Source organism: Iodobacter violaceini (genome assembly GCF_011601265.1).
GTDB lineage: Bacteria > Pseudomonadota > Gammaproteobacteria > Burkholderiales > Chitinibacteraceae > Iodobacter > Iodobacter violaceini.
The window spans coordinates 57,672-111,915 of record NZ_JAAOLX010000013.1; the positions used below are offsets into that span (position 1 = coordinate 57,672).

Genomic DNA, 54,244 nt, shown 5'->3' on the forward strand with positions numbered 1-54,244 from the left:
CTCAAGGTATCGAGCCAGGTCTGCCAATCCCTGTAGTTATTACTGCTTTTGCAGACAAATCATTCACCTTCGTGATGAAGAGCCCGCCAGCAACGATCTTGCTGAAAAAGGCTGCTGGTATCACTAAGGGTAGCGCTAAGCCACATACTGACAAAGTTGGTGTTGTGACTCGTGCTCAGCTTGAAGAAATCGTTAAGACCAAGAATGCTGACTTAACTGGCTCTGATATCGACGCAGCAGTGCGTACTATCGCTGGTTCAGCTCGTTCGATGGGTCTGACCGTGGAGGGTGTGTAAATGGCTAAGCTATCTAAACGCCTGAAGGCTCTGAACGCAACTGTTGACTCTAACAAGCTGTACGCTGTTGATGAAGCCATTGCGCTTGTTAAGGCCGCTGCAACTGCTAAATTCAACGAATCGATCGATGTGTCTGTAAATTTAGGTATTGACGCACGTAAGTCGGACCAAGTGGTTCGCGGCGCTGTTGTATTACCTAAAGGTACTGGTAAGTCAGTTCGCGTAGCTGTATTTGCACAAGGTGCAAATGCTGAAGCTGCTCGTGCTGCTGGTGCAGAAATCGTTGGTTTTGATGATTTAGCTGAATCGATCAAGGCCGGTAATATGGACTTCGACGTTGTTATTGCTTCTCCGGATGCGATGCGCGTTGTTGGTCAGTTAGGTCAGATTCTGGGCCCGCGCGGCCTGATGCCTAACCCGAAAGTCGGTACTGTGACTCCTAACGTTGCTGAAGCAGTTAAAAATGCTAAAGCCGGTCAGGTTCAATACCGTACTGATAAAGGTGGTATCGTTCACGCTACAGTAGGTCGCGCAACTTTTGAAGCTGCTGATCTGAAAGAAAACTTGTTAGCGCTGGTTGATGCGCTGCAAAAAGCTAAACCAGCTTCTTCAAAAGGTGTATACCTTAAGAAGATCGCTGTATCGAGCACAATGGGTGTCGGCGTTCGCGTTGAAACCGCTTCGGTAGTAGCTTAAGTATTTAATGGAGTCAGCCTTTGTGCTGACTCAGTCGACTTTGGGCTTGGCGGAATATTGCCAAGGTTGTCAAAGACCGTAGGTGCCATAAGATTTCTTGTGGCTTAATCCGGCTCCCAAAAGCCAGCCTACGCAGACGGTGCGCCCGAATCTATAGGCTCTAGTGGCATCACCTTTAAGGTGGTGTTGTTTTAAGTCTCCTGAAGCAAAGGTCGCCGTTTGATTGGGTGGTGTGATTTATTCGCACTGAACTACTAACCAATGGAGGTAGACCTTGAGTCTCAATCTTGAAGACAAAAAGGCGGTAGTCGCTGAGATTACAGCAGAAGTTGCTAAAGCTCAGACGGTTATTATCGCTGAATACCGAGGTATCGGCGTTGCAAGCATGACTACACTGCGCAAACAAGCGCGTGAGTCAGGTGTGTACCTGCGTGTTCTGAAGAACACACTGGCACGCCGTGCGGTTGCAGGAACTCCGTTCGCTGAGCTGGCTGACCAAATGGTTGGCCCGCTGGTGTACGGTATTTCTGAAGACCCGGTTGCTGCGGCAAAAGTCCTGAACACATTCTCAAAGAAAGACGAGAAAATCGTGATCAAGGCTGGTTCTTATGATGGTAAGGTAATGAATGCAGCAGAAGTAGCAGTGCTTGCATCTATTCCAGGTCGTGAAGAACTGTTGTCCAAGCTGCTGTACGTTATGCAAGCACCGATGGCTGGTTTCGCACGTGGCCTTGCCGCGCTGGCAGAGAAGAAGTCCGAAGGCGTTGCCGCACCGGTGGAGGCTGCAGAAGCCCCAGCCGAAGAAGCAACCGCATAAACGATTACTTAAACACGATTGTTGTATTAAAACAGACAAGATTTTCAGGAGTATTAATAAATGGCTCTGACTAAAGACGATATCCTCGAAGCAGTATCTGCTTTAACCGTAATGGAATTGAATGAGCTGGTTAAGGCATTCGAAGAAAAGTTTGGCGTTTCTGCTGCTGCTGTTGCAGTTGCAGGCCCAGCTGCTGCTGGTGCTGCTGTTGAAGAAAAAACAGAATTCGACGTAATTCTGACTGGCGCTGGCGCTAACAAAGTGGGCACGATCAAGATCGTTCGCGAACTGACAGGTCTTGGCCTGAAAGAAGCGAAGGACCTGGTTGACGGCGCTCCTAAGTCTCTGAAAGAAGGCATTTCTAAGGCTGATGCAGAAGCTATGGTTAAGAAACTCGTTGAAGCTGGTGCAACAGCTGAGATGAAGTAAGCATCCTTTAGGATGTAGTGAAGGCAGGCGGAGGAATCCGCCTGCCCTTTTGCGTTTGTGTCTATTGCTTAGCTTACAGCTGATCCCGATATTTGTCGGTTAGCGGAATCCAGCTTGTGTTCTTTGCAAGCAGTTGTCAAACCGGAAACCGCTCACAAACACGTTGGCGGGCGTTTGCGGTTTGTCCTTTGCGCCCCACTCCATGGAGAGTTTATGAGTATGAAATACTCGTTCACTGAGAAAAAACGCATTCGTAAAAGTTTTGCGAAACGGAAGAGCGTCCTTGAGGTGCCGTTCCTGCTCGCAACACAGATCGATTCTTATAGCGAATACCTGCAACTAGGGGTTCCGGCCGATTCGCGCCGGATGATCGGTTTACAGGCAGCGTTTAATTCGATTTTCCCTATCGTCTCTCATAACGAAAACGCTCGATTGGAGTTTGTGCATTACTCCCTCGGCGATCCTGCTTTTGATGTGCTTGAGTGCCAGCAGCGAGGAATTACCTTCGCTGCCCCACTGCGCGCACGCGTACGTCTCGTGATCATGGATCGCGAAGCGTCTAAACCAACGATCAAAGAAGTAAAAGAACAAGACGTGTACTTTGGCGAAGTGCCATTGATGACACGTACCGGTTCTTTTGTGATCAACGGTACAGAGCGGGTTATTGTTAGCCAGTTACACCGCTCTCCTGGCGTGTTCTTTGAGCACGACAAGGGTAAGACTCACTCTTCAGGCAAGCTCTTGTTCTCGGCACGGATTATTCCGTACCGCGGCTCCTGGCTGGATTTTGAGTTTGATCCAAAAGATCTGTTGTTCTTCCGTATCGACCGTCGTCGCAAGATGCCGGTAACTACCCTGCTGAAAGCTCTGGGTTACAACCCGGAACAAATCCTGGCTGGTTTCTTCGATACCGATACTTTCCTGATGGACGAAGATGGCCTGTGCTTAGAGCTGGTGTCAGAACGCCTGAAAGGTGAAGTTGCGAAGTTCGATATCGTTGCTGATGACGGCAAAGTACTCGTTCAAAAAGATAAGCGTATTACAGCTAAAACTATTCGCGATATTAACGCGTCTGGTTTGCAAAAGATTCCAGTGCCACTGGACTTCTTCTATGGCCGTATTCTGGCGCACAACGTTGTTGACCCTATTACCGGCGAAGTGCTGGCTAAGGCCAATGAAGAAGTGACCGAAGATCTGGCTGTTAAGCTGGATATGGCAGATGTGAAGTCTGTGAAAGTGCTGTACGTGAATGATCTGGATCAGGGCGCGTTCCTGTCGCAGACACTGCGTTCAGACGATGTGGCTGATCAGTATGGTGCCCGTGTTGCAATCTATCGCATGATGCGCCCTGGTGAGCCGCCAACCGAAGATTCAGTTGAAGCGCTGTTCAAGGGCCTGTTCTTCGCCCCAGAGCGTTACGATTTGTCTGCTGTTGGCCGCATGAAGTTTAACCGCCGTGCTTATCCGGATCGCTTAGAAGAAAAAGCACCGGGCTGGCAGCGTCGTTTCTACGAAGAAGCGGGTCCGCGTGGTGTTGAAGGCGCAGGTATTCTGTGCACAGAAGACATCATTGCCGTGATCGGTATTCTCTTAGAATTGCGTAACGGCCGTGGCGATATCGATGATATCGATCACTTGGGTAATCGTCGTGTGCGCTCGGTGGGTGAGTTGGCTGAAAACCAATTCCGCGCTGGCTTGGTTCGTGTAGAACGCGCTGTTAAAGAGCGTTTGTCACAAGCTGAATCAGACAACCTGATGCCGCATGACCTGATTAATGCCAAGCCTGTTTCGGCTGCAATCAAAGAGTTCTTTGGTTCATCCCAGTTGTCGCAGTTTATGGATCAGACCAACCCATTGTCAGAAATCACGCACAAGCGTCGTGTTTCTGCTCTGGGACCAGGCGGTTTGACTCGTGAGCGCGCTGGCTTTGAAGTTCGTGACGTGCATCCGACGCATTACGGTCGTGTTTGCCCGATCGAAACACCGGAAGGTCCAAACATTGGTCTGATCAACTCGCTCTCTTGCTATGCGCGTACCAACAGCTACGGCTTCCTGGAAACGCCTTACCGCAAAGTGATCGATTGTAAGGTTACTGATGAAATTGAATACTTGTCTGCGATTGAAGAGGGCAAGTACGTTGTAGCTCAGGCGAATGCCGAGTTCGACGAAGAAGGCCGTTTGACCGACGAGTTAGTGACTTGCCGTTCTAATGGCGACACGATCGTGGCTACGCCAGATCGCGTGCAGTACATGGATGTGGCGCCTAGCCAGATCGTATCGGTTGCTGCTTCCCTGATTCCGTTCCTGGAACACGATGACGCCAACCGTGCGCTGATGGGTGCCAACATGCAGCGTCAGGCTGTTCCTTGCTTACGTGCACAAGCACCGTATGTAGGTACAGGTATTGAACGCACATGTGCAACTGACTCGGGTACTGCAGTGACTGCATTACGCGGCGGTGTGGTTGATTATGTTGATGCAGCGCGTGTTGTTATTCGTGTAAACGATGACGAAGCGATTGCGGGTGAAACAGGTGTCGATATTTACAACCTGATTAAATTTACCCGTTCTAACCAGAACACCAACACTAATCAGAAACCAGTTGTTGTTCGTGGCAGCATTATTGCCAAGGGCGATGTGATTGCGGATGGTGCGTCAACTGACTTGGGCGAAATGGCTCTGGGTCAGAACATGACCATCGCGTTTATGCCATGGAACGGCTTCAACTTCGAAGATTCGATTCTGATCTCTGAAGATGTGGTTGCCAACGATCGCTACACTTCGATTCACATCGAAGAGCTGAACGTGATGGCGCGTGACACCAAGCTGGGCGCTGAAGAAATTACCCGTGATATTTCCAATCTGTCCGAGCGCATGCTGGGCCGTCTGGATGAATCCGGCGTGGTTTACATCGGTGCTGAAGTAGAAGCCGGCGATGTATTGTGCGGTAAGGTGACACCTAAGGGTGAAACCCAGCTGACTCCTGAAGAAAAGCTCTTGCGGGCGATTTTCGGTGAAAAAGCATCCGACGTTAAAGATACTTCGCTGCGCGTGCCGTCAGGCATGGTGGGTACCGTTATCGACGTGCAAGTGTTCACTCGTGAAGGCGTGGAGCGCGATCGTCGTGCCCAGTCCATTATTGATGATCAACTGCGTCGTTATCGCCAGGATCTGAACGATCAGTTGCGTATTGTACAAAGCGATTTGTTTGAACGTATTGAACGTATGATCGTGGGTAAAGTAGCCAACGGCGGCCCGATGCGTCTGGCTAAGGGCGTTGAAATCACCAAAGAATATTTGCTTGGTTTACCAGCAAAAATTGATTGGTTTGATATCCGCCTGGCAGACGAAGAATCTGCCCGCCAGCTGGAAGCCATGAAAGACCTGATTGGCCAGATGCGTACTGAGTTTGACCTGCGTTTCGAAGATAAAAAACGCAAGCTGACTCAAGGTGACGAATTGCCACCTGGCGTGATCAAAATGGTTAAGGTATATGTGGCCGTTAAACGCCGCCTGCAGCCTGGCGATAAGATGGCCGGCCGTCACGGTAACAAGGGTGTGGTTTCCAAGATTCTGCCGATTGAAGATCTGCCATACATGGCAGATGGTAAAACGGTAGATATCGTTCTGAACCCATTGGGCGTACCTTCGCGTATGAACATTGGTCAGATTCTGGAAATGCACTTGGGTTGGGCAGCTAAGGGTATTGGTCAGCGCATTGATGCGATGCTCCGTGAGCAACGTAACGGCATGCTGGTTGATATGCGTGCTTACTTGAACAAGATCTATAACACCAGTGGTAAGACCGAAGATATCGACGGTCTCTCTGATGAAGAGCTGATCGAGTTGGCTAATGGTCTGCGCAACGGTATGACTTTTGCAAGCCCGGTATTTGACGGCGCGAAAGAGTCTGAAATCTATCAGATGCTGGACTTGGCTTACCCAAGCGAAGATCCGCATACCCAGTTACTGGACTTCAACAGCAGCAAGACACAAATGCAGCTGTTTGATGGCCGTAACGGTGAGCCATTTGAGCGCAAGGTAACGGTTGGTGTAATGCACTACCTGAAGCTGCATCACCTGGTTGACGATAAGATGCATGCTCGTTCCACCGGTCCTTACTCACTTGTTACGCAACAACCACTGGGCGGTAAAGCTCAGTTTGGTGGTCAGCGCTTCGGGGAGATGGAGGTTTGGGCGTTGGAAGCATACGGTGCAGCTTACACCTTGCAAGAAATGCTGACTGTGAAGTCGGATGATGTAAATGGTCGTACTAAGGTGTATGAAAACATCGTGAAGGGCGATCACCGGATTGATGCGGGCATGCCGGAATCCTTCAATGTGCTTGTGAAGGAAATCCGCTCACTCGGTATCGATATCGATCTGGAAACGTATTGATTCGTGGGGTAGCAGATGGCGGGCACAGTGCCCGCCATACCCCGAACGCCTCACTGGAGTCAAAGAATGAAAGGCTTACTCGAACTCTTCAAGCAAGTAGCTGCAAATGAAGAATTTGATGCGATTAAGATCGGTCTGGCATCGCCGGAAAAAATCCGCTCTTGGTCGTTCGGCGAAGTAAAAAAGCCGGAAACCATTAACTACCGTACATTTAAGCCAGAACGTGATGGCTTATTTTGCGCGCGTATTTTTGGCCCAATCAAAGATTACGAATGCCTGTGCGGTAAGTACAAACGCCTGAAGCACCGTGGTGTGATCTGTGAGAAGTGCGGTGTGGAAGTGACCCTGTCCAAGGTTCGTCGCGACCGCATGGGGCACATCGAGCTGGCCAGCCCGGTTGCACACATCTGGTTCCTGAAATCCCTGCCATCGCGTCTGGGTATGGTGCTTGATATTCCATTGCGTGATATCGAACGCGTACTTTACTTCGAAGGTTTTGTGGTGATCGAGCCAGGCATGACGCCGCTGACCCGTGGCCAGTTGCTGACTGAAGAAGATTACTTCAACAAAGTTGAAGAGTACGGTGACGAATTCGTAGCCCTGATGGGTGCGGAAGCGGTGCGTGAACTCCTGAAGAGCATGGATGTAGAAGACCAAATCACCACCTTGCGTGCTGAATTGTCCTCCACCGGCTCTGAAACCAAAATCAAGAAGATTTCCAAGCGCCTGAAAGTGCTGGAAGCCTTCCAGCGTTCCGGCATCAAGCCAGAATGGATGGTTCTGGAAGTTCTGCCTGTATTGCCGCCAGAATTACGTCCTTTAGTACCATTGGATGGTGGTCGTTTCGCGACTTCAGATCTGAATGATCTGTATCGTCGCGTGATTAACCGTAATAACCGTCTGAAACGTCTTTTAGAATTGCGCGCGCCTGAAATTATCGTGCGTAATGAAAAGCGTATGTTGCAGGAAGCGGTTGATTCCTTGCTCGATAACGGTCGTCGCGGCAAAGCGATGACTGGTGCGAACAAGCGTCCTCTGAAATCCCTGGCCGATATGATCAAGGGTAAGGGCGGTCGTTTCCGTCAGAACTTGTTGGGTAAGCGCGTAGATTATTCTGGTCGTTCGGTTATTACCGTTGGCCCGACACTGCGTCTGCATCAGTGCGGCTTGCCAAAACTGATGGGTCTGGAGCTGTTTAAGCCATTTATTTTCCATAAGCTTGAAGTGCTTGGTCTTGCGACCACCATTAAAGCGGCTAAGAAAATGGTTGAAGCTCAGGATCCGGTAGTTTGGGACATCCTGGAAGACGTGATTCGCGAACATCCGATTCTTCTGAACCGTGCGCCAACGCTTCACCGCTTGGGTATTCAAGCGTTTGAGCCTGTGTTGATCGAAGGTAAGGCGATTCAACTGCACCCACTCGTCTGCGCGGCATTCAATGCCGACTTCGACGGTGACCAGATGGCTGTTCACGTTCCGCTGAGCCTTGAGGCACAGATGGAAGCACGCACGCTGATGCTGGCTTCTAACAACGTATTGTCGCCAGCTAATGGCGAGCCAATTATCGTTCCTTCGCAGGATATCGTGCTGGGTCTGTACTACATGACTCGTGAACGTATCAATGCCAAGGGCGAGGGCATGAACCTGATCGACGTAAGCGAAGCAATGCGCGCTTATGCGAGCAAGGAAGTGACCCTGCAAACACGCGTTGATATCCGCTTGAAAGAATGGGTAAAAGACGAAGACGGCGAATGGCAAGCTCAGATGGTGCGCCGCAGCACTACAGTAGGCCGTGCGATCCTGTCTGAAATCCTGCCTAAGGGCCTCGATTTCAGCCATATCGACAAAGCGCTGAAAAAGAAAGAAATTGGTAAGCTGATTAACGCCTCATTCCGCCGCTGCGGTTTGAAAGATACTGTTATTTTTGCTGACCAGCTGATGTACACCGGTTTTGCCTATTCGACACGCGGCGGTATCTCGATTTGCGTTGACGATATGGTTGTGCCGGATAAAAAGGTTCAGCTGCTGGCTGAATCCTACGCTGAAGTACGCGAGATCGAGCATCAGTACAGCTCCGGTCTGGTGACTCAGGGTGAGCGTTATAACAAGGTTGTGGATATCTGGGGCCGTGCCGGTGATCAGATTGCCAAGGCGATGATGGATCAGCTCGGTAAAGAGAAGGTCATTAACCGCGAAGGCAAAGAAGTTGATCAGGACTCGTTCAACTCAGTGTTTATGATGGCCGATTCCGGTGCCCGCGGTTCTGCAGCGCAGATTCGCCAGCTGGCCGGTATGCGGGGTTTGATGGCTAAACCGGACGGTTCGATTATTGAAACGCCGATTACCACTAACTTCCGTGAAGGTCTGACCGTTCTTCAGTACTTTATCTCGACTCACGGTGCACGTAAGGGTCTGGCAGATACGGCGCTGAAAACAGCGAACTCCGGTTACCTGACTCGTCGTCTGGTTGACGTTACACAAGACTTGGTTGTAATCGAAGACGATTGCGGCACCAAGAACGGTGTGGTCATGAAGGCGGTTGTACAGGGTGGTGATGTGATTGAAGCCCTGCGTGACCGTATTCTGGGTCGCGTTGTTGTGCTTGATGTGATCGATCCTGTTACGCATGAAACAGTGTTCCCGGTGGGTACATTGCTTGGTGAAGACGAAGTAGACGAAATCGAACACCTTGGTGTTGATGAAGTTAAAGTTCGCACACCACTTTCATGCGAAACACGCTACGGCCTGTGCGCTAAGTGTTATGGTCGTGACTTGGGTCGTGGTCACCTTGTAAATACAGGTGAAGCTGTTGGTGTTATTGCAGCTCAGTCGATTGGTGAGCCGGGTACCCAGCTGACCATGCGTACTTTCCACATCGGGGGTGCGGCTTCTCGTGCTGCGGCTGCAACGCAAGTTGAAGCTAAGTCCAGCGGTAATATCGCGTACAGCCCTAATATGCGCTACGTGACCAATGCCAAGGGCGATCCGGTTGTAATTGCGCGCTCTGCTGAAGTGATTGTTGTTGATGACAACGGTCGTGAACGTGAGCGTCACAAAGTACCGTACGGTGCAACGCTGACAGTCAAAGATGGCGACAGCATCAAAGCCGGTGGCGTACTGGGTACGTGGGATCCGCACACTCGTCCAATTATTTCTGAATACGCCGGTCAGGTGAAATTCGATAATGTGGAAGAGGGTATTACCGTAATGAAGCAGGTCGATGATGTGACCGGTCTTTCGACCCTGGTTGTTATCGATCCTAAGCGTAAAGGCGGTAAGGCAACTGGCGTACGTCCAATGGTTAAGCTGCTGAATGAGCGTGGTGGCGAAGTTAAAATGGCGGGTACTGATACCACCGTTATGATCGGTTTCCAAGTGGGTTGTATTATCACGGTGAAAGACGGTCAGGTTGTTGGTGTTGGTGATGTATTGGCACGTATTCCACAAGAATCTGCTAAAACCCGCGATATTACCGGGGGTCTGCCTCGCGTTGCTGAGTTGTTTGAAGCGCGTATTCCGAAAGATCCTGGTATGCTGGCTGAAATTACTGGTACAGTTTCCTTCGGTAAAGAAACTAAGGGTAAACAGCGTTTAGTCTTAACGGATCTGGAAGGTGCTCCGCACGAATATCTGATTCTGAAAGAAAAACATGTGCTGGTTCACGATGGTCAGGTTGTTAACCGTGGTGAAAGTATTGTTGACGGTGCGATTGATCCGCACGACATCTTGCGCCTGCAAGGTATCGAAGCGTTGTCACGTTACGTTGTGCAAGAAGTGCAGGAAGTTTACCGTCTGCAGGGTGTGAAGATTAACGATAAGCACATTGAAGTAATTCTTCGTCAAATGTTGCGTCGTGTTGTTATCACAGATTCTGCTGATTCTGCCTTCATCCAGGGCGAGCAAGTTGAGCGTGCTGAAGTACTTACAGTGAACGATAAGTTGATTGCAGAGGGTAAGTTACCTGCAAGCTACGATAATGTTCTGTTAGGTATTACTAAGGCATCTCTGTCGACAGATTCGTTTATTTCAGCGGCTTCCTTCCAGGAAACCACGCGGGTACTGACTGAAGCAGCCATCATGGGTAAAGTTGATGACTTGCGCGGTCTGAAAGAAAACGTCATCGTTGGTCGTCTGATTCCGGCAGGTACTGGTTTAGCTTACCATCGCAGCCGTAAGCGTCAGGCTCCGGTGAGTGATCAGTTGTCTGACATTTTTGCACCAGCTGCAGAGGCTGAAACCGCTGCAAGTGGTGAAGTTGGGGTCTGACGATCATCAGCTTGTCTTGACGACAAGCACTTGATTTCAATAGAATCCTGTACTTTTACACAACGCTCAGCTTAGCTGGGCGTTGTGTACTTCTTTTGTGCAGTCAGTATTTAAGTTTTTTTTCGCACTAAAAAAGAAGAAACAAGCCGGTGGTGGTCGGCAAAAGCCTGACTGATAATTGGCTTAATGCTTTGATTTTAATTGCGAAAATTTATTTTTTGCCGTTGCTTGAAAGAAGTGGTTGTGAGTAGTGCCGCAGTAAAACAAAGAAACAAACATGTGGTGGTCAGCGTAAGCAGGACTGATAATGTGTTTAATGCTTTGTATGAAATGATAAGACGCAAGTGCCCTAAAAGGGCTTTTTAACCTAAGGAAGTAATCAATGCCAACGATTAACCAGCTCGTCCGTAAAGGTCGTGTGCAGGAAAAAGCAAAGAGCAAGGTTCCAGCTCTTGAGTCTTGCCCGCAAAAACGTGGCGTATGCACTCGTGTATACACAACCACTCCTAAGAAGCCAAACTCCGCGCTTCGTAAAGTTTGTAAAGTTCGCTTAACTAATGGTTTCGAAGTTATTTCGTACATTGGTGGTGAAGGCCATAACCTGCAGGAACACAGCGTTGTGCTGATCCGCGGCGGTCGTGTTAAGGATTTGCCGGGTGTGCGTTACCACACAGTACGCGGCTCTCTGGATACCGCCGGCGTTAAAGATCGCAAACAATCGCGCTCCAAGTACGGTACTAAGCGTCCTAAGGCTTAACTGCCACTGGACGGTCGGCGAGACCCATTCGGGCCGTCGAGTAAGTGGTCGTCTTGATGGGCGGCCGAGGGGGAAACCCCGACTGAATGAAATATTAAGGATAGAGAATTATGCCTAGACGCAGAGAAGTACCGAAACGTGACGTTTTACCGGATCCAAAATTCGGTAGCCAAGAACTGACCAAGTTCATGAACGTTGTCATGATGGATGGCAAGAAAGCGGTTGCAGAGCGTATCGTTTACGGTGCACTTGTGCAGATCGAGAAAAAAACTGGCAAATCACCGCTGGAAGTATTCTCCGCTGCAATCGGTAACGCCAAGCCAATGGTTGAAGTTAAAAGCCGTCGTGTTGGTGGTGCAAACTATCAAGTACCAGTCGAAGTCCGTCCTAGCCGTCGTTTGGCATTGGCGATGCGTTGGGTTCGTGATGCGGCTCGTAAACGTGGTGAAAAATCGATGGATCTGCGTCTGGCAGGCGAACTCCTCGATGCGGCTGAAGGCCGTGGTGGCGCGATGAAGAAGCGCGACGAAGTACACCGTATGGCAGAAGCGAATAAAGCATTCGCTCACTACCGCTTCTAATCGCGTAACCCGGATAAGGAATCTCCCGTGGCACGTAAGACTTCTATTGAGCGCTACCGTAATATTGGTATTTCTGCTCACATCGACGCCGGTAAAACGACGACGACCGAACGCGTTCTGTTCTACACCGGTGTAAACCACAAGATCGGTGAAGTGCATGATGGCGCCGCAACAATGGACTGGATGGAGCAAGAGCAGGAGCGTGGTATTACCATTACTTCTGCTGCTACAACTACGTTCTGGAAAGGCATGGCGCAACAGTACCCGGAACACCGCATTAACATCATCGACACCCCAGGTCACGTTGACTTCACTATTGAAGTTGAGCGCTCTATGCGCGTTCTGGACGGTGCATGCATGGTTTATTGCGCTGTGGGTGGTGTTCAGCCTCAGTCTGAAACCGTATGGCGTCAAGCTAATAAATACAAAGTTCCACGTCTTGCTTTCGTAAACAAGATGGACCGTCAGGGTGCTAACTTCTTCCGCGTTGTAGAGCAGATGAAGATTCGCCTGAAAGCTAATCCAGTGCCAGTTGTAATTCCAGTTGGCGCTGAAGATGGCTTTACCGGCGTGGTTGATCTGATCAAGATGAAATCTATCTTGTGGGATGAAGCATCGCAAGGTATGAAGTTTGAGTATGGTGATATCCCTGCTGAATTAGCAGAGATCGCTCAAACTTGGCGTGAAAACATGGTTGAAGCCGCTGCTGAGTCATCTGAAGAGATGATGAACAAATACCTTGAAGAAGGTGATTTGAGCGAAGCTGAAATCATTGAAGGTTTGCGCATTCGTACTTTAGCGTGCGAAATTCAGCCTATGCTGTGTGGCAGTGCGTTCAAGAACAAGGGCGTACAACGTATGCTCGACGCTGTGATCGATTTCATGCCTTCACCGGTTGAAGTTGCTGCGATTACTGGCGTGGATGAAAAAGAACAACCGATTACTCGTGAAGCTTCAGATACGGCTCCGTTCTCGGCGCTGGCATTTAAGCTGATGAGCGATCCTTATGTTGGTCAGCTGACCTTCTTCCGTGTTTACTCTGGTGTTGTGAAGTCTGGCGATACCGTGCTGAACTCGGTTAAGGATAAGAAAGAGCGTATCGGCCGTATCGTGCAAATGCATGCAAACGATCGTCAGGAAATTGATGAAGTTTATGCTGGCGATATCGCTGCTGCGATTGGCTTGAAAGAAGTTACAACAGGTGAAACATTATGTGCACCAAGTGACTTCATTATCTTGGAACGCATGATATTCCCAGAGCCAGTAATTCACGTTGCTGTTGAGCCAAAAACAAAGCAAGACCAGGAAAAAATGGGTATTGCTCTGAATCGTCTTGCTAAGGAAGATCCGTCTTTCCGTGTGCGTACAGACGAAGAAACCGGCCAGACAATTATGTCTGGTATGGGTGAGCTGCACTTAGAAATTCTGGTTGACCGTATGCGCCGTGAGTTTGGTGTTGAGGCAAACGTGGGTGCTCCGCAAGTTGCATACCGCGAAACAATTACCCGTATCGCTACCGATATCGAAGGTAAGCATGCTAAACAGTCTGGCGGTAAAGGTCAGTACGGTCATTGCGTGATTACTGTTGAGCCTTCGGGTGAAGGTAATGGCTACGAGTTTATCGACGAAATCAAGGGTGGTACAATTCCTCGTGAATTTATCCCTTCGGTGGATAAAGGTATCCAGAACACATTGAAAGCTGGTGTGTTGGCAGGCTTCCCGGTTGTTGACGTTAAGGTTCGCCTGACGTTTGGTTCGTACCACGATGTTGACTCTTCACAAATTGCGTTTGAACTTGCGGGTTCGATTGCATTTAAGGAAGCGATGCGTCGTGCTGGTGCCGTTATTCTTGAGCCTATGATGGCCGTAGAAGTCGAAACACCAGAAGAGTACATGGGCGACATCATGGGCGATATCTCGTCCCGCCGTGGTATCTTGCAAGGTATGGATGATAATCCTGCCGGTGGCAAGATGGTTAAGGCAGAGTTGCCTCTTTCCGAGATGTTTGGTTACTCGACACGCTTGCGTTCTATGTCGCAAGGTCGTGCAACTTACTCTATGGAATTCAAGCACTACTCCGAAGCGCCGAAGCATGTGGCTGACGCGATTATTGCGAACAAAAAATAATCAAATAATTTAAAGGATCTATAGCAATGGCAAAAGAAAAATTTACGCGCACAAAGCCACACGTTAACGTTGGTACAATTGGTCACGTTGACCATGGTAAGACCACACTGACAGCGGCTATTTCGACAATCTTGTCGAAAAAATTCGGTGGTGAAGCGAAAGACTACTCACAAATCGACAGCGCACCTGAAGAAAAAGCACGCGGTATTACTATTAATACTTCACACGTTGAGTATGAGACAGAAACTCGTCACTACGCTCACGTTGACTGCCCGGGTCACGCGGATTACATCAAGAACATGATTACCGGTGCTGCGCAGATGGATGGCGCGATCCTGGTTTGTTCCGCTGCTGATGGTCCTATGCCACAAACTCGCGAGCACATCTTGCTGGCTCGTCAGGTTGGTGTTCCGTACATCGTTGTTTACCTGAACAAAGCTGACTTGGTTGATGATGCAGAGTTGCTTGAGCTGGTTGACATGGAAGTTCGTGAGCTGCTGAGCAAATATGATTTCCCAGGTGACGATACTCCTATCGTTGTGGGTTCTGCCCGTCTGGCGCTGGAAGGTGACCAATCTGAGCACGGCGAGCCATCGATCTACCGTCTTGCTGAAGCGCTTGATTCGTACATTCCATTGCCAGAGCGTGCTGTAGACGGCGCGTTCCTGATGCCAGTTGAAGACGTATTCTCGATCTCTGGTCGCGGTACTGTAGTAACAGGTCGTGTAGAGCGCGGTGTAGTTAAAGTTGGTGAAGAAATCGAAATCGTTGGTATCACTACAACGGTTAAGACTACATGTACTGGTGTTGAAATGTTCCGTAAGCTGCTGGACCAAGGTCAGGCTGGCGATAACATCGGTGCATTGCTGCGTGGTACTAAGCGTGAAGATGTTCAGCGTGGTCAAGTTCTGGCAAAACCAGGTTCGATTACTCCGCACACAAAGTTCGAAGGCTCTGTGTACGTTCTGTCGAAAGATGAAGGTGGTCGTCACACTCCATTCTTTAACGGCTACCGTCCACAGTTCTTCTTCCGTACAACTGACGTAACAGGTTCGGTTGATTTGCCAGCAGGTACAGAAATGGTGATGCCAGGTGATAACGTTGAAGTAACCGTTACCCTGATCGCTCCAGTTGCAATGGAACAAGGTCTGCGCTTCGCGATTCGCGAAGGTGGTCGTACTGTTGGTGCTGGTGTTGTTGCCAAAGTCCTCGTTTAAGCCAGGTAACTAAAATGCAAAACCAAAAAATTCGTATCCGTCTGAAAGCTTTTGACTACGCTTTGATCGATCGTTCGGCGCAGGAAATTGTTGATACGGCTAAGCGTACTGGTGCTGTTGTTAAAGGCCCGGTTCCGCTACCTACTAAAATTGAGCGTTTTGACATTCTGAGCTCCCCACACGTTAATAAAATGGCGCGTGATCAGATGGAAATTCGCACACATTTGCGTTTAATGGATATCGTTAATCCAACAGATAAAACTGTTGATGCACTGATGAAGCTGGATTTACCAGCTGGTGTAGACGTAGAAATTAAACTGCAGTAATCGGCAAACAAGATTTTTTTTGCTGTGATGTGCGCTAAGTACTTGCGGTAAAAGAAAAATCTTGCTAAAGTCGCGGGCTTGCTACTTAAGGGTGGCAAGCCTTTTTTACTTTAGGTTTAGCCGGTCAATCGTAATCGGCCCTGAAAGGGATATAACTATGAGCTTAGGACTTGTCGGACGTAAAGTCGGCATGACCCGCGTATTTGCTGAGGATGGTGCTTCCATTCCGGTAACTGTGCTGGACATGTCTGCTAATCGCGTTACGCAAATCAAGACGCCGGAAACTGATGGCTATGCAGCTGTTCAGGTTACTTTCGGTGCAAAGAAAGCTAGTCGTGTTAACAAGGCTCAGGCAGGCCACTTTGCGAAAGCAGGCGTGGAAGCTGGTTTGGGTTTGGTTGAATTTAACGTTACTGCTGAGAAATTAGCAGAATTGAAGGCTGGCGATCAGCTTTCAGTTGAGATGTTTGCGGCTGGTTCTTATGTTGATGTTACTGGTACAACTCTTGGTAAGGGTTTTGCTGGTGTAATTAAACGTCACCACTTCTCTTCCAACCGTGCCTCACACGGTAACTCGCGCTCGCACAATACGCCGGGTTCCATTGGTCAGGCGCAAGATCCTGGTCGTGTTTTGCCGGGTAAGCGCATGGCGGGTCAACTGGGTAACGTTCAGCGTACAACCCAGAACTTGGAAATCGTCCGTGTCGACGCCGAACGTCAATTGCTGTTGGTTAAGGGCGCAGTCCCTGGCTGCAAGGGCAATGACGTAGTTGTTCGTCCGAGTGTGAAGGCAGGTGCGTAATGGATCTTAAAGTCATCAATGCTGCCGGCGAGGCGCAAGCCGCTGTTGCTGGTTCAGATGCACTGTTCGCACGCGAATTCAACGAAGCGCTGGTTCACCAAGTTGTGACAGCTTACTTCGCGAATGCTCGTAGCGGCAATCGTGCTCAAAAGGGTCGTGATAACGTAAGTCACACGACCAAAAAGCCTTGGAAGCAGAAAGGTACTGGCCGTGCTCGTGCTGGTATGAGCTCCTCCCCGCTTTGGCGTGGTGGTGGTCGTGCTTTCCCGAATAGCCCGGACGAGAACTTCTCGCAAAAGGTTAACCGTAAGATGTTCCGTGCTGGTATTGCGACCATTCTGTCGCAACTGGTTCGTGAAGAGCGTCTTGTGGTGGTGGAAAGCTTTACCGCTGAAACACCAAAAACTAAGGCTTTCGCGCAGAAACTTGCTGCTATGCAGTTGGATTCCGTGCTGATTATCACCAAAGAGCTGGATGAGAACTTGTACCTCGCGTCGCGCAATCTGGCGCACGTTCTGGTGCTTGAGCCATCGCAAGCTGATCCAGTGAGCCTCGTTCGTTTTAAGAAAGTGGTTATCACTCGCGAAGCACTGCAAGCTTTTGAGGAGTTGTACGCATGATGCAATTCTCTGAAAATCGTCTGCTTCAAGTTCTTCTGGCACCTATCGTGTCGGAAAAGACCACTTTTGTGGCTGAAAAGAATGACCAGGTTGTTTTTCGTGTATCCACGGACGCTACTAAGGCAGAAATCAAGGCCGCTGTTGAGCTTCTCTTTAAAGTGAAGGTTGAAGGCGTGTCGACATTGAATGTCAAGGGCAAGGGCAAGAAATTTGGTCGTACCGTAGGTCGTCGCAAGGACTGGAAAAAGGCTTATATTAGCCTTGCTGCTGGCCAAGAACTCGACCTCGCGGCAGCGCAGTAAAGGAGACTGAAAATGGCATTGGTAAAAGTAAAACCGACGTCCCCCGGTCGCCGCGCCGTCGTCAAGGTTGTGACCCCAGATCTACACAAGGGTGCGCCATACGCTCCTTTGCTCGAGTCGCAAAGCAAGACAGCTGGTCGTAACAACCGTGGTGTGATTACAACCCGTCATATGGGTGGTGGTCACAAGCAGCATTATCGTCTTATCGACTTTAAGCGCAATGACAAGGATGGTATCGTAGCGCGCGTTGAGCGCCTTGAGTACGATCCTAACCGTACCGCTAACATTGCGTTGCTTTGCTACGCAGATGGTGAGCGTCGCTATATCGTTGCTCCTAAAGGCCTGAAGGCTGATATGACCGTGATTTCTGGCTCGGATGCGCCGATTAAGGTGGGTAACACCCTCCCAATCCGCAATATCCCAGTTGGTTCCACAATCCATTGCATTGAACTGCAACCGGGCAAAGGCGCTCAGTTGGCACGTTCTGCAGGTGCAGCAGTTCAGTTGCTGGCTCGCGAAGGTGCTTACGCTCAATTGCGTTTGCGCTCTGGCGAAATCCGCAAGGTTCATGTTGACTGCCGCGCAACAATCGGTGAAGTAGGTAACGAAGAGCATAATCTTCGCTCCTACGGTAAAGCAGGTGCTAAGCGTTGGTTGGGTATTCGTCCAACTGTACGTGGTACTGCAATGAACCCGGTTGATCACCCGCACGGTGGTGGTGAAGGTCGTACTGGTGAAGGTCGTGTTCCAGTAAGTCCATGGGGCCAGCCTGCTAAGGGCTATCGCACTCGTCGCAACAAACGCACAAGCAATATGATCGTGCGTCGTCGTCCCGCGAACAAGAGGTAATGTAAATGGCACGTTCTATTAAAAAAGGCCCATTCGTTGACCTGCACCTGATTAAAAAGGTGGAAACTGCCCGCGCGGCGAACGACAAGCGTCCAGTGAAAACTTGGTCACGCCGTTCTACTGTGTTGCCAGACTTCGTTGGTCTGACAATTGCGGTTCACAATGGTAAGCAGCACGTTCCAGTATATGTGAACGAAAATATGGTTGGACACAAGTTGGGTGAGTTCGCACTTACCCGCACGTTCAAAGGCCATGCTGCGGACAAAAAAGCCAAGCGATAAGGTGAAGACATGCAAGTATCTGCTGTATTAAGCAACACTCGCCTCTCCGCCCAAAAAGCGCGGCTGGTCGCTGACCTAGTCCGTGGCAAGCCGGTAGAGCAGGCGTTGAACATCCTGGCCTTCTGCCCTAAAAAGGGTGCAGTTTTAATTAAGAAGGTTCTGGAATCCGCTATTGCCAATGCTGAGCACAATGAAGGCGCCGATATCGACGCACTCAAAGTGACCACAATTTTTGTGGATAAGGGACCTTCTCTTAAGCGTTTCAGCGCACGTGCCAAAGGCCGTGGCAATCGTATCGAGAAGCAAACTTGCCATATCACATTGATTGTTGGCGATTAAGGAGCGACTATGGGTCAGAAAGTTCATCCGACGGGTTTTCGTCTCGCCGTCACTAAGAACTGGGCTTCGCGTTGGTACGCCAACAGTAGCAATTTTGCCGGTATGCTCAATGAAGATATCGCAGTACGCGATTATCTGAAAAAGAAACTGGCCAGTGCTTCAGTGAGTCGTGTCGTAATCGAGCGTCCGGCTAAGAATGCCAAAATCACTATTTTCACGGCTCGTCCTGGTGTAGTGATTGGTAAAAAGGGTGAGGATATTGAGCAGCTCAAAAAAGCGCTGCAAAAGATCCTGAATGTGCCCGTGCATGTAAATATCGAAGAAGTGCGTAAGCCTGAAATCGATGCACAAATTATTGCTGACAGCATTTCTGCGCAACTTGAAAAGCGCGTAATGTTCCGTCGTGCGATGAAGCGTGCAATGCAAAACGCAATGCGTCTTGGTGCTCAAGGTATCAAGATCATGTCGTCAGGTCGTTTGAACGGCATCGAAATTGCGCGTACAGAATGGTATCGTGAAGGTCGTGTGCCTTTGCATACTCTGCGTGCAGATATTGATTACGCAACTTCTGAAGCCAAAACCACCTACGGTATCATTGGTATCAAGGTTTGGGTTTATAAAGGCGAAATGAAGCCGGGCGAAAAGGCTGCTGAACCAGCACCTGAAGCTCAGAAGAAAAACGCACGGAAGGGGCCTCGCAATGCTGCAGCCAACTAGACTTAAGTATCGCAAGGTCCAGAAGGGCCGTAACACGGGTATCGCTACTCGTGGTAATAGCGTTGCTTTTGGTGTGTTTGGGCTCAAGGCCACAAGTCGTGGTCGTCTGACAGCTCGTCAGATCGAATCCGCACGTCGTGCGATTACCCGTTATATTAAACGTGGTGGTCGCGTATGGATTCGTACGTTCCCAGATAAGCCAATCTCTACCAAGCCCGCTGAAGTGCGTATGGGTAATGGTAAGGGTAGCCCGGATTACTGGGTTGCTGAGATTCAACCAGGCAAAGTTTTGTATGAGCTGGATGGTGTAGATGAAGCGGTTGCACGTGAGGCTTTCCGCCTTGCATCTGCTAAATTGCCATTCGCGACTACCTTTGTCACTCGTCAGGCGGGACAACGATGAAAGCTGCTGAACTACATCAGAAATCTGTTGAAGAGCTGAAGGCTGAGTTGACCGCATTGTTGAAGGCGCAGTTTAGCTTGCGTATGCAGCATGCGACGGGTCAACTGGCAAAGCCAAGCGAACTCAACCGTGTGCGCAAAGATATTGCGCGCGTTCATACCATCATGGCTCAGAAGGCGGCTTAACGATGTCTGAAGCTAAACTGAAGCGCGAACTGACAGGCCGTATCGTCAGCGACAAAATGGATAAGACTGTTACCGTGTTGGTAGAGCGTCTGGTTAAACACCCGCTCTACGGCAAGATGATGCGTCGTTCCAAAAAATACCATGCACACGACGAAAGCAATCAGTATCACGAAGGTGATTTGGTTACAATCCAAGAAATTCGTCCACTGTCCAAGACTAAAAACTGGGCTGTGACGACGCTGGTAGAAAAAGCTCGTAATTAATATTTAATACGTGCTTGCGCGGGTATTGTGCTTTATGTACAATGCCCGCTTTCTTATCCATATATAACATCTTGTTGTGTATGGAGTTCTTCCCTACGGGATCCAAAACTAGCTGCTAATGCTCGGTTTTGCCGAGCGACTCGGTCTTGCCGAGATTATAGGCGGAAAAAGTTGGAGGTTTGTTTCAATGATTCAAATGCAAACTAGGCTTGAAGTTGCTGATAACACTGGTGCACGTTCAGTAATGTGCATTAAGGTTCTTGGTGGTTCCAAGCGTCGCTACGCTTCGGTGGGCGATATTATTAAGGTTGCCATTAAAGATGCTGCCCCTCGTGGCCGTGTTAAAAAAGGTGACGTATATAGCGCCGTAGTGGTTCGCACCGCTAAGGGCGTACGCCGTGCTGATGGTTCGCTTATCAAGTTTGATGGCAACGCTGCAGTTCTCCTTAACGCCAAGCTTGAGCCTATTGGTACCCGTATTTTCGGGCCAGTGACTCGTGAGCTGCGCAATGAACGATTCATGAAAATCGTTTCACTTGCGCCAGAAGTGTTGTAAGGGGACGGGCATGAACAAGATTCGCAAAGGCGATGAAATCATCGTTATCACAGGCAAGGACAACGGCAAGCGCGGTACAGTGCTGCGCGTAATCCCGGCTGAAGATCGTGTCGTGGTTGAAGGCGTTAATGTGGTGAAAAAACACCAAAAGCCTAATCCAATGCGCGGTGTACAGGGCGGTATTGTCGAAAAGACTATGCCGGTTCACATTTCTAATGTTGCCTTGTTTAACACTGCAACGGGCAAGGCTGATCGCGTTGGCTTCAAGACTTTAGAGGATGGCCGTAAGGTTCGTTTCTTTAAGTCTAGTGGCGAAGTGGTTGGCGGCTAAGGGGTGATGAAAAATGGCTCGTCTGCAAGAGTTTTATAAAGAACAAGTAGTGCCAAAACTGGTTGAACAGTTTGGCTACAAATCCATCATGCAAGTTCCACGCATCGACAAAATCACCATTAACATGGGTGTTGGCGAAGCGATCGCGGATAAGAAAGTGATGGATCATGCTGTTGGTGATTTGGTGAAGATTGCTGGTCAAAAGCCGGTTGTTACTGTAGCTAAAAAGTCGATTGCTGGTTTCAAAATTCGTGAAGGTTATCCGGTTGGCTGCAAAGTGACTTTGCGCCGCGAACGTATGTTCGAATTTCTGGATCGTCTGGTAACGATTGCTCTTCCACGTGTGCGCGACTTCCGCGGCGTGAGCGGTAAATCGTTTGACGGTCGTGGTAATTTCAATATGGGTGTTCGTGAGCAAATCATTTTCCCAGAAATCGAATACGACAAGATTGACGCTTTGCGTGGTATGAATATTACGATTACCACTACAGCTAAATCCGATGAAGAAGCGCGTGCTTTACTCGCTTGCTTCAAGTTCCCATTCAAGAGTTGAGGCAACCATGGCTAAAGTCGCAGTGATTAAGCGTGAGGAAAAGCGTCGTGCAACCGTCGCCAAGTACGCCGCCAAGCGTGAAAAGCTGATGGCGGTCATCAATGACCAGAATGCATCTGACGAAGAGCGTTTTGCTGCTCGTTTGCAATTCCAGCAGCTTCCGCGTAATGCAAGTCCGGTACGTCTAGTAAATCGTTGTTCGATTACTGGTCGTGGTCGTGGCGTGTATCGCAAATTCGGACTCGGCCGTATCAAGCTACGTGAACTCGCCTTCAAGGGTGAAGTTCCTGGCATGGTCAAGGCTAGCTGGTAATAGGAGAGATAAAACATGGCAATGCATGATCCTATCGCCGATATGCTAACCCGTATTCGCAACGCACAACGCGCGGACAAGGCACAAGTTACAATGCCATCGTCCACGCTGAAGTTAGCAATTGCTGGCGTGTTGCAAGATGAAGGTTATATCGAATCGTTTGAAGTCGCAGGTGAAGTTAAACCTGTTTTGACCATCGAACTCAAGTACTACGCTGGTCGTCCGGTTATCGAGCGTTTGGACCGCGTGTCCAAGCCGGGTCTGCGCATCTATAAGGGTGCTACAGAAATCCCAACGGTGATGAACGGTCTGGGTGTGGCTATTTTGTCCACCTCCAAAGGCGTAATGACAGATCGCAAAGCACGTGCCAATGGTATTGGTGGCGAGCTTCTGTGCGTCGTCGCTTAAAGAGGTGAATCGATGTCTCGCGTAGCAAAAAACCCAGTAGTTATCCCAGCAGGCGTTGAAGTAAAGTTCGCTGCTGGTGAGATCGTTGTGAAGGGCCCACATGGCACAATGACGCAAACTCTTTGCGTTGATGTGGATGTTAAGGTTGAGGACAATGCAGTTCAATTTGCCGCTAAGGGCGCATCTAAGCATGCCCGCTCTATGTCCGGTACTTTGCGCGCATTGGTAAACAACATGGTAACAGGCGTTTCTAAAGGCTTTGAGCGTAAGCTCTTGCTGGTGGGCGTTGGTTACCGTGCTCAGGCTCAAGGCGATGTCTTGAACCTGACTCTCGGCTTTTCCCACCCCGTTGCGCATGCAATGCCAGCGGGTGTGAAGGTGGAAACTCCGACACAAACCGAAATCGTCCTCAAGGGCGCCGACAAGCAACTGGTTGGTCAGGTTGCAGCCGAAATTCGTGAATACCGTAAACCAGAGCCATATAAAGGCAAGGGCGTACGTTATTCCGATGAGGTTGTCGTATTGAAAGAAACCAAGAAGAAGTAATCGAGGCTGAATCATGGACAAGAACCAAGCTCGACTCCGCCGCGCACGTAAAACCCGTGCAAAGATTTCGGAGCTCAAGATGTTGCGTCTGTCGGTGCACCGCACCAACAGTCACATCTACGCCCAGATCATCGACGAAACCGGTAGTAAAGTACTGGTTTCTGCTTCAACTCTTGAAGCTGATGTTCGTGGCCAAATCAAGAATGGCGGCTCTGTTGATGCCGCAGTCGTGATTGGCAAGCGTATCGCTGAAAAAGCGAAAGCTGCAGGTGTCGAAACGGTTGCATTTGACCGTTCCGGCTTCAAATATCACGGCCGTGTTAAGGCCTTAGCTGATGCTGCCCGTGAGGGCGGCCTCGTCTTCTAATTGAGTTTGGAGTTGATATAATGGCTAAGAACGATATGGAAGAACGCGGCGACGGCCTTCGTGAAAAGATGGTCGCTGTAAATCGCGTAACCAAGGTCGTCAAGGGTGGTCGTATCCTTGGTTTTGCCGCACTGACAGTAGTTGGTGATGGTGATGGCGGCGTTGGTATGGGTAAGGGCAAATCGAAAGAAGTGCCTGTAGCCGTACAAAAAGCAATGGAAGAAGCCCGTCGTAAGTTGCAAAAAGTTACTTTGCGCAACGGTACGATTCACCACACAGTATTCGGCAAACATGGCGCTACTACAGTGTTCATGCAGCCTGCTGCTGATGGTAAGGGTATTATTGCTGGTGGTCCAATGCGTGCTGTGTTTGAAGTTATGGGTATCCATAATATTTCAGCAAAGTGCCACGGTTCGACCAACCCGTACAACATTGTACGTGCAACATTAGATGGTCTTTCTAAGCTTCACACACCAGCAGATATTGCTGCGAAGCGTGGTAAGTCTGTTGAAGAGATTCTGGGAGCTGCTAAATGAGCGACTCTAAGAAATTCAAAGTAACTTTAGTTAAAAGTCTGATTGGTCGCCTGGAAGCTCACAAAGCATGTGCCCGTGGCTTAGGTCTCCGTCGTCTTAATAGTAGCTCTGAAGTGATCGATACCCCGGAAAACCGTGGTATGGCTAACAAGATCAGCTACCTACTGAAGGTGGAAGGCTAAATGGAACTTAATAACCTGAAACCAGCTGCTGGTTCTACTCACGCCAAGCGTCGTGTAGGCCGCGGTATTGGCTCTGGCTTAGGCAAAACGTCTGGTCGTGGTCACAAAGGTCAGAAATCACGTACTGGTGGTTTTCATAAGGTCGGTTTTGAAGGCGGTCAAATGCCTTTGCAACGCCGTCTGCCAAAACGTGGTTTTGTTTCACTCACACGTGGTGATACCGCTGAAGTTCGCTTGTCGGACATCAACGATTTGCCATTGAGCGAAATTACCTTTGAAGCACTGCTTCAAGCTGGTGTGGTATCTCAGCATGCTCTGCGCGGTAAAGTTGTACTTTCCGGCACTATTGAGCGTGCAGTTGTACTCAAGGGCTTGGCTGTAACTAAGGGTGCCCGTGCTGCTATTGAAGCAGCTGGCGGCAGCATCACCGAGTAATTCGGTAAACTGAGGATAAGGCAGTAATGGCAAATCCCGCTCTGGCTAGTTCTGCAAACAAGTTTGCGGACCTTAAAAGTCGGATTTGGTTCCTCATCGGGGCACTGATCGTATATCGAATTGGTGCACACATCCCGGTGCCAGGCATCAATCCGGCCGAACTGGCAAAATTGTTTGAGTCGTCGCAAACCGGTTTATTGAACATGTTCAATATGTTTTCCGGTGGTGCTCTCTCTCGCTTTACCGTGTTCGCTATCGGGATCATGCCTTACATCTCGGCGTCGATTATTTTACAGCTCGCTGCCGAGGTGCTGCCATCTCTGAAGCAGATGAAAAAAGAGGGAGAGGCAGGTCGTCGTAAAATTACGCAATATACGCGTTATGCGACGCTGCTTCTTGCTACTGCACAGAGCTTTGGTATTGCAATGATGCTGTTCAAGCAGCCGAATCTGGTAGTTGTAGCGCAAGCTCAGTTTGTGTTTACTACTATTGTGACGCTGGTTACAGGCACCATGTTCCTGATGTGGTTGGGTGAGCAGATCACTGAACGGGGTATCGGTAACGGTATCTCAATCTTGATCTGTTCTGGTATTGCTTCTGGTCTGCCTTCGGCAATCGGTAAGACATTATCACTGGCTAATCAGGGTGCTTTACCTATTTTGCTTGTGTTGTTTCTCTTTGTTGGTGTTGTGCTGTTAACTGCGGCGGTTGTGTTTGTAGAACGCGGCCAGCGCAAAGTTCCTGTCCATTATGCGAAGCGCCAGGTTGGCAACCGCATGATGCAGGCACAAAGCACTCACCTTCCACTGAAACTGAATATGGCGGGCGTGATCCCTCCGATTTTTGCTTCGTCAATTATCTTATTCCCTGCGACTTTATTGTCGTGGACCGGTAATAGCGATAAATTGTCTTGGTTAAAATCGATCGGTGACATGCTGCATCCTGGTCAGCCGCTCTATGTGCTGTTGTATGCGACTGCGATCATTTTCTTTTGCTACTTCTATACTGCTTTGGTCTTCAACCCGAAGGAAACAGCAGATAATTTGAAGAAAAGCGGAGCGATGATTCCGGGCTATCGCCCGGGAGACCACACTGCGAAATACATCGAGAAGTTGATTTTAAAACTCACATTAATCGGTGCTGTTTATATTACGGTCATCTGCTTGATTCCGGAGTTTTTGATTCTGAAGTGGAATGTTCCATTCTATTTTGGCGGGACATCTCTGTTGATTCTTGTAGTCGTAACAATGGACTTTATGTCGCAGATGCAGTCTTACGTGCTCTCACATCAGTACGAGAGTCTGCTCAAGAAAGCTAACTTCAAGGGCTAGGCGTAACAGGCTATGGCGAAAGACGAAGTCATTCAGATGCAGGGCGAAGTCCTTGAAACGTTGCCTAATGCAACGTTTAAGGTCAAGCTCGAAAACGGACATGTGGTTCTTGGTCATATTTCTGGTAAGATGCGGATGCATTACATCCGCATCCTGCCCGGAGATAAGGTTACAGTGGAGTTGACTCCCTATGATCTGACTAAGGCTCGCATTGTATTCCGGGCTAAGTAACAGCCCGGATTTAATTTTGATCGAAAGGAAAGACGATGAGAGTTCAAGCGTCGGTCAAGAAAATTTGCCGCAATTGTAAAATCGTACGCCGCAACCGTGTTGTGCGTGTGATTTGCACCGACCCGCGGCACAAGCAGCGTCAAGGCTGATTGTTGCGACAATCAGTTCATGATGTTAATATGCAAAGCTTTTTGAACCTGGGGTAAGAAAAGTATGGCCCGTATTGCTGGGGTTAATATCCCGAATCATCAGCATACTGTGATCGGCCTTCAGGCTATTTTCGGTATTGGTCGCACACGCGCCTATGCCGTCTGCGCTGCAACCAGCGTTGAGCCTACAAAAAAGGTTAAAGATCTCAGTGATGCTGAACTAGATCTGCTGCGTGAAGAACTTGGCAAGTATGTTGTCGAGGGTGATTTGCGCCGCGAAGTGACCATGAGCATCAAGCGTCTTATGGACCTTGGTTGCTACCGTGGTTTCCGTCACCGCAGAGGACTTCCGTGCCGCGGTCAGCGTACTCGTACCAATGCGCGTACTCGCAAGGGTCCGCGTAAGTCCATCGCTGGCAAGAAGTAATCCAAGGAATTAAAGAATGGCTAAAGCAAACACAGTACGTGTACGGAAGAAAGTCAAAAAGAGTGTGTCAGAAGGTGTTGTGCACGTGCACGCGTCTTTCAATAACACAATCATAACCATCACTGATCGCCAAGGGAATGCACTGTCTTGGGCTACCTCGGGCGGTGCTGGTTTTAAAGGCTCTCGGAAAAGTACACCTTTTGCGGCTCAGGTAGCTGCAGAGGCTGCTGGTAAAGTTGCCCAAGAATACGGTGTAAAGAACCTCGAAGTTCGCATCAAGGGTCCGGGTCCGGGTCGTGAGTCCGCTGTGCGTGCATTAAACGCACTCGGTTTCAAGATCACGAGTATTTCGGATGTTACGCCGATTCCGCATAACGGTTGTCGTCCGCCGAAGAAGCGTCGTATCTAATCCCGGAGTAAGTTATGGCTCGTTATATTGGACCCAAGTGCAAACTTGCACGTCGTGAGGGTACGGATCTTTTCCTGAAGAGCGCTCGTCGTTCTTTGGATAGTAAGTGCAAACTGGAACAAGCTCCTGGTCAGCACGGTGTGAGTGGCGGTAAAAAGCCTTCGCGTCTGTCAGACTACGGCGTTCATTTGCGCGAAAAGCAAAAGATTCGCCGCATTTACGGCGTATTGGAACGTCAGTTCCGTCGTTATTTTGAAGAAGCTAGCCGACGTAAAGGTTCTACAGGTGAAAACCTGCTGAAACTTCTTGAATGTCGTCTGGATAACGTTGTTTATCGTATGGGTTTTGGCTCTACACGTGCTGAAGCTCGTCAACTTGTTTCCCACAAAGCTATTGTGGTAAACGGTAGTGTTGTGAATATTCCTTCCTACTTGGTTAAGGCTGGCGACGTTGTTTCTGTTCGCGATAAATCGAAAACTCAGGCTCGTATCCAGGAAGCTGTTTCCCTGGCTGAGGGTATCGGTTTTCCGAGCTGGGTTCAGGTAGATTCCAAGAAGCTTGAAGGTATGTTTAAAAACATGCCAGAGCGTTCCGATCTGTCCAGCGACATCAACGAAGCGCTGGTTGTGGAATTCTACTCCAAGTAATATTCTGACCCGGCTAGCCAAGGGATACTGACTTATGCAAATCAACGCGAATGAGTTGCTCAAGCCGCGCATCATTGATGTGCAGGCTTTAAACGCTGCCCAGGCGAAAGTCGTGATGGAGCCGTTCGAGCGCGGTTACGGCCATACGCTCGGCAATGCTCTACGTCGCATTCTTCTTTCTTCGATGTCTGGTTTTGCGCCGACTGAAGTGAAAATTGAAGGTGTGGTTCACGAGTATTCCGCACTGGATGGCGTGCAGGAAGATGTAGTCGATATCTTGCTGAACCTCAAAGGCGTTGTGCTCAAGCTGCATGGTCGGGACTCGGTCGTTCTCACCCTCTCAAAAGAGGGTGAGGGCGTCGTTAAAGCGTCCGATATTCAGCTGTCTCACGATGTTGAGGTGATCAATCCAGATCATGTGATTGCCCATCTGTCTGCTGGTGGCAAGCTTAATATGGAAATTACGGTTGAAAAAGGTCGTGGCTATCAGCCTGCACCTAACCGTTTGGCTAAAGATGAAAGCCGTACTATCGGCAACATCATGCTTGACGCGTCTTTCAGCCCGATTCGCCGTGTTAGCTACCACGTAGAAAGCGCCCGTGTAGAGCAACGTACTGATCTTGATCGTTTGATTATTGACATTGAAACCAATGGCGTAATCGAACCTGAAGAAGCAGTGCGTCAGGCTGCACGTATGCTAATTGACCAGCTCGCCGTGTTCGCTGATCTTGAAGGCACTCCCGTAGAGGAAGAGCAACCACAGGCACCGCAGATCGATCCGATTCTGTTGCGTCCGGTTGATGACCTCGAACTGACTGTCCGTTCGGCTAACTGCCTGAAGGCAGAGAACATTTATTATATCGGCGACCTGATCCAGCGTACCGAGACTGAGCTTTTGAAGGCACCTAATCTTGGGCGTAAATCGCTTAATGAGATCAAGGAAGTTCTTGCCTCTAAAGGCCTCTCGCTGGGCATGCGCCTTGAAAACTGGCCGCCTGCTGGCTTAGAAAAGCCGTAATAGCGGGCAAAAGGAAATCGACAAATGCGTCACCGTCAATCTAATCGCAAATTAAATCGCACGACAAGTCACCGTCTGGCGATGTTGCGCAATCTTGCGAATTCGTTGCTCCGTCACGAAGTCATCAAGACCACTTTACCTAAAGCAAAAGAGCTGCGCCGTGTTGCTGAGCCTTTGATCACTTTAGGCAAAAAGCCTTCACTTGCGAACCGCCGTCTGGCGTTCAATCGCACGCGTGATCGCGATATGGTGGTTAAGTTGTTCGATGTGCTCGGCCCGCGTTATGCTGCCCGTAATGGTGGCTACCTTCGCATTCTGAAGTGCGGTTTCCGTCAAGGCGACAATGCTCCTATGGCATTCGTTGAGCTTGTAGACCGTCCTGAAGAAGCGGAAGCGGTTGAAGCAGCTGAGTAATCAGTTGTTTTGCAGCTATTCGTTGTAATGTAAAAAAGCCAACCGCAAGGTTGGCTTTTTTATTGCCTAGTTAAAACTGAGGAATTTGGGTGGCAACGGGGAGTACCGAAAACCACTCCCATTCATGCCCTGCTTTTATACAGACGTTTCGTACCAGGGCATATGCATGTTCTGGCTCAATTGATAATAAATCAGCAATGTTTTGATAATCATCTGGTAAAGCAGGGTCTTGCCAGTGGTTGGCTAAGTGGCGCGCTGCAGACGTTGCAATGGACACGGTTCTGACTCTTGGTTCATCGGTATGCCTTTCGTCCATTAAGTGAGTCAGAAGGCTCGGTAAGTGCCAGTGTAGTGCTAATTCAGTTTGCAATTCATTGATAGTAAATCCAAGTATTAACTTTTGGGCTTCATGGCTTCTGCTGCCTGGGTTTTTTAGTAAATAGTGTGTAATTTTCTGAGCAAGTGCCGGGGCTGATAACCAAAGTAATATTTCAGCTAAATCATGCAGCAAGGATGCAGTAGTTACTTCTATTGGATCAACATCATGTCTTTGGCTGCTGAGGCTTTCGGCAATTCTGGCCGCAAGATAAGATCGGGAAATGATTTTTCTTATCCCCACTAATGCATCCGGTTGTTGTTGCAGTTGAGTTTCAACCGCTTGCGTGGAACCAAACTCACGGAAGAAACCTCCCATGCCGATCATTAGCAGTACATGCTCGATGGTGTTTACATCTTTCATTTGTACTGCTCTTCGTTGCCTCTGCTGATAGCGAATTAGTTTTAGAGTAAGCAGCGGATCATGGCGAATAAGTAATGACAGGTCTCTGATGCTTATATCATCACTTTTTGAGTGTAAATGCGACATTTGATCCAAGGTATACTGCATTGCAGGGATTTCTATATTGCTCAGTTTAATGAGCCAGTCATTCAGGCTGAGATGCGTGTTAGTGGTCATGGTCATTAATCTGCTGCATCAGTGGTAATGTTTTCATTTTAGCTGCTAAATGGATGAGTTATGTCGAGATATGCGATTGGTGATATCCAAGGGTGTTTTACAGAGTTAATGGCTGTGGTTGAAAATTTGGCATTTAATCCACAAAACGATCAGATCTATTTACTCGGAGATTTGGTAAACAGGGGGCCATCTTCACTTGCGACATTACGCTGGGCTTCCAAAACTCAGGGCGTATCTGTTGTATTGGGTAATCACGATCTTCATCTCCTTGCGATGTTTGCAGGCTTAGCGCAGGGAAAGCCTGGCGATACGCTTCAGGAGGTGATTGATGCACCTGATGCTGCAAACTTGTTACTTTGGTTGCGTCAGCAGCCTTTGCTTATTGATTTAGGGGATGTCTTGCTGGTGCATGCTGGGATTAGCCCTCAATGGTCACTTGAGACTGCAAAGCTTGCTGCAAAAGAGGTCGAAAACGCCTTGCAAAGTGAACAGTGGAAAGACTTTATGGCCGTGATGTATGGTAATCAACCCGCTGAATGGTCTGATGATATGAGTGCCGCCGATCGAATGCGGTATAGCGTAAATTGCCTGACGCGCATGCGCTTTGTAACAACCGACGGAGCTTTGCAATTAAAGTACAAAGGTGAGCGTGAACAAGCGCCTGCAGGGATCAAACCCTGGTTTGAATTGGGCAATCGCCAGCCTTTGAATCGCCGGGTTATATGTGGACACTGGTCAGCATTAGGGCTGATGCTTAAAGAAGATGTATGGGCCTTAGACACAGGGTGTGTCTGGGGTGGTGCACTGACTGCAATCAGTATAGATAACGGGCAGCTTTATCAGACAGCTGCCCGGTCAGAGTATCAGGCATTACTGGATTGAGTATTTAGTGCGTGATGAGCTGTACATATGCGCGCTTCAATAAATTGCGTCAGAGTGCGCCGGTTTTTGTGATCTGTTGGAAATGGCGCTAAAAAGTTTATTTCGGCATGCAATGATCGGGTGCCCAAAATACGCCATAAAGATTGGGCTAAGGTCATATCACCAATGTAGGTCGCGGCATCAGAATATTGGCCTTCTGCATCTGTGTAGCGCAGGTAAACAGGTTGTATGGTGGCATTACCATCAATTGCTGCTTGTAAAAGTGAAGAGCGAAAAGGTAAAAGCTGCCTTCCGCACCCTGTTGTACCTTCAGGAAATACAGTTACGCAGTGACCTTCACTCAGAGCCGTCACAATGGCCTCATTCACCCTGGCAGTGTCTCTTTTTCGCTCTCTTTCAATAAACAGCGTACCTGTACCTATGCAGAGCCTGCCAATGATTGGCCATGATCTTAGTTCTGATTTTGCAACAAATCGGGAAACAGTGACCGAATCCAGGATAAATATATCAAGCCATGAAATGTGATTGGCTAACAGCATATGTTGCTCTGGGTACTTTCCAGGCTCAATACCCTGCACACGCAAGCTAACACCCAGTATTTTCGTTAATTGCTTCGACCACTGTTGTATATAGTCCACTCTTTCCGCAAGCATTAAGCGGGGAAAACGGTAGGTAACGTTAAACAATCCCTTGGCAAAATGCATTATTAAGCGGCATAAGCGACAAAGACGTAGGCATAACAATGGAGTGCGCATGCAGCTAAAATTCTGTATGGAAATTCGTAATGCTGTGAGTTTAGCTGTTTCTTCACTGTTCAGCCAACTACCTTGAGTGTGAAGATCACCGCATGAAGTGTCTGGCATAGCGCATATCTAAATTTTGCATCGGCAAGATAATAAAAAGGTCGGCCGTATTAAAGTCAGGATCCCATGCCGGCTCGCCACAAATTAATGCGCCAGCGCGAAGATATCCTTTAATCAGCGGAGGGATTTCAGTTTCAAGTCTTTGGTTGAGTGTCGAAATAGGCAACGGGCAGCGTGGGAATACACGCCATTCAACAGGGGCCAGTTTATCTTTAGCCAGTTTGCGGTAAAGGCTGGCTGCAACATGCCCTCCATCGCCGATGGAGACACTGGCGCAGCCAATGAGGTAGTTGTACTGGTTCTTGCTCATATACTCAGCAAGACCAGCCCACAGCAGTGTAATTGTGGCACCAGAGCGGTAGTCCGGGTGCACGCAGGAGCGACCAATTTCAACCAGTTGTTCGCGCAAATGACCTAACCTCGTCAGATCAAACTCGGTGTCGGAGTAATAACTGCCTAATTTACGTGCCTGGTGGGGGGGGAGAATACGATAAGTGCCGACAACCTCACCGGTTTCATCGTCCTGGACCAGCAGATGGTCACAGTAGGCATCAAACAGATCCCGGTCGATGCCTGGCTCACGGCATACAATATGCGCGCCCATTTCTTCAACGAAAACCCGGTATCGTAAAGCTTGTGCAGCACGGATCAGCTCTTCATTGTCCGCAATACATACAGAGAGTTTACGTTTACGGCTTGGGGTAATCTGAGTTTGAAGCATTGGTTTCCTCCTGTGTATGAGGAAACTTAAAGCTTGCAGATGACGCTGCTATGACGTTGAGATGAAGCTGAAATGACAGCTTAAAAAATTTTAATCAGGGAGAGAATCAGAGTCTTCGGCGTGGCTGGCTGGCACCGGGATTGCGTATTCTTCATTGGCCCAGCGGCCTAAATCGATTAATTTACAGCGTTCAGAGCAAAATGGGCGGCTGGGATTGTCGGTTGAATATGTATGTTGTTTACCACAACTTGGGCATTTAGTTTGAAAAGCAGGTGTGTTCATAAGTTGCAGTAGCCAAGACCAAAGTCGACATCTGTATCGACAACCTTAGCGCGTTCTCCACTGGTTGATGGCACAACAAAACGAATATTAATGGCATAACGGTTTGCTGAGAGCTCAGGCACGGCTGCTAAATGTTCAGGCAGGCTGACTCTTAATAGCTGAACCGTTTTTCCACCAGACATTTGCTGGAAATTGCCATTTTTTGCGGTGTAATTGTTTTCACGCATGCTGTCCCTGAGCAGGCGGAGCACTATGTCTAACCCTTGTTTGATGGGAAGCAGCGGGTTAAACCAGCCATCAATGTCTGCTCTGCGGTATTCAGCGCTTTGTTGTTGCCAGTAATGGTAGGAAGGAAGGTCAAAAGCACAGGCTCCGCCAGGAATCGTAACGCGCTGTTTGATGGCCATCAGCCATTCATTTTCTCTTAGTGCCTGGCCAAACTTTCCTGTCATATTCAGCATTTTGCAATGCGTTTCTTCTATATCTACTAATACTCGTTCGAGAGCATCTTCTGATATCTGCGGATTATTTCGAAGAGCTGACAGAGCTTGTCGCTGACGCTCTAATTCCTGAAGCAGATCTGACTTCATGTCGGCACGACTGGCTACTTCCATGATTTCAAATATACCAAGCAATGCTGCATGATGGTCTGCAGCAGAGTCGCGTGCCACATACTGAATGGTGCGGTTGTATAAGTTTTCGAGGCGCAAGAGGGTGCGAATGCGCTCGTTGATAGGGAATTCGTAGCTAATCACGATGCGTCTAACCGGCGAAGATATTCGATTTTGCAGCAAAAAATGGTTTATGAAAATCAATTACGTAAACCGACATGTTTGATCCTGATATCGCTGGTGGAGAGTGCTAACGCTGGATTGTAAATGAGCAAGAGAGCTTTCATTCAAAATAATATCATTTGCGCGTTGTATTCGTGCTTTTCTTGGCAGTTGATTGGCAATAATCGCTGTAATTTCTGAATTTTTCAGGCCACTGCGTAATTTTACCCGCTCAATTTGATGTTCTTCAGAGCAATCTACAAGAAGGCTGCTGTCTATGATGCTGCTGTAAGTATTCGTTTCGAATAATAACGGAACAACCAATAAAACATAAGGTGTATGGGGTGATTGTTTGTCCAGCTGTTGCATCACAATCGCCTTGATGCGCGGATGGAAGATATTTTCAAGTTTTACTTTTGCATCAGCGTCGGCAAAAATGAGTTCGCGCATCCGGGAGCGGTTAAGGCCACCCTCTTTCTCTATAAAATCTGTGCCAAATTCTAAGGCAATTTGTTCTAAGGCTTCCGAGGGTGGGCGGCTCAGTTGGTGCGCTATCTCATCAGTATCAATGACAGGCACCCCCAGCTCAGCAAAAAGACGGGCAACGGTTGATTTGCCACTGCCTATCCCTCCGGTCAGCCCGATAATTTTCATCCCGTCTGCACGCATTATGCGGGTACACCATTAAATATCAGCTGCTGCAATGAGCTGCCAAGTAACAAAGTCAGCCAGCCTGCAATCCCTAAATAAGGACCAAAAGGCATGGGTTTGCCCATGCCTCGTTTGGCCAGAATGGCCAGAGCAATGCCGATGACTGCGCCGCTGATGGATGATAGCAAAATAATACTTGGTAAAGCCTGCCATCCAAACCATGCGCCCAATGCTGCCAGCAGTTTAAAGTCGCCGTAGCCCATGCCTTCTTTTTTTGTGATTAGCTTAAACAGCCAGTACACGCTCCAGAGTACCAGGTAGCCTGCTACTGCACCGATAACGGCCTGATCTAAGGGCACAAAGACATTATTTAAATTGAAAAGCAGTCCCAGCCAGAGCAGGGGCAGGGTGATGTTGTCGGGCAGCAGATAGGTGTCTGCGTCAATAAAGACCAGTGAAATCAGCGACCATGTCAGCATAATTGCTGCAATCGCCGCTATGGTCACACCAAAATGCAACCCCACAATTGTCGTCAGTGCTGCACAAAGCAGCTCAATCAGAGGATAACGCGGGCTGATGGAAGTTTTACACGCATTACAGCGCCCGCGTAAAACTAAATAACTAATAACAGGAATATTCTCTAAAGCACTGATGGCATGTCCGCAGCCGGGGCAGGCTGAGCGTGGAATAATCAAATTATAGGTGGGCACTTTGGGCATTGGAGCATCGACAGGAGCGTCGATCATCTGACACTGCTGCCTGAATTCTTGCTCCATTATTTTTGGAATGCGGTGAATCACTACATTCAGAAAACTGCCAACTAATAAGCCAAGTACAAATAAAAAGCCACCAAATACAGCCGGGCTGTCTAAAAACAACTCAATCATTAACCGACAACCTCGCCCATTTTGAAAATTGGTAAGTACATGGCTACAACTAAACCGCCGATCAGTGTGCCCAGGACCACCATGATGATGGGTTCCATTAAGCTGGATAAGGCCTCTACAGCGTTATCCACTTCTTCTTCGTAATAATCTGCAACTTTACTCAGCATTGAATCCAGTGCACCCGATTCTTCGCCAATTGCAACCATCTGCATCACCATATTGGGGAACATATTGGTGCTTTGCATAGATAAAGTCAGGCTGGTACCGGTGCTCACTTCGGTTTGGATTTTTTTTGTAGCAATCTTGTAGAGATAATTCCCTGCTGCTCCGCCAACAGAATCAAGTGAGTCTACTAAAGGTACACCCGCTGCAAACATGGTGGAGAGGGTACGGCACCAGCGTGCAATAGTTGCATCCAGCATGATTTTGCCAATAATCGGCACTTTAAGCAGTAAACGATCCATTACGATTTGAATCGCTTCTGATTTTTTCCATGCTTTTAAAAAGCCCCAAATCCCGCCGAATATCCCGCCAAATATGAGCCACCAATATGTAACGAAGACATCAGAGATTGCCATGACCACTAAGGTGGGCGTTGGTAAGTTGGCGCCAAAGCTGGAAAATAACTCTTTAAACGCGGGAATAACAAAAATCATAATCACCGCAGTAATCACAAAAGCCGCAACGATAACGGCGGTTGGATAAAACAGAGCAGATTTAATTTTCTTTTTAACGCCCAGCGTTTTCTCTTTGTAGGTGGCAAGCCTTGCCAGCAGGGCATCTAAAATACCTGCTTGTTCACCTGCCTGAATCAGATTGCAATACAGTGCATCAAATTCATTGGGGTGTTTTCGGAATGCCTGTGTAAGTGAAGAGCCGGTTTCAATATCATTTTTGATATCCATCAGCAGCTTGGTCACAGATGGATTGCTGTGGCCTTTGGCCACAATATCAAATGAAGTGAGCAGTGGCACGCCAGATTTAAGCATGGTGGCCAGTTGCCGGGTAAACATGGTGATGTCTTCCTCGGTAATCTTTTTGCCAGTCCCCATTCTTTGTTTTTTGACTTTTAAGACATTGATGCCCTGGCGGCGAAGCGTGTTTTTGACCACGTGCTCACCACTTGCCCGTACTTCGCCTTTGACAATCTTGCCACTGCGATCTTTTCCTTCCCAGATAAAAGTAAATTCTTTTACTTTTAGTGTTTTGGGTGCTAGCGCCATGACGCCCCTCTTTGGATATTATTCATTGGTTACCGCCATGACTTCTTCTAATGAGGTCAGGCCTTGTTTTACTTTACGCAAGCCAGAACCTCGTAAATCACGAACGCCGTCACGCTTAGCCTGGTCAGCAATATCAATCGCATTGCCATTGGTCATGATGATGCGATTCATTGCATCAGTAATGGGCATGACCTGATAAATGCCAACGCGGCCTTTATAGCCTGAACCCTTGCAAATATCGCAGCCTACGGGCTTATAAGGGGTCCAGGTCCCATCAAGTTCTTCTTCTTCAAAACCTGCATCGAGCAGGGCCTGATGTGGAATATCAATGGGCGTTTTGCAACTGCACAGTTTTCTGGCCAGTCGCTGTGCGGTAATTAAAATCACTGACGATGCAATATTAAATGGGGCAATCCCCATATTCAGCATCCGTGTCAGTGTGGTGGGCGCATCGTTTGTGTGCAGGGTAGAAAACACCATATGCCCTGTTTGCGCGGCTTTAATCGAGATATCGGCAGTGCCTAAATCCCGGATTTCCCCCACCATGATGATGTCCGGATCCTGGCGCAAGAAGGCTTTCAGGGCGACTGCAAAAGTCAGACCAGATTTTTCATTCACGTTCACCTGATTAACGCCAGGTAAGTTAATTTCACATGGATCTTCGGCCGTGGAAATATTGATGCCTGGCTGATTTAAAATATTTAAGCAGGTGTAGAGCGAAACGGTCTTTCCAGACCCAGTTGGACCCGTGACCAAAATCATGCCGTAGGGCCGCTGAATGGCTTCCAGCAGGATTTCTTTCTGATCCGGCTCGTAGCCCAAGGCATCAATACCTAAGGTGGCAGAGGAGGGATCCAGAATCCGCATACAAATCTTCTCACCGTGCATGGTGGGCATGGTGGATACCCGGAAATCGATGGCCCGGCTTTTGGAAAGCACCAGCTTCATCCGGCCATCTTGTGGTACGCGTTTTTCAGAGATATCCAGTTTTGAGATAACTTTAATACGCGAAGCAAGTTTGTCTTTAATTGCCAGCGGAGGCTGCGCTACTTCACGCAATACACCATCCAGGCGGTAGCGAATGCGGAAGAATTTCTCGTAAGGCTCAAAGTGAATATCCGAAACGCCTGCATTAATGGCATCGAGCAGAATCTTTTGCAGGTATTTTACGATGGGGGCATCGTCAACTTCCAGCGCGGCAGTCTCGTTTTGAGTGGTGTCTTCTTCCCCACCGCCCATTTCCAAATCGACATCATCCAGCGCCATATTGCTTAGATTGGCCCCGGTAGACTCGATGAGTTTATCCAGCAGACTAACGAGTTTACTGTCTTCCACCACCAGTGGCTGTACTTGCAGTCCGGTTTGAAAGCGCACTTCTTCCAGCGCTTGCAGGTTAGTGATATCCGATAGCCCGATAAACAATTTGGTGCCGCGCTTAAAGAGCGGCACGATGCGTTGAATCTGCATCACTTTATTGTCTAGCACGCCTTGGGGGATGTAGCTTGGATCAATATGGTCCAGATCAAGAAGAGGATAGCCAAACGCCTGAGATGAAAATTCAGCAACATCTCTCGCGGTCATTTTGTGACTGCGTATCAGTTGCTCAATAAACGGCGTTTTACTGCTGTTCGCTGTAGATTGCAGCGCTTCAGCGTCCGCTTCAATTAATCTGCCATGCTGAACAAGCAGGCGGGCGAGACCAGATACAGGTGAGTTAGGTGCTGACATGGTCTTCAATATGTAATCGAAAAGAGGAGAAACTGTCGGTATTGCCTTACGTTTTTAGTTTAGCAAATACCTTTTAATCTTGCGCTTTCTTTCCCTTTAAAACCTTGATAGATCAAGAACATAATTAAGTATCTTGGGCATAAAGGCGAATAACGCGAATACTTCGGTCTTGTGTTTGAACAATTTCAATTCGCTGCCCTGCTAAAACAAGGCAAGTACCCGCATCAGGGATATCTTCAAAGTGTTCAAGTATCAGTCCATTTAATGTTTTAGGCCCATCTACAGGAAATGCCAGACGTAATTTTCTATTGAGCTCCCGAAGGCTGGATGCGCCATCGAGCAGTACACTGCCATCGGGTTGTCTTAATGCTTTGCCCTGAGCCGGAGCATTGGTGGTGAATTCTCCAACAACTTGCTCCAGAATATCTTCCAGGGTAACAAGACCTTGCATTTCTCCATATTCATCAACGACTACGGCCATTCTGCGTTTATTTTCTTGAAAATTTTGCAGCTGGGTAAATAACGGCGTACTTGAAGGAATAAAGTAAGGCGGCCGCATCATTTCACTCAGTCTTGCCTGGTCTATTTCGTCCTCTTTTAAGGATAAAATTTTTCGAATATGCAAAATTCCCGTGATGTTGTCCGGGTTACTTGAGTAAACGGGGAGACGGGTATGGTGGCAGGTGAAAATTTGTTTACGAATCTCATCCGTTGGTGCATCTAAATCTATGCTCTCAATTTGATGACGTGGAGTCATTACATCGTCTACTGTAATGCTCGCCAGTTCAAATAAATTCAGAAGAATTGTATGGTGTTTTTTTTCCATATAACGCCCTGATTCTAATACTAACAGGCGTAATTCTTCAGGTGAAAGTGCGTGCTGATTGTTCTGGTTTTTTTTTAAGCGTAAAACTTTAATGAGCGCACTGACAAACAGATTGACCAGCCAGACTGCCGGATAAAAAATGCGAAGCAGGATAAGCAGCGGATAAGACGCTGCATAGGCAAAAGATTCTGCATAGTTGGCGGCTAATACTTTGGGCGTTGCTTCGGAAAAAATAAGAATTGCAAAGGCCACCAACAACGTGGCCGTACCTAGTGCAAAATCATTCCCGGCAAACAGCTTGCTTGCAATCAGAGTGGAAAGCGTTGCTGATGCGGTGTTGATAAGCGTATTGCCAATTAAAATAACGGAAAGTAGCTTATCGGTTTGGTTCAGTAGTTTTTGTGTTCGTGCTGCCGCTAAATGTCCCTGGCGTGCTTTACTGGCAATTTTATAGCGGTTAACCGCCATCATTGCTGTTTCCGCTGCAGAAAAGAATGCGGAAGTTGCTAAGCATAGGCCAAGAGCAAGATATAGATAAGATAATGAAATGTGTTCCAATGTCGTTGCTATGTCCGTAATTTGTATGGCTTAAGCCGTATTTTTTAAAAGGCCTAAAAAGGGCGGTGTAGTAGCGCCTCAAGAACAAAACGGCTCCCTATATAGCCCAGAAAAAGCAGAGCAAAGCCAAAAAGTGTCCAGTTAGCCGCAAAGCGCCCACGCCAGCCATTTTTCCATCGCCCCAGAAGCAAAGTGCCAAAAACCAGCCATGCTGCAATGGAAAGGATAATTTTGTGTGAAAATACTAAGCCGTGTCCGAATACTTGTTCAGCAAAAAAGATTCCGGAGAGTAGCGCTAAAGTCAGTAAAATAAAGCCGAGGCCTACACAAGCAAACATGAGTCGCTCAAGTGTCATCAGCGGCGGCAGTGTCCGAATGAGAGAGCCTGCCTGAGCTTTGTGTAATGTTCTATCAGCAAAACGCATTAGAATGGCAACACCAGCAGCATTTAGCAGCATTCCATGGGCAAACATTGCCAGCAAAAAGTGGCCTCGCGACAGCAGGCTGAGGGGGTAAGTTATTGAATGCCCAATCGGTAATAGCTGGGAAATAAATAAAAATATTGCCGCTATACCCAGCATAGGGGGCTGCAGGCCGTCCATTTTCCAGAACAGCTGGCCACACAGATAAATGCACAGGGTGGAAAATGCACTCAATGAGAGTGCCTCTGCCGCACCAAAATGCAGATTACTTGACCATAGTAAAGGTGGGAAAAGTGCCAGGGCGTGTAAAACCAAGCCTGAGGCTAACAAAACCAGCTCAAGTGCAGGGCTAAGCAGCCGCTTGGGGCGTGATGAGGCAAGCCGGCTGCGGCAAAAATGCCAGCCTAATAGCAGATAAATGGTTAAAGCCAGCAGTGCGAAATAAGTTGCCGGGCTAACTTCAGGTAAAATGGTCATCATATAAGTCTATCAGAGCGAGGTCCCTCTTGGGGCAGTCGCCAAGCAAAGGATACGCATGTTTGAAAATCTTTCTAGTCGTCTTTCTGGTGTTGTCAAAAACCTGCGGGGTCAGTCTCGCCTGACTGAGGATAATATTCAAGACGCAATGCGTGAAGTACGCATGGCTTTGCTTGAGGCTGATGTGGCTTTGCCTGTCGTTAAGCAGTTTATTAATGACGTGAAAGTTCGCGCTCAGGGGCAAGAAGTTATTGGTAGTCTTACACCGGGTCAAGCAGTAATCGGTGTTGTGCACGAAGAACTGACTAAGCTGATGGGGGCGCAAAATGATGCTCTGAACTTGGCCGCAGTTCCGCCTGCTGTGATTTTAATGGCAGGTTTGCAAGGTGCAGGTAAGACAACGACTTCGGGTAAATTAGCAAAACTTCTGAAAGAAACACAAAAGAAAAAAGTTTTATTGGTTTCAACAGACGTTTATCGCCCGGCTGCAATTGAACAGCTGAAAATGCTGGCTGGTCAATTAGAGGTGGAGTGGTTTCCTTCTGATGTAGGGCAAAAGCCGGTTGAGATTGCATTTGCCGCCCATGATTATGCGAAAAAACATTTCCATGATGTGCTGATTGTCGATACGGCGGGGCGTCTGGCTATTGATGAGGCCTTGATGGCCGAAATTAAAGCGCTGCATGGGGCCGTAAATCCCGTTGAAACGCTGTTTGTGGTTGATGCCATGCAGGGGCAGGATGCGGTTAATACTGCAAAAGCCTTTAATGAGGCACTTCCTTTAACAGGTGTGATCCTTACCAAAATGGACGGTGATTCACGTGGTGGTGCTGCTCTGTCGGTGCGGCATATTACGGGGAAGCCAATTAAATTTTTAGGTACGGGTGAGAAGCTGACAGGGCTGGAGCCATTCCATCCTGATCGCATGGCTGGCCGTATTTTGGGCATGGGCGATGTACTTTCTCTGATTGAAGACGTGCAAAACAGCGTCGATCAGGAAGAGGCGCTCAAAATGATGAAAAAAGTTAAATCCGGCAAAGGGTTTGACTTGGAAGATTTTAAAACGCAAATCCAGCAAATGAAAAAAATGGGCGGGATGAGCGCACTGATGGATAAGTTACCAGGGCAAGTGAGCCAGATGGCCAATAGCCAGGTAACAGATAAATCGGTGGCACGTATTGAAGGCATTATCAACTCAATGACACCGGAAGAGCGTCGTAAACCAGAGTTGTTAAAAGCCAGCCGAAAGCGCCGCATTGCAGCCGGGGCAGGAGTACAAGTGCAAGAAGTGAATCGTCTTTTGAAGCAGTTTGAAGAAACGCAAAAAATGATGAAGCAATTCTCCAAGGGGGGCATGGCTAAATTGATGCGAGGCATGAGCGGCATGAAGGGAATGCTGCCCGGCATGTGATTAAAAATGCGGGTGCCGGGCTACTTGAGGTTTGCCTTGCATCTGCTGTATTGCTTGCCCGCCTTGTGGGGAAAGCTTTCATTTTGTACTGACATTTTTAAAATATTCGAACCTGACCGGCAGCCGAATATCACGTTAGGCTTTACAACGTGATTGTTTTTGCTGTACTTTTGCCGGTTATTCTTGCGGGGTTTGGTGTTTTGTTTCATAATCGAACCCCTTTAAATTAATCTCCATTATTGGGTTTAATGCCATGGTTGTTATTCGTCTTTCCCGCGGCGGTGCTAAAAACCGTCCGTTTTACAACGTTGTTGTAACCGACTCCCGTAATCGTCGTGATGGTCGCTTTGTTGAGCGTCTTGGCTTTTACAATCCACTCGCCAAAGATGGCGAAGAAGGCGTGCGTCTAGCTATGGACCGCGTTAGCTACTGGGTAGGCGTTGGTGCACAAGCTTCTGACTCCGTTGCCAAGCTGCTGAAAAACTACAAGCCAGCTGCTGTTGCTGCTGCTTGATTCAAGCCGTGACTATGCAAAAACGGGCTTCGCTGCCGGTGCCTGATGATCTTTTGATCATGGGCTATGTAAGTGGGGCTTTTGGTGTACATGGCTGGATCAACCTGGTTGGTGATACTGAAGATGCCGATAGTCTTTTTGACTACGACACTTGGTGGATCGGCCGTGATGGTCAATGGCAGGCTTTTAAGCTTGTTGAAGGCCAGGTTCACACAAAGAAATTAGCAGCTCAGCTTGATGGTGTTAATGATCGCGATGCGGCATTTGCACTTAAAGGCAGTAAAATTGCAGTTTCCCGTAGCCTGTTACCAGCCCCTGCTGCTGATGAGTATTACTGGGTCGATTTAATCGGCCTCGATGTCATCAATGTGCAAGGTGAAAAGCTTGGTGTTGTGGATAACTTGTTTGAAACCGGTGCTAACGATGTGATCGTTGTAAAAGACGGACAGACCGAGCGTCTGCTGCCTTTTGTAGCTCATGTTGTGCTCAGGGTTGATCTTGCTGCTAAAACAATCTCTGTGGATTGGGGCCTTGATTACTAAGGCTGAGGTGTATCACTTCGATGTGGTCACTTTGTTTCCTGAGATGTTTGAGGCGATCACTCGTCATGGCATCACAAGACGAGCGGTTGAATTAGGTCTTTTTGGACTTAACAGCTGGAATCCACGTGATTTCACCGCAGACAAACATCGTACTGTGGACGACCGGCCATATGGTGGCGGCCCCGGTATGGTGATGTTGCCAGAGCCTCTTGAAAGTGCGCTTGAAGCAGCTAAAAATAGGCAGCGTAAAGAGGGTGTTGCTGCTACGCATACCGTCTATTTATCTCCCCAAGGGGCGGCATTAACGCACGATAAAGTCTTGGAACTGGCTCAAAAGCCGGGTTTGGTCTTGTTATGTGGTCGTTATGAGGGGGTGGATGAGCGTTTGCTGGATCGTCAGATTGATGAGGAAATCTCAGTCGGCGATTATGTGCTCTCAGGTGGAGAGTTGCCTGCAATGGTGCTGATGGATGCCATCATTCGCCAATTGCCTGGTGTACTTAATACTGCAGCGAGCGCAGAAGAAGATTCATTTGTGGATGGGTTGCTGGATTGCCCGCATTACACCCGTCCCGAAAATTATCTGGGCATGAGCGTACCGGAAGTCTTACTTTCAGGAAACCATGCGCTGATACGGCGCTGGCGCTTAAAACAGTCTTTAGGCCGAACATTTTTGCGTAGGCCTGACTTGTTAACAAAGCGACAGCTATCAAAAGAGGAAGCTCGTCTTCTGGCCGAATTTAAGGCGGATCTGGTGATAAACCAAGATCAGGTGGTTTGACCACCTTTGAAGGAACAAGCTTCACATTGGAGTTATACCCATGAATTTGATTCAACAACTTGAGCAAGAAGAAATCGCTCGCTTAGCTAAGACTCTTCCTGAATTCGCTCCTGGCGATACCGTGATCGTTCAGGTCAAGGTTAAGGAAGGTACACGTGAGCGTCTGCAGGCTTATGAAGGCGTTGTGATTGCTAAGCGTAATCGTGGCCTGAATAGCTCCTTTATCGTGCGTAAAATTTCCGCCGGTATGGGTGTTGAGCGTACTTTCCAAACTTACTCTCCGCTGGTTGCTGGTGTTGAAGTGAAACGTCGCGGCGATGTACGTCGTGCTAAGCTTTACTACCTCCGTGATCGTTCAGGCAAGTCCGCACGTATCAAGGAAAAATTGCCAGCTCGTAAGGTTGTTGCAAAAGCTGCTGCTTAATTTTTTTAAGCAATACAGTATTCAAACGCGGGCCAGGTGCCCGCGTTTTCGTTTCCATAACATCTGGGTTTGTTATGCGTATCGAAAGTACAGATCGTTATGCCGTTATTTCCAGCTCTGTTGGCCCAATTGGGCTGGCCGAGCGTAATGAGCGTCTTGTTTTAGTCGAGTTTCTTCCCTCCTCCTCTCCTTTGCAGATGGCTCATGGCACTTTGCTGCAGGAGGCTGCTTATCAGCTGGCAGCTTATTTTCAGGATCCTTTTTTTATCTTTGATTTACCTTGGGCTTTGTCTGTAAGTGAGCATCAAAGTAAGGTTTTGGATGAAATAGCGATGATTCCTATTGGGCAGCTGACAACCTATGCAGAAATTGCTAAGCGAATTTATTCAAGCCCCCGTGCTGTTGGCGGTGCTTGCGGGCGTAATCCTTTACCTTTACTGATTCCTTGTCATCGGGTTGTGGCCGCTGCAGGCTTGGGTGGTTTTAACGCTGGTCGCAATGGTGTGGACTGGTTGCCAATTAAGCGCTGGTTGCTGAAGCATGAGGGTGTTGAAATATGAGCGAAGCCCTTATGGATGAACAGCTGGTATTGATTGATGAGTTTTTGGATGGCGTATGGCTTAGTGATCAGTTATCTAAGAATACAATTGACAGCTATCGTCGTGATTTGCTGATTTGGGCTCATTGGTTGATTACAGAGCGTAAATGCAATTTGCTGGCTGCAGACCGGGAGTGCGTTCAGGCATTTTTGGCGAGGCAGGCACGTGATATGAAAGCTGCAACTTTGGCCAGGCGTATGGCCAGTTTGCGAAAATTTTACCGCCACTGGATCTTATCCGGGCAAGCTGGCTTTGATCCAACTGCAGAGCTGACTGCTCCTAAGCGAGTGCGCCCTTTGCCAAAAGCGTTGGATGAAGCAAGGATTGAATCTCTGTTGCAAGCGCCGGAGCTTGATCAGGCCAGTGGCCTGAGAGACAGAGCCATGCTGGAGTTGATGTATGCAACCGGTTTACGTGTTACTGAGCTGGTAACTTTGCCTTTGGGGCAGATTAAATTACGTGAACGCTATGTGCAGATATTGGCTGGTAAAGGTGGTAAACAGCGTTTAGTGCCGATGGGGGAGGTTGCTGCTGATTGGGTTGAGCAATATTTGGCGCATTCCCGCCCTGCTCTGGTGGGGGGGCATCAAGTGGCAGAGGCGTTTGTAAATCAGCGGGGGCATGCATTAACCCGCCAAGGGTTTTGGTACATTATTAAACAATATGCAGCAGCGGCTGGAATTGATAACAAACATTTAAGCCCTCATGTTTTGCGGCATGCATTTGCCACTCACTTGTTAAATCATGGTGCGGATTTACGTGTAGTGCAGATGCTATTAGGGCATGCAGATATTACAACGACACAAATTTATACTCATGTAGCGACAGCCCGTTTGAAATCGTTGCATAAAGAACACCATCCGCGTGGTTCTCGTTCATAAGCGCAATCGCAATATGCTAATCTCATAATTAACCCGCCGTCTGGCGGCTTTGGGGGATAGAGAATGGACGCAACGTGGGCGCAAAAATACCAGGATCTTGCCATGGGCTATGTGGCTGAGTTTGGTGTAAAAATCATTGCTGCAATTGCTTTTTGGGTAATCGGCAGATGGTTAATTGGCTTGGCAGTACGTTTAGTACAAAGTTCTTTAGGTAAGCAGAAGGTAGATCCAACCGTTTTGCGTTATGTGGGCTCTGTCATTACTGTTACGCTGAACATACTTTTAGTCATCGGCATTCTGGGGTATTGCGGTATTCAAACCACGACCTTTGCAGCTTTAATTGCTGCCGGTGGTATCGCGATTGGGATGGCGTGGTCTGGCTTGCTGGCCAATTTTGCGGCAGGTGCATTTATTATTGTTTTGCGTCCATTTAAAGTTGGGGATTTTGTTGCCGTAGCAGGAGTAGTAGGCACAGTCAGTGAGATTGGCTTGTTTTCTACTATGCTGAATACGCCAGACAATGTAATGACTTTAATCGGAAACAATAAAATTTTTTCCGATAACATTCAAAACTTCACCTTAAATCCATTTCGTCGCGTTGATTTAAAAGCACAATTGGCTGGAAGTACAGATCATGCAGCGGCTATGCAGGTTTTGCGCGAAAAGATTGCTGCGATTCCGAACGTGCTTGCTGATCCTAAGGTTGATGTAGAAATTCTTGAATTTAATTTGGTTGGACCGGTCCTGGTGGTGCGCCCGTATTGCCATAATGATCATTATTGGCAGGTTTACTTTGATACCAATCGCACTATTAAAGAGAGTCTGGCAGCTGCTGGGTTTCCGGTGCCTATGCCTGCGCAAACAGTTGTGGTGCAACAACAGGCTTAATTAATTCTTATTGGTCTTGGAATAAAAAAAGCCCCTTCTTAAATGAGAAGGGGCTTTTTGTTTGGGAGAATCAGGCTGGTATCGCTATTTTATTAGGAATTTCCAAGCTGACTTTTCCATCGTCATCAATATCAATCGTGACTTCACCGCCATGAATTAAACGGCCAAAGAGTAATTCATCGGCCAGCGCCTTGCGGATGGTGTCCTGAATTAATCTGGCCATTGGCCTTGCTCCCATCAATGGATCAAAGCCTTCAGCAGCGAGGTGTGTTTTCAAAGCCGGGGTAAAATGTGCTTCTACTTTCTTTTCCTGTAGCTGGACTTCGAGCTGAATCAGGAATTTATCCACAACTTGCATAATAATTTCATGCGAAAGTGGGGCGAAAGGAATAATTGCATCCAGACGGTTGCGGAACTCTGGTGTGAACATGCGCTTAATTTCCTGCATCTCATCGCCGGTCTGTTTGCTGTTGGTAAAGCCAATGACTGATTTTGTGAGCGTTTCTGCTCCCGTATTCGTTGTCATGACGATAACTACATTTCTGAAATCAGCCTTGCGCCCGTTATTATCTGTAAGCGTGCCATGATCCATCACTTGCAACAGCACATTAAAGATATCCGGATGAGCTTTTTCGATTTCATCCAGCAGCAATACTGCGTAAGGGTGCTTGGTAATAGCTTCCGTCAGTAAACCTCCCTGTTCAAAGCCAACATATCCCGGAGGTGCACCAATCAGGCGGCTTACTGCATGGCGTTCCATATACTCGGACATATCAAAGCGCAGCAATTCAATGCCCATCGTATAGGCAAGCTGACGGGCTACCTCGGTTTTGCCAACCCCTGTAGGGCCGCTAAATAAGAATGCACCAATTGGTTTTTGTGGGTTGCCTAAGCCCGCACGAGCCATCTTGATAGAGGTGGCCACAGATTCAATCGCTTTTTCCTGGCCAAACACAACGTGTTTAAGATCGCTCTCAAGTGTTTTTAGCGTGTTACGGTCATCTGTAGAGACACTCTTTGGCGGAATCCGTGCAATCTTTGCAACGATTTCTTCGATCTCGTGCTTGTTAATGGTTTTCTTTTGTTTCGATTTTGGCAGGATTTTTTGCGCAGCGCCGGCCTCATCGATGACGTCAATGGCTTTGTCAGGCAAATGACGATCATTGATATATTTCGCAGAAAGTTCGGCTGCCGTTGTGAGTGCCGCCAAGGTGTATTTCACGCCATGGTGCTGCTCAAATTTATCTTTCAGGCCCTTAAGAATTTCAATCGTTTGCTCTACCGTTGGCTCAGGCACATCGATTTTCTGGAAGCGGCGTGATAAGGCGTTATCTTTCTCAAAAATGCCGCGGTACTCAGTGTAGGTTGTTGCGCCTATGCATTTCAAAGAGCCATTAGATAAGGCTGGTTTCAGCAGGTTAGACGCATCCAGCGTACCTCCTGAGGCTGCGCCAGCACCCACCAGCGTGTGAATCTCATCGATGAACAGCACCGCATTGCGCTCTTCCTGCAGCTGTTTGATTACTGCTTTTAAGCGTTGCTCAAAATCGCCACGGTATTTGGTGCCAGCCAGAAGCGCGCCCATGTCCAGCCCGTAAACAGTGGCATCTTTAAGAACGTCCGGTACATTGCCTTCAACAATCCGGCGGGCCAGCCCTTCTGCAATCGCCGTTTTGCCTACGCCAGCTTCCCCCACGAGGAGTGGGTTGTTTTTGCGGCGGCGGCAGAGCGTTTGAATCACGCGTTCTAATTCATGCTCACGACCAATCAGAGGATCAATACGCCCGGATAGGGCTTGTTGGTTTAAGTTTTCTGTAAAGCTGCTGAGCGCTCCCCCTGTTGTTGTTTCTTCTTCATGTTCTTCATTTTGCTCTGTGCGCGGGATTGGTTGCTGGGCGTTTGCCGATTTTGCAATACCATGAGCAATAAAGTTCACTACATCCAGGCGGGTGATGGCTTGTTGATGCAGGTAATAAACAGCGTGGCTGTCTTTTTCGCCAAAAATGGCGACGAGTACATTGGCTCCGGTCACTTCTTTTTTACCCGAAGACTGTACATGCAGAATGGCGCGCTGGATGACACGCTGAAAGCCAATGGTTGGCTGTGTTTCAACTTCACCATCGCCTGACACAACCGGGGTGTGTTCTTTTACAAAATCACCCAGCTGGCGGCGCAGCTCGTCCATATGTGCACCGCAAGCGCGTAACACTTCAGCTGCTGAAGGGTTATCAAGCAGTGCAAGTAAAAGATGTTCCACGGTAATGTATTCGTGGCGCTTTTGCCTCGCATCCGTAAAGGCCATGTGGAGGCTGACTTCTAGTTCTTGGGCAATCATTCGTTCACCTCCATTGTGCATTGCAGTGGTTGCTGATGTTGCCTTGAATACTGGCTGACCTCTGCGACCTTGGTGGACGCAATGTCCTTGGGGAATACCCCGCACATTCCGCGTCCCTCTGTGTGAACTTTAAGCATAACCTGCGTTGCCCGTTCACGGTTCATTCCGAAAAATTTTTCTAACACATTGATGACAAAATCCATCGGTGTAAAGTCATCGTTTAGCAGAAGTACACGCCACAAAGCGGGTGGTGGTGAGAGTGTCGATTGCTGATTAAGTTCGGCATCGGTTTGATGCTGTGCAGGCATTTTTCTACCATATCGTGTGGTTTATAATCATTTTGGTCCGCCCCCGTTCTTTTTCAAGCTCTGATCTGCATGAAGATGGGTGGATGGCGTGCCTGCTCTTTTTATTGTGGTTTTTTTATTGGGCATAAGCATCTATTTTTAGAATTTTACTTGACCTCCGGTGTAAAAGTCGCGTAAAAAGGTGGCTCGAGTTTGATGTACAAGTTTCTGCAGTACCGGTTTGGCCGTTTTGCTGGTCTTGGACCTCAAACCTCATGGTGCCTCTTCGAGGCGGTTCATGTTTTACAAGTTGATAGGAAAGACCCCAAATGGCTCTGGGCACTGTTAAGTGGTTCAATGATTCTAAAGGCTTCGGCTTTGTTACTCCAGACGAAGGCGGCGAAGACATCTTCGCTCACTTCTCCGCGATCAACATGCCAGGCTTCAAAACCTTGAAAGAAGGCCAACGCGTTTCTTTCGAGATCACCAATGGTGCTAAAGGCAAACAAGCCTCTAACATCCAGGCTGCTTAATCCCAGTCAGGTGATATGGTATCCCGCTCATGCGGGTTTTTTCGGACCAACCCCTTAATCGGGCCTCATTTTGAGGTGGTCCATGTTTCATCGTTTAGATAGGAAGTGCCAAAATGGCTCTAGGTACCGTAAAGTGGTTCAATGATTCTAAAGGCTTCGGCTTTGTTACTCCAGACGAAGGCGGCGAAGACATTTTCGCTCACTTCTCAGCGATCAACATGCCAGGCTTCAAAACTCTGAAAGAAGGCCAACGCGTTTCTTTCGACATCACCAATGGTGCTAAAGGCAAACAAGCCTCTAACATCCAAGCTGCTTAATTAGCCGCTGGTGATCAAAAACCCCGCCAAGGCGGGGTTTTTTCACGTCTGGGGTTTGTGCATCATGGTTTTGATCAAATAAAAACCCCGCCGAAGCGGGGTCAGATCTGGCTGATTTGCCGGAGTCAGTATTACATACGTTCAATAATTGCTTTACCAAAGCCAGAGCAGCTTACTTCTGTAGGATTGTCCATCAGGCGGGCAAAATCGTAAGTAACAATTTTGTCTGCAATGGTTTTTTCCATCGCTGCGATGATCAGGTCGGCAGCTTCTTTCCAGCCCATATGACGCAGCATCATTTCAGCAGAAAGCAGTAGTGAGCCAGGGTTTACTTTGTCTTGGCCGGAATACTTTGGTGCTGTGCCGTGCGTTGCTTCAAACATGGCAACGCTATCAGATAAGTTTGCGCCCGGAGCAATCCCAATCCCGCCTACCTGTGCTGCCAGGGCGTCAGAAATATAATCGCCATTCAGGTTGAGTGTTGCAATTACATCGTATTCAGCTGGGCGTAAGAGGATTTGCTGCAAGAATGCATCAGCAATCACATCTTTAATGACGATACCGTTTGGCAGTTCAAGGTATGGGCCGCCATCAATTTCTATTCCGCCAAATTCTTTCTTGGCTAATTCGTAGCCCCAAGTACGGAACATGCCTTCGGTGTATTTCATGATGTTGCCCTTGTGAACAAGGGTAACGCTCTTGCGGTTGTTGTCGATTGCGTACTGGATTGCACGACGTACTAAGCGTTCGGTACCTTCTTTGCTAACGGGTTTGATGCCGATGCTTGAGGATTCCGGGAAGCGAATTTTCTTCACGCCCATTTCATTTTGCAAGAAATCAATGACTTTTTTAGCGCCTTCCGATTGTGCGTCCCACTCGATACCCGCGTAGATGTCTTCGGTATTTTCACGGAAAATAACCATTTCGATCTGTTCCGGGTGCTTAACAGGGGAGGGAACACCCTGGAAGTAACGAACCGGGCGCAGACAAACATAAAGATCAAGTTGTTGACGCAGTGCTACGTTCAGTGAGCGGATGCCACCCCCTACTGGTGTTGCCAGCGGGCCTTTGATTGATACAACATATTCTTGCAGTGCAGCTAGTGTTTCTTCGGGCAGGTAAGTGCCATCCGGATACAATTTGGAGGCTTTTTCACCACAATAGATTTCCATCCAGTGGATTTTACGGCCGCCACCGTAGCATTTCTTTACCGCAGCGTCGACAACGTCGATCATGACTGGGGTGATATCTACACCAATGCCGTCGCCTTCGATGAACGGGATAATCGGATTATCTGGAGTCGCAAGGTTTTGGACGATTTTCGCGCCATCTTGCGGAACTTTGATCAGGCTCATCTGTGTATTCCTGTTGTGTCGAGTGGTTTGTCGCATTTCGTCGGCTGGTATTGTGAATTTCTTGTGGGGCGCCGACGAAAAAACAGCCTATTATCGCTGTTTTGTAGCAATACTGCCAAGCCGCTATGCCTCAGCTTATACTTTTAAATAAACCTTACGGGGTGATCTGTCAGTTCTCCCCTTCGCCACCGCATGCTTCGCTGGCTGATTTTGTTCCTATTAAGGATGTTTATCCAGCAGGGCGTTTGGATACTGACTCAGAAGGCTTGCTGCTTTTAACGGATTCAGGGTCTTTGCAGGCGAAAATTGCCGATCCCAAGCATAAATTGCCTAAAACATATTGGGTGCAGGTAGAGGGTAGCCCGAGTTTGTCAGATTTACAGCCTTTGCTGACAGGCGTGGATTTGGGCGATTTTATTACTCAGCCGGCGCAGGTCAGGATCATTGAGGAGCCTTCTGGCCTGTGGCCACGTGTGCCACCTGTACGCTTCCGGGCCAGCGTACCCACAACCTGGCTGGAGATTATTATTCGGGAGGGCAAAAATCGCCAGGTGCGGCGTATGACAGCCAAAGTGGGCTTTCCAACCTTAAGATTGGTTCGCTATGCAATTGGGGAGTGGTCTTTGGATGGGTTATCTCCGGGGGCTTGGAAGGCTGAGACAGTTGATGCTCCCCGGCTTGTCAAGCCTGGTGCTTTGCCGGCAAAACCTAAGCAGCGCGGCCGTCGCGGGCCAAATAAAACGCGTTAAACATTATGAGTTGGCTTTATTTTTAAGGAAAATTCAATGTGGAAGCCTAATGCAACAGTTGCTGCTGTTATTGAAGAGAACGGGCGTTTTTTGCTGGTTGAAGAGCGAATTGCAGGTCAGTTAAAGCTTAATCAACCTGCTGGCCATATTGAGCATGGGGAGAGTATTGTTGAAGCGGCGATACGTGAAACATTAGAAGAAACCGCACACCATTTTGTGCCACGTTCTTTAATTGGCGTGTATCAATGGTCACCGCCGGAGCGGCCAGAGTTAACTTATCTTCGCTTTGCATTTATGGGCGATCTTGCCGGGATTGCAGTTGGGCGCGTTTTGGATGCGGATATTGAGCGGGCTGTGTGGTTAACCCGTGATGAAATTATGGCACGCGCTGAGCAGCACCGCAGTCCCTTGCTGCTGGCATGTATCGATGATTATTTGGCGGGGCGTCGTTACCCGCTGGAGATTTTGCGTGATTTTGATCGCTGAGGCGATATTATTACGTTTACTGGAATATAAGTATGTCTGACAAAATTGTAGTGGGCCTTTCTGGCGGGGTAGATTCCTCGGTGACCGCGTGGCTATTAAAGGAGCAGGGCTTCGACGTGGTTGGTGTCTTCATGCAAAACTGGGAAGATGATAATACCGATGAGTATTGTTCTATTAAAGAAGACAGCCTGGATGCGATCTCGGTGGCAGATAAAGTAGGGGTTGAGATCGAGCTGGTTAATTTTGCTCAAGAATATAAAGAACGAGTGTTCAGCTATTTCTTGGCCGAGTACTCGGCGGGCCGAACGCCCAATCCAGATATTTTGTGCAATAGCGAAATTAAATTTAAGTGCTTTCTTGATTATGCGATCAAATTGGGAGGCACTAAGCTTGCAACGGGGCATTACGCTTCAAATCGGGTGCGTCCGGATGGCCGGACAGAGCTGCTTCGTGCTAAAGACGCTAGTAAGGATCAAAGCTACTTTCTATATAAGCTTAGCCAAGAGCAAGTTGCCCACGCAGTCTTCCCATTGGGCAATATGCTGAAAACAGAAGTGCGTGAGCTGGCAGAGAAAATTGGCCTTCATAACGCCAGGAAAAAAGACAGCACCGGGATCTGCTTTATTGGTGAGCGCCCGTTCCGTGAGTTTCTTAATCGCTACTTGCCTAAAGTACCAGGGCCGATGGTTACGCCTGAAGGTAAGCTTATGGGGGAGCATATGGGGTTAATGTACCACACCATCGGTCAGCGTCAGGGCTTGGGGATTGGGGGAGAGGGAGCGCCTTGGTTTGTTGCAGGTAAGGACATGGCTAAAAATGAGCTGATCGTGGTGCAGGGGCATAATCATCCTTTGCTGCTTAAAGGCACTTTGCAGGCACAAGATCTTTCCTGGGTGTTGGGTGAGCAGCCTGCACTGGGGCGCTACACTGCGAAAACACGTTACCGCCAGCAAGATGCTGCATGTGAGCTGGTTTGGATAGAAGATGGGCGTTGTGAGTTACGCTTTGATGAGCCGCAGTGGGCCGTTACACCGGGGCAATCTGTGGTGCTGTATGACGGAGAAGTCTGCTTGGGCGGCGGAATCATCATATAAAGCGCTATATGTCATAGTTATATTGCTTCTGTTTTAAACAAGCCGCAGGAAAATGCGGCTTGTTTGCTTTTTTAATACAGATTTGTGTTTTATACAAATCAATAACTTAGCGTATTACTACGGTTTTATTGCTTGGTAGTGGTTGACCCGGTACGGCAAGGTCCGTATATTTCGGCCTCTCGCTGCAGCACACACGGAAACGAAGTGATGCAGAAGCAGCGAAACGATCTTTAAAAAAATACAGTCGATGAGTGTGAGTGCTTGATTCGGAAGCGA

Annotated in this window: 67 protein-coding genes (1 of these 67 running past the window's edge); 53 read left to right on the plus strand and 14 right to left on the minus strand. The window is 48.4% G+C overall.

Translation table 11 applies throughout. The features are described from left to right. The 39 genes from rplK to rplQ form a co-directional block, all read left to right on the plus strand. Positions 1 to 296: the 3' portion of a 50S ribosomal protein L11 gene (rplK, locus tag HA050_RS19425; protein ID WP_046351545.1), read on the plus strand. The gene continues 136 nt to the left of window position 1, outside the view; only the last 296 of its 432 coding nucleotides appear in the window; its start codon lies beyond the left edge, outside the window; the stop codon is at positions 294 to 296. Next, complete coding sequence (gene rplA, locus HA050_RS19430) at positions 297 to 992, plus strand: 50S ribosomal protein L1 (RefSeq protein ID WP_166829922.1); 696 nt, start codon at positions 297 to 299, stop codon at positions 990 to 992. A gap of 274 nt (positions 993 to 1,266) precedes the next feature. Then, positions 1,267 to 1,809 carry a 50S ribosomal protein L10 gene (gene rplJ, locus HA050_RS19435; protein ID WP_099396491.1) on the plus strand — a complete coding sequence of 181 codons (543 nt, stop codon included), beginning with the start codon at positions 1,267 to 1,269 and terminating at the stop codon, positions 1,807 to 1,809. 60 nt (positions 1,810 to 1,869) lie between these two features. Beyond that, the gene (gene rplL / locus HA050_RS19440; protein ID WP_046351548.1) at positions 1,870 to 2,238 is read left to right on the plus strand and encodes a 50S ribosomal protein L7/L12; all 369 of its coding nucleotides are present in this window, start codon (positions 1,870 to 1,872) and stop codon (positions 2,236 to 2,238) included. 219 nt (positions 2,239 to 2,457) lie between these two features. Continuing rightward, entirely contained in the window at positions 2,458 to 6,636 is a 4,179-nt protein-coding gene (rpoB, locus tag HA050_RS19445; RefSeq protein ID WP_166829992.1) for a DNA-directed RNA polymerase subunit beta, read from the plus strand. 66 nt (positions 6,637 to 6,702) lie between these two features. Further along, a complete protein-coding gene (gene rpoC, locus HA050_RS19450; protein ID WP_166829995.1) occupies positions 6,703 to 10,902 on the plus strand; it encodes a DNA-directed RNA polymerase subunit beta' in 4,200 nt (1,399 codons plus the stop codon). Between the two features lie 382 nt (positions 10,903 to 11,284). Beyond that, entirely contained in the window at positions 11,285 to 11,659 is a 375-nt protein-coding gene (gene rpsL, locus HA050_RS19455; RefSeq protein WP_099396489.1) for a 30S ribosomal protein S12, read from the plus strand. A 110-nt stretch (positions 11,660 to 11,769) separates the two neighbouring features. Further along, the gene (rpsG, locus tag HA050_RS19460; RefSeq protein ID WP_046351551.1) at positions 11,770 to 12,240 is read left to right on the plus strand and encodes a 30S ribosomal protein S7; all 471 of its coding nucleotides are present in this window, start codon (positions 11,770 to 11,772) and stop codon (positions 12,238 to 12,240) included. A 27-nt stretch (positions 12,241 to 12,267) separates the two neighbouring features. After that, the gene (fusA, locus tag HA050_RS19465) at positions 12,268 to 14,367 is read left to right on the plus strand and encodes an elongation factor G (protein ID WP_166829924.1); all 2,100 of its coding nucleotides are present in this window, start codon (positions 12,268 to 12,270) and stop codon (positions 14,365 to 14,367) included. 26 nt (positions 14,368 to 14,393) lie between these two features. Continuing rightward, on the plus strand, positions 14,394 to 15,584 hold the full coding sequence (gene tuf, locus HA050_RS19470; protein ID WP_099396487.1) for an elongation factor Tu: 1,191 nt from the start codon (positions 14,394 to 14,396) through the stop codon (positions 15,582 to 15,584). Positions 15,585 to 15,598: 14 nt separating this feature from the next. Next, a complete protein-coding gene (gene rpsJ, locus HA050_RS19475; protein ID WP_046351554.1) occupies positions 15,599 to 15,910 on the plus strand; it encodes a 30S ribosomal protein S10 in 312 nt (103 codons plus the stop codon). 157 nt (positions 15,911 to 16,067) lie between these two features. After that, on the plus strand, positions 16,068 to 16,712 hold the full coding sequence (rplC, locus tag HA050_RS19480; protein WP_099396486.1) for a 50S ribosomal protein L3: 645 nt from the start codon (positions 16,068 to 16,070) through the stop codon (positions 16,710 to 16,712). Then, positions 16,712 to 17,332, plus strand: a complete 621-nt coding sequence (gene rplD, locus HA050_RS19485) for a 50S ribosomal protein L4 (RefSeq protein ID WP_099396485.1) — start codon at positions 16,712 to 16,714, stop codon at positions 17,330 to 17,332. The genes rplC and rplD overlap by 1 nt, the downstream gene beginning before the upstream one ends. Continuing rightward, positions 17,332 to 17,634: a 50S ribosomal protein L23 gene (rplW, locus tag HA050_RS19490; RefSeq protein ID WP_197433117.1), complete on the plus strand. Its 303-nt coding sequence runs from the start codon at positions 17,332 to 17,334 to the stop codon at positions 17,632 to 17,634. Before rplD ends, rplW begins: the two co-directional genes overlap by 1 nt. A 12-nt stretch (positions 17,635 to 17,646) precedes the next feature. Further along, entirely contained in the window at positions 17,647 to 18,483 is an 837-nt protein-coding gene (gene rplB / locus HA050_RS19495; protein WP_166829926.1) for a 50S ribosomal protein L2, read from the plus strand. 5 nt (positions 18,484 to 18,488) lie between these two features. Beyond that, on the plus strand, positions 18,489 to 18,764 hold the full coding sequence (gene rpsS, locus HA050_RS19500; RefSeq protein ID WP_046351559.1) for a 30S ribosomal protein S19: 276 nt from the start codon (positions 18,489 to 18,491) through the stop codon (positions 18,762 to 18,764). A 9-nt stretch (positions 18,765 to 18,773) separates the two neighbouring features. Then, on the plus strand, positions 18,774 to 19,103 hold the full coding sequence (gene rplV, locus HA050_RS19505; protein ID WP_046351560.1) for a 50S ribosomal protein L22: 330 nt from the start codon (positions 18,774 to 18,776) through the stop codon (positions 19,101 to 19,103). A gap of 9 nt (positions 19,104 to 19,112) precedes the next feature. Beyond that, positions 19,113 to 19,820, plus strand: coding sequence for a 30S ribosomal protein S3 (rpsC, locus tag HA050_RS19510; RefSeq protein WP_099396483.1), 708 nt, complete (start codon positions 19,113 to 19,115; stop codon positions 19,818 to 19,820). Beyond that, a complete protein-coding gene (rplP, locus tag HA050_RS19515) occupies positions 19,804 to 20,223 on the plus strand; it encodes a 50S ribosomal protein L16 (RefSeq protein ID WP_046351562.1) in 420 nt (139 codons plus the stop codon). Before rpsC ends, rplP begins: the two co-directional genes overlap by 17 nt. Then, entirely contained in the window at positions 20,220 to 20,408 is a 189-nt protein-coding gene (rpmC, locus tag HA050_RS19520; RefSeq protein WP_046351563.1) for a 50S ribosomal protein L29, read from the plus strand. Before rplP ends, rpmC begins: the two co-directional genes overlap by 4 nt. Positions 20,409 to 20,410: 2 nt before the next feature. Then, a complete protein-coding gene (gene rpsQ, locus HA050_RS19525) occupies positions 20,411 to 20,671 on the plus strand; it encodes a 30S ribosomal protein S17 (protein ID WP_046351564.1) in 261 nt (86 codons plus the stop codon). A 187-nt stretch (positions 20,672 to 20,858) separates the two neighbouring features. Beyond that, complete coding sequence (rplN, locus tag HA050_RS19530) at positions 20,859 to 21,227, plus strand: 50S ribosomal protein L14 (protein ID WP_046351565.1); 369 nt, start codon at positions 20,859 to 20,861, stop codon at positions 21,225 to 21,227. A gap of 10 nt (positions 21,228 to 21,237) precedes the next feature. Then, positions 21,238 to 21,558, plus strand: coding sequence for a 50S ribosomal protein L24 (gene rplX, locus HA050_RS19535; RefSeq protein WP_099396482.1), 321 nt, complete (start codon positions 21,238 to 21,240; stop codon positions 21,556 to 21,558). A 13-nt stretch (positions 21,559 to 21,571) separates the two neighbouring features. Beyond that, positions 21,572 to 22,111, plus strand: a complete 540-nt coding sequence (rplE, locus tag HA050_RS19540; protein WP_099396481.1) for a 50S ribosomal protein L5 — start codon at positions 21,572 to 21,574, stop codon at positions 22,109 to 22,111. Between the two features lie 7 nt (positions 22,112 to 22,118). Further along, on the plus strand, positions 22,119 to 22,424 hold the full coding sequence (rpsN, locus tag HA050_RS19545) for a 30S ribosomal protein S14 (RefSeq protein ID WP_046351568.1): 306 nt from the start codon (positions 22,119 to 22,121) through the stop codon (positions 22,422 to 22,424). Between the two features lie 15 nt (positions 22,425 to 22,439). Beyond that, positions 22,440 to 22,832, plus strand: coding sequence for a 30S ribosomal protein S8 (gene rpsH, locus HA050_RS19550; RefSeq protein ID WP_046351569.1), 393 nt, complete (start codon positions 22,440 to 22,442; stop codon positions 22,830 to 22,832). Between the two features lie 12 nt (positions 22,833 to 22,844). Then, on the plus strand, positions 22,845 to 23,378 hold the full coding sequence (gene rplF / locus HA050_RS19555) for a 50S ribosomal protein L6 (RefSeq protein WP_166829928.1): 534 nt from the start codon (positions 22,845 to 22,847) through the stop codon (positions 23,376 to 23,378). Between the two features lie 13 nt (positions 23,379 to 23,391). Beyond that, the gene (gene rplR / locus HA050_RS19560) at positions 23,392 to 23,745 is read left to right on the plus strand and encodes a 50S ribosomal protein L18 (RefSeq protein WP_046351571.1); all 354 of its coding nucleotides are present in this window, start codon (positions 23,392 to 23,394) and stop codon (positions 23,743 to 23,745) included. A 20-nt stretch (positions 23,746 to 23,765) separates the two neighbouring features. Next, positions 23,766 to 24,281: a 30S ribosomal protein S5 gene (rpsE, locus tag HA050_RS19565; protein ID WP_046351572.1), complete on the plus strand. Its 516-nt coding sequence runs from the start codon at positions 23,766 to 23,768 to the stop codon at positions 24,279 to 24,281. Next, a complete protein-coding gene (gene rpmD / locus HA050_RS19570) occupies positions 24,278 to 24,463 on the plus strand; it encodes a 50S ribosomal protein L30 (protein ID WP_046351573.1) in 186 nt (61 codons plus the stop codon). The genes rpsE and rpmD overlap by 4 nt, the downstream gene beginning before the upstream one ends. Continuing rightward, the gene (rplO, locus tag HA050_RS19575) at positions 24,464 to 24,898 is read left to right on the plus strand and encodes a 50S ribosomal protein L15 (protein ID WP_046351574.1); all 435 of its coding nucleotides are present in this window, start codon (positions 24,464 to 24,466) and stop codon (positions 24,896 to 24,898) included. It abuts the gene before it with no gap. 26 nt (positions 24,899 to 24,924) lie between these two features. Continuing rightward, the gene (gene secY / locus HA050_RS19580) at positions 24,925 to 26,229 is read left to right on the plus strand and encodes a preprotein translocase subunit SecY (RefSeq protein ID WP_099396477.1); all 1,305 of its coding nucleotides are present in this window, start codon (positions 24,925 to 24,927) and stop codon (positions 26,227 to 26,229) included. A gap of 12 nt (positions 26,230 to 26,241) precedes the next feature. Beyond that, positions 26,242 to 26,460 carry a translation initiation factor IF-1 gene (gene infA, locus HA050_RS19585; RefSeq protein WP_046351576.1) on the plus strand — a complete coding sequence of 73 codons (219 nt, stop codon included), beginning with the start codon at positions 26,242 to 26,244 and terminating at the stop codon, positions 26,458 to 26,460. Between the two features lie 35 nt (positions 26,461 to 26,495). Further along, the gene (rpmJ, locus tag HA050_RS19590; RefSeq protein WP_046351577.1) at positions 26,496 to 26,609 is read left to right on the plus strand and encodes a 50S ribosomal protein L36; all 114 of its coding nucleotides are present in this window, start codon (positions 26,496 to 26,498) and stop codon (positions 26,607 to 26,609) included. 64 nt (positions 26,610 to 26,673) lie between these two features. Beyond that, a complete protein-coding gene (rpsM, locus tag HA050_RS19595; protein ID WP_046351578.1) occupies positions 26,674 to 27,036 on the plus strand; it encodes a 30S ribosomal protein S13 in 363 nt (120 codons plus the stop codon). 16 nt (positions 27,037 to 27,052) lie between these two features. Then, positions 27,053 to 27,445: a 30S ribosomal protein S11 gene (rpsK, locus tag HA050_RS19600; RefSeq protein WP_046351579.1), complete on the plus strand. Its 393-nt coding sequence runs from the start codon at positions 27,053 to 27,055 to the stop codon at positions 27,443 to 27,445. A gap of 14 nt (positions 27,446 to 27,459) precedes the next feature. Continuing rightward, positions 27,460 to 28,092, plus strand: coding sequence for a 30S ribosomal protein S4 (rpsD, locus tag HA050_RS19605; protein ID WP_099396475.1), 633 nt, complete (start codon positions 27,460 to 27,462; stop codon positions 28,090 to 28,092). 34 nt (positions 28,093 to 28,126) lie between these two features. Beyond that, positions 28,127 to 29,110 carry a DNA-directed RNA polymerase subunit alpha gene (locus tag HA050_RS19610; RefSeq protein ID WP_099396474.1) on the plus strand — a complete coding sequence of 328 codons (984 nt, stop codon included), beginning with the start codon at positions 28,127 to 28,129 and terminating at the stop codon, positions 29,108 to 29,110. Positions 29,111 to 29,134: 24 nt separating this feature from the next. After that, a complete protein-coding gene (rplQ, locus tag HA050_RS19615; protein ID WP_099396473.1) occupies positions 29,135 to 29,524 on the plus strand; it encodes a 50S ribosomal protein L17 in 390 nt (129 codons plus the stop codon). Positions 29,525 to 29,594: 70 nt separating this feature from the next. Here rplQ and HA050_RS19620 read toward each other — a convergent pair whose 3' ends face one another. Then, entirely contained in the window at positions 29,595 to 30,485 is an 891-nt protein-coding gene (locus tag HA050_RS19620) for an HDOD domain-containing protein (RefSeq protein ID WP_166829930.1), read from the minus strand. 54 nt (positions 30,486 to 30,539) lie between these two features. Between HA050_RS19620 and HA050_RS19625 the strand changes: the two genes are divergently transcribed. Next, complete coding sequence (locus HA050_RS19625) at positions 30,540 to 31,361, plus strand: symmetrical bis(5'-nucleosyl)-tetraphosphatase (protein ID WP_166829933.1); 822 nt, start codon at positions 30,540 to 30,542, stop codon at positions 31,359 to 31,361. On the opposite strand, the gene HA050_RS19630 is transcribed toward HA050_RS19625, so the two are convergent. The 10 genes from HA050_RS19630 to HA050_RS19675 form a co-directional block, all read right to left on the minus strand. Beyond that, entirely contained in the window at positions 31,343 to 32,065 is a 723-nt protein-coding gene (locus HA050_RS19630) for a lysophospholipid acyltransferase family protein (RefSeq protein ID WP_166829936.1), read from the minus strand. The genes HA050_RS19625 and HA050_RS19630 overlap by 19 nt on opposite strands. A gap of 136 nt (positions 32,066 to 32,201) precedes the next feature. Further along, positions 32,202 to 32,945, minus strand: a complete 744-nt coding sequence (locus HA050_RS19635) for a GNAT family N-acetyltransferase (RefSeq protein ID WP_166829940.1) — start codon at positions 32,943 to 32,945, stop codon at positions 32,202 to 32,204. Positions 32,946 to 33,035: 90 nt separating this feature from the next. Then, a complete protein-coding gene (locus HA050_RS19640; protein ID WP_099396468.1) occupies positions 33,036 to 33,227 on the minus strand; it encodes a DNA gyrase inhibitor YacG in 192 nt (63 codons plus the stop codon). After that, on the minus strand, positions 33,224 to 33,982 hold the full coding sequence (gene zapD, locus HA050_RS19645) for a cell division protein ZapD (RefSeq protein ID WP_166829943.1): 759 nt from the start codon (positions 33,980 to 33,982) through the stop codon (positions 33,224 to 33,226). The genes HA050_RS19640 and zapD overlap by 4 nt, the downstream gene beginning before the upstream one ends. A gap of 60 nt (positions 33,983 to 34,042) precedes the next feature. Then, positions 34,043 to 34,654: a dephospho-CoA kinase gene (gene coaE, locus HA050_RS19650; RefSeq protein WP_166829946.1), complete on the minus strand. Its 612-nt coding sequence runs from the start codon at positions 34,652 to 34,654 to the stop codon at positions 34,043 to 34,045. 14 nt (positions 34,655 to 34,668) lie between these two features. Then, positions 34,669 to 35,538, minus strand: coding sequence for a prepilin peptidase (locus tag HA050_RS19655; protein WP_166829949.1), 870 nt, complete (start codon positions 35,536 to 35,538; stop codon positions 34,669 to 34,671). Continuing rightward, a complete protein-coding gene (locus HA050_RS19660; RefSeq protein ID WP_166829952.1) occupies positions 35,538 to 36,761 on the minus strand; it encodes a type II secretion system F family protein in 1,224 nt (407 codons plus the stop codon). Before HA050_RS19660 ends, HA050_RS19655 begins: the two co-directional genes overlap by 1 nt. A gap of 18 nt (positions 36,762 to 36,779) precedes the next feature. Beyond that, complete coding sequence (gene pilB, locus HA050_RS19665) at positions 36,780 to 38,489, minus strand: type IV-A pilus assembly ATPase PilB (protein WP_166829955.1); 1,710 nt, start codon at positions 38,487 to 38,489, stop codon at positions 36,780 to 36,782. 124 nt (positions 38,490 to 38,613) lie between these two features. Beyond that, positions 38,614 to 39,873 (minus strand): HlyC/CorC family transporter, encoded by a 1,260-nt coding sequence (locus HA050_RS19670; RefSeq protein ID WP_166829958.1) that lies wholly within the window; start codon positions 39,871 to 39,873, stop codon positions 38,614 to 38,616. Between the two features lie 53 nt (positions 39,874 to 39,926). Continuing rightward, positions 39,927 to 40,775, minus strand: a complete 849-nt coding sequence (locus HA050_RS19675; protein ID WP_166829960.1) for a cytochrome C assembly family protein — start codon at positions 40,773 to 40,775, stop codon at positions 39,927 to 39,929. Between the two features lie 55 nt (positions 40,776 to 40,830). Between HA050_RS19675 and ffh the strand changes: the two genes are divergently transcribed. The 8 genes from ffh to HA050_RS19715 all read left to right on the plus strand — a co-directional run bounded on the left by ffh (position 40,831) and on the right by HA050_RS19715 (position 46,812). After that, the gene (gene ffh / locus HA050_RS19680) at positions 40,831 to 42,183 is read left to right on the plus strand and encodes a signal recognition particle protein (protein ID WP_166829962.1); all 1,353 of its coding nucleotides are present in this window, start codon (positions 40,831 to 40,833) and stop codon (positions 42,181 to 42,183) included. 253 nt (positions 42,184 to 42,436) lie between these two features. Beyond that, positions 42,437 to 42,697 (plus strand): 30S ribosomal protein S16, encoded by a 261-nt coding sequence (gene rpsP, locus HA050_RS19685; protein WP_046351593.1) that lies wholly within the window; start codon positions 42,437 to 42,439, stop codon positions 42,695 to 42,697. 14 nt (positions 42,698 to 42,711) lie between these two features. Next, entirely contained in the window at positions 42,712 to 43,239 is a 528-nt protein-coding gene (rimM, locus tag HA050_RS19690) for a ribosome maturation factor RimM (protein ID WP_166829964.1), read from the plus strand. A gap of 7 nt (positions 43,240 to 43,246) precedes the next feature. Further along, positions 43,247 to 44,020, plus strand: a complete 774-nt coding sequence (gene trmD, locus HA050_RS19695) for a tRNA (guanosine(37)-N1)-methyltransferase TrmD (protein WP_332841475.1) — start codon at positions 43,247 to 43,249, stop codon at positions 44,018 to 44,020. A gap of 40 nt (positions 44,021 to 44,060) precedes the next feature. Next, a complete protein-coding gene (gene rplS / locus HA050_RS19700) occupies positions 44,061 to 44,444 on the plus strand; it encodes a 50S ribosomal protein L19 (protein ID WP_099396458.1) in 384 nt (127 codons plus the stop codon). Between the two features lie 74 nt (positions 44,445 to 44,518). Then, on the plus strand, positions 44,519 to 45,004 hold the full coding sequence (locus tag HA050_RS19705; protein ID WP_166829968.1) for a methylated-DNA--[protein]-cysteine S-methyltransferase: 486 nt from the start codon (positions 44,519 to 44,521) through the stop codon (positions 45,002 to 45,004). Then, positions 45,001 to 45,924, plus strand: coding sequence for a site-specific tyrosine recombinase XerD (xerD, locus tag HA050_RS19710; RefSeq protein WP_166829970.1), 924 nt, complete (start codon positions 45,001 to 45,003; stop codon positions 45,922 to 45,924). Before HA050_RS19705 ends, xerD begins: the two co-directional genes overlap by 4 nt. A gap of 102 nt (positions 45,925 to 46,026) precedes the next feature. Next, positions 46,027 to 46,812: a mechanosensitive ion channel family protein gene (locus tag HA050_RS19715; protein WP_240929181.1), complete on the plus strand. Its 786-nt coding sequence runs from the start codon at positions 46,027 to 46,029 to the stop codon at positions 46,810 to 46,812. A 70-nt stretch (positions 46,813 to 46,882) separates the two neighbouring features. Here the strand turns inward: HA050_RS19715 and clpA are convergent, their stop codons facing one another. Beyond that, a complete protein-coding gene (gene clpA / locus HA050_RS19720; RefSeq protein ID WP_166829974.1) occupies positions 46,883 to 49,147 on the minus strand; it encodes an ATP-dependent Clp protease ATP-binding subunit ClpA in 2,265 nt (754 codons plus the stop codon). Beyond that, the gene (gene clpS, locus HA050_RS19725) at positions 49,144 to 49,455 is read right to left on the minus strand and encodes an ATP-dependent Clp protease adapter ClpS (RefSeq protein ID WP_046351600.1); all 312 of its coding nucleotides are present in this window, start codon (positions 49,453 to 49,455) and stop codon (positions 49,144 to 49,146) included. Before clpS ends, clpA begins: the two co-directional genes overlap by 4 nt. 308 nt (positions 49,456 to 49,763) lie before the next feature. Here clpS and HA050_RS19730 point away from each other — a divergent pair, with 308 nt between their 5' ends. Both HA050_RS19730 and HA050_RS19735 read left to right on the plus strand, forming a co-directional pair. Further along, positions 49,764 to 49,967, plus strand: coding sequence for a cold-shock protein (locus tag HA050_RS19730; protein ID WP_046351601.1), 204 nt, complete (start codon positions 49,764 to 49,766; stop codon positions 49,965 to 49,967). Positions 49,968 to 50,080: 113 nt separating this feature from the next. Further along, complete coding sequence (locus tag HA050_RS19735) at positions 50,081 to 50,284, plus strand: cold-shock protein (RefSeq protein WP_046351602.1); 204 nt, start codon at positions 50,081 to 50,083, stop codon at positions 50,282 to 50,284. A gap of 131 nt (positions 50,285 to 50,415) precedes the next feature. Here the strand turns inward: HA050_RS19735 and icd are convergent, their stop codons facing one another. After that, positions 50,416 to 51,639, minus strand: coding sequence for an NADP-dependent isocitrate dehydrogenase (gene icd / locus HA050_RS19740; RefSeq protein WP_099396453.1), 1,224 nt, complete (start codon positions 51,637 to 51,639; stop codon positions 50,416 to 50,418). A gap of 125 nt (positions 51,640 to 51,764) precedes the next feature. Between icd and HA050_RS19745 the strand changes: the two genes are divergently transcribed. From HA050_RS19745 to mnmA, 3 genes are read left to right on the plus strand one after another with little or no spacing between them, the layout of a single operon-like run. Then, positions 51,765 to 52,388 (plus strand): pseudouridine synthase, encoded by a 624-nt coding sequence (locus HA050_RS19745; RefSeq protein ID WP_166829977.1) that lies wholly within the window; start codon positions 51,765 to 51,767, stop codon positions 52,386 to 52,388. Positions 52,389 to 52,424: 36 nt separating this feature from the next. After that, positions 52,425 to 52,874 (plus strand): NUDIX hydrolase, encoded by a 450-nt coding sequence (locus HA050_RS19750; RefSeq protein WP_166829980.1) that lies wholly within the window; start codon positions 52,425 to 52,427, stop codon positions 52,872 to 52,874. A 32-nt stretch (positions 52,875 to 52,906) separates the two neighbouring features. Next, complete coding sequence (gene mnmA / locus HA050_RS19755) at positions 52,907 to 53,968, plus strand: tRNA 2-thiouridine(34) synthase MnmA (protein ID WP_205836516.1); 1,062 nt, start codon at positions 52,907 to 52,909, stop codon at positions 53,966 to 53,968. Positions 53,969 to 54,244: the final 276 nt, after the last annotated feature.

Bases quoted from the DNA above. Each gene is read 5' to 3' on its own strand.
- rplA (WP_166829922.1), top strand. From the start codon at position 297: ATGGCTAAGCTATCTAAACGCCTGAAGGCTCTGAACGCAACTGTTGAC.
- rplL (WP_046351548.1), top strand. From the start codon at position 1,870: ATGGCTCTGACTAAAGACGATATCCTCGAAGCAGTATCTGCTTTAACC.
- rpoB (WP_166829992.1), top strand. From the start codon at position 2,458: ATGAAATACTCGTTCACTGAGAAAAAACGCATTCGTAAAAGTTTTGCG.
- rpoC (WP_166829995.1), top strand. From the start codon at position 6,703: ATGAAAGGCTTACTCGAACTCTTCAAGCAAGTAGCTGCAAATGAAGAA.
- rpsL (WP_099396489.1), top strand. From the start codon at position 11,285: ATGCCAACGATTAACCAGCTCGTCCGTAAAGGTCGTGTGCAGGAAAAA.
- rpsG (WP_046351551.1), top strand. From the start codon at position 11,770: ATGCCTAGACGCAGAGAAGTACCGAAACGTGACGTTTTACCGGATCCA.
- tuf (WP_099396487.1), top strand. From the start codon at position 14,394: ATGGCAAAAGAAAAATTTACGCGCACAAAGCCACACGTTAACGTTGGT.
- rpsJ (WP_046351554.1), top strand. From the start codon at position 15,599: ATGCAAAACCAAAAAATTCGTATCCGTCTGAAAGCTTTTGACTACGCT.
- rplC (WP_099396486.1), top strand. From the start codon at position 16,068: ATGAGCTTAGGACTTGTCGGACGTAAAGTCGGCATGACCCGCGTATTT.
- rplD (WP_099396485.1), top strand. From the start codon at position 16,712: ATGGATCTTAAAGTCATCAATGCTGCCGGCGAGGCGCAAGCCGCTGTT.
- rplW (WP_197433117.1), top strand. From the start codon at position 17,332: ATGCAATTCTCTGAAAATCGTCTGCTTCAAGTTCTTCTGGCACCTATC.
- rplB (WP_166829926.1), top strand. From the start codon at position 17,647: ATGGCATTGGTAAAAGTAAAACCGACGTCCCCCGGTCGCCGCGCCGTC.
- rpsS (WP_046351559.1), top strand. From the start codon at position 18,489: ATGGCACGTTCTATTAAAAAAGGCCCATTCGTTGACCTGCACCTGATT.
- rplV (WP_046351560.1), top strand. From the start codon at position 18,774: ATGCAAGTATCTGCTGTATTAAGCAACACTCGCCTCTCCGCCCAAAAA.
- rpsC (WP_099396483.1), top strand. From the start codon at position 19,113: ATGGGTCAGAAAGTTCATCCGACGGGTTTTCGTCTCGCCGTCACTAAG.
- rplP (WP_046351562.1), top strand. From the start codon at position 19,804: ATGCTGCAGCCAACTAGACTTAAGTATCGCAAGGTCCAGAAGGGCCGT.
- rpmC (WP_046351563.1), top strand. From the start codon at position 20,220: ATGAAAGCTGCTGAACTACATCAGAAATCTGTTGAAGAGCTGAAGGCT.
- rpsQ (WP_046351564.1), top strand. From the start codon at position 20,411: ATGTCTGAAGCTAAACTGAAGCGCGAACTGACAGGCCGTATCGTCAGC.
- rplN (WP_046351565.1), top strand. From the start codon at position 20,859: ATGATTCAAATGCAAACTAGGCTTGAAGTTGCTGATAACACTGGTGCA.
- rplX (WP_099396482.1), top strand. From the start codon at position 21,238: ATGAACAAGATTCGCAAAGGCGATGAAATCATCGTTATCACAGGCAAG.
- rplE (WP_099396481.1), top strand. From the start codon at position 21,572: ATGGCTCGTCTGCAAGAGTTTTATAAAGAACAAGTAGTGCCAAAACTG.
- rpsN (WP_046351568.1), top strand. From the start codon at position 22,119: ATGGCTAAAGTCGCAGTGATTAAGCGTGAGGAAAAGCGTCGTGCAACC.
- rpsH (WP_046351569.1), top strand. From the start codon at position 22,440: ATGGCAATGCATGATCCTATCGCCGATATGCTAACCCGTATTCGCAAC.
- rplF (WP_166829928.1), top strand. From the start codon at position 22,845: ATGTCTCGCGTAGCAAAAAACCCAGTAGTTATCCCAGCAGGCGTTGAA.
- rplR (WP_046351571.1), top strand. From the start codon at position 23,392: ATGGACAAGAACCAAGCTCGACTCCGCCGCGCACGTAAAACCCGTGCA.
- rpsE (WP_046351572.1), top strand. From the start codon at position 23,766: ATGGCTAAGAACGATATGGAAGAACGCGGCGACGGCCTTCGTGAAAAG.
- rpmD (WP_046351573.1), top strand. From the start codon at position 24,278: ATGAGCGACTCTAAGAAATTCAAAGTAACTTTAGTTAAAAGTCTGATT.
- rplO (WP_046351574.1), top strand. From the start codon at position 24,464: ATGGAACTTAATAACCTGAAACCAGCTGCTGGTTCTACTCACGCCAAG.
- secY (WP_099396477.1), top strand. From the start codon at position 24,925: ATGGCAAATCCCGCTCTGGCTAGTTCTGCAAACAAGTTTGCGGACCTT.
- infA (WP_046351576.1), top strand. From the start codon at position 26,242: ATGGCGAAAGACGAAGTCATTCAGATGCAGGGCGAAGTCCTTGAAACG.
- rpmJ (WP_046351577.1), top strand. From the start codon at position 26,496: ATGAGAGTTCAAGCGTCGGTCAAGAAAATTTGCCGCAATTGTAAAATC.
- rpsM (WP_046351578.1), top strand. From the start codon at position 26,674: ATGGCCCGTATTGCTGGGGTTAATATCCCGAATCATCAGCATACTGTG.
- rpsK (WP_046351579.1), top strand. From the start codon at position 27,053: ATGGCTAAAGCAAACACAGTACGTGTACGGAAGAAAGTCAAAAAGAGT.
- rpsD (WP_099396475.1), top strand. From the start codon at position 27,460: ATGGCTCGTTATATTGGACCCAAGTGCAAACTTGCACGTCGTGAGGGT.
- HA050_RS19610 (WP_099396474.1), top strand. From the start codon at position 28,127: ATGCAAATCAACGCGAATGAGTTGCTCAAGCCGCGCATCATTGATGTG.
- rplQ (WP_099396473.1), top strand. From the start codon at position 29,135: ATGCGTCACCGTCAATCTAATCGCAAATTAAATCGCACGACAAGTCAC.
- HA050_RS19620 (WP_166829930.1), bottom strand. From the start codon at position 30,485: ATGACCATGACCACTAACACGCATCTCAGCCTGAATGACTGGCTCATT.
- HA050_RS19625 (WP_166829933.1), top strand. From the start codon at position 30,540: ATGTCGAGATATGCGATTGGTGATATCCAAGGGTGTTTTACAGAGTTA.
- HA050_RS19630 (WP_166829936.1), bottom strand. From the start codon at position 32,065: ATGCATTTTGCCAAGGGATTGTTTAACGTTACCTACCGTTTTCCCCGC.
- HA050_RS19635 (WP_166829940.1), bottom strand. From the start codon at position 32,945: ATGCTTCAAACTCAGATTACCCCAAGCCGTAAACGTAAACTCTCTGTA.
- HA050_RS19640 (WP_099396468.1), bottom strand. From the start codon at position 33,227: ATGAACACACCTGCTTTTCAAACTAAATGCCCAAGTTGTGGTAAACAA.
- coaE (WP_166829946.1), bottom strand. From the start codon at position 34,654: ATGAAAATTATCGGGCTGACCGGAGGGATAGGCAGTGGCAAATCAACC.
- HA050_RS19655 (WP_166829949.1), bottom strand. From the start codon at position 35,538: ATGATTGAGTTGTTTTTAGACAGCCCGGCTGTATTTGGTGGCTTTTTA.
- HA050_RS19660 (WP_166829952.1), bottom strand. From the start codon at position 36,761: ATGGCGCTAGCACCCAAAACACTAAAAGTAAAAGAATTTACTTTTATC.
- pilB (WP_166829955.1), bottom strand. From the start codon at position 38,489: ATGTCAGCACCTAACTCACCTGTATCTGGTCTCGCCCGCCTGCTTGTT.
- HA050_RS19675 (WP_166829960.1), bottom strand. From the start codon at position 40,775: ATGATGACCATTTTACCTGAAGTTAGCCCGGCAACTTATTTCGCACTG.
- ffh (WP_166829962.1), top strand. From the start codon at position 40,831: ATGTTTGAAAATCTTTCTAGTCGTCTTTCTGGTGTTGTCAAAAACCTG.
- rpsP (WP_046351593.1), top strand. From the start codon at position 42,437: ATGGTTGTTATTCGTCTTTCCCGCGGCGGTGCTAAAAACCGTCCGTTT.
- rimM (WP_166829964.1), top strand. From the start codon at position 42,712: ATGCAAAAACGGGCTTCGCTGCCGGTGCCTGATGATCTTTTGATCATG.
- rplS (WP_099396458.1), top strand. From the start codon at position 44,061: ATGAATTTGATTCAACAACTTGAGCAAGAAGAAATCGCTCGCTTAGCT.
- HA050_RS19705 (WP_166829968.1), top strand. From the start codon at position 44,519: ATGCGTATCGAAAGTACAGATCGTTATGCCGTTATTTCCAGCTCTGTT.
- xerD (WP_166829970.1), top strand. From the start codon at position 45,001: ATGAGCGAAGCCCTTATGGATGAACAGCTGGTATTGATTGATGAGTTT.
- HA050_RS19715 (WP_240929181.1), top strand. From the start codon at position 46,027: ATGGGCTATGTGGCTGAGTTTGGTGTAAAAATCATTGCTGCAATTGCT.
- clpA (WP_166829974.1), bottom strand. From the start codon at position 49,147: ATGATTGCCCAAGAACTAGAAGTCAGCCTCCACATGGCCTTTACGGAT.
- clpS (WP_046351600.1), bottom strand. From the start codon at position 49,455: ATGCCTGCACAGCATCAAACCGATGCCGAACTTAATCAGCAATCGACA.
- HA050_RS19730 (WP_046351601.1), top strand. From the start codon at position 49,764: ATGGCTCTGGGCACTGTTAAGTGGTTCAATGATTCTAAAGGCTTCGGC.
- HA050_RS19735 (WP_046351602.1), top strand. From the start codon at position 50,081: ATGGCTCTAGGTACCGTAAAGTGGTTCAATGATTCTAAAGGCTTCGGC.
- icd (WP_099396453.1), bottom strand. From the start codon at position 51,639: ATGAGCCTGATCAAAGTTCCGCAAGATGGCGCGAAAATCGTCCAAAAC.
- HA050_RS19745 (WP_166829977.1), top strand. From the start codon at position 51,765: ATGCCTCAGCTTATACTTTTAAATAAACCTTACGGGGTGATCTGTCAG.
- HA050_RS19750 (WP_166829980.1), top strand. From the start codon at position 52,425: ATGTGGAAGCCTAATGCAACAGTTGCTGCTGTTATTGAAGAGAACGGG.
- mnmA (WP_205836516.1), top strand. From the start codon at position 52,907: ATGTCTGACAAAATTGTAGTGGGCCTTTCTGGCGGGGTAGATTCCTCG.